The 52,948-nt window shown below is 53.8% G+C and carries 50 protein-coding genes, 1 other RNA gene and 1 pseudogene; 42 read left to right on the forward strand and 10 right to left on the reverse strand.

All coding sequences use genetic code 11. The annotated features are described in order from the left end of the window. Positions 1-84 precede the first annotated feature (84 nt). Both B5F80_RS08830 and B5F80_RS11375 read right to left on the reverse strand, forming a co-directional pair. Entirely contained in the window at positions 85-303 is a 219-nt protein-coding gene (locus B5F80_RS08830; protein ID WP_204246380.1) for a hypothetical protein, read from the reverse strand. Further along, entirely contained in the window at positions 300-443 is a 144-nt protein-coding gene (locus B5F80_RS11375) for a hypothetical protein (protein WP_162860319.1), read from the reverse strand. Before B5F80_RS11375 ends, B5F80_RS08830 begins: the two co-directional genes overlap by 4 nt. A gap of 431 nt (positions 444-874) precedes the next feature. Here B5F80_RS11375 and B5F80_RS08835 point away from each other — a divergent pair, with 431 nt between their 5' ends. The 6 genes from B5F80_RS08835 (at position 875) to B5F80_RS08860 (ending at position 6,067) form a co-directional block, all read left to right on the forward strand. Next, complete coding sequence (locus B5F80_RS08835; RefSeq protein ID WP_087478466.1) at positions 875-1,264, forward strand: ASCH domain-containing protein; 390 nt, start codon at positions 875-877, stop codon at positions 1,262-1,264. Positions 1,265-1,284: 20 nt separating this feature from the next. After that, positions 1,285-2,061 carry a HesA/MoeB/ThiF family protein gene (locus B5F80_RS08840; RefSeq protein ID WP_087478467.1) on the forward strand — a complete coding sequence of 259 codons (777 nt, stop codon included), beginning with the start codon at positions 1,285-1,287 and terminating at the stop codon, positions 2,059-2,061. A gap of 193 nt (positions 2,062-2,254) precedes the next feature. Next, on the forward strand, positions 2,255-3,106 hold the full coding sequence (locus B5F80_RS08845) for a polysaccharide deacetylase family protein (RefSeq protein ID WP_087478468.1): 852 nt from the start codon (positions 2,255-2,257) through the stop codon (positions 3,104-3,106). Positions 3,107-3,127: 21 nt separating this feature from the next. Beyond that, the gene (locus tag B5F80_RS08850; RefSeq protein WP_087478469.1) at positions 3,128-3,721 is read left to right on the forward strand and encodes a sugar O-acetyltransferase; all 594 of its coding nucleotides are present in this window, start codon (positions 3,128-3,130) and stop codon (positions 3,719-3,721) included. 158 nt (positions 3,722-3,879) lie between these two features. Next, a complete protein-coding gene (locus tag B5F80_RS08855; RefSeq protein ID WP_239386339.1) occupies positions 3,880-5,364 on the forward strand; it encodes a HAMP domain-containing sensor histidine kinase in 1,485 nt (494 codons plus the stop codon). 1 nt (position 5,365) lies between these two features. Further along, positions 5,366-6,067 (forward strand): response regulator transcription factor, encoded by a 702-nt coding sequence (locus tag B5F80_RS08860; protein ID WP_087478470.1) that lies wholly within the window; start codon positions 5,366-5,368, stop codon positions 6,065-6,067. Positions 6,068-6,070: 3 nt separating this feature from the next. On the opposite strand, the gene dprA is transcribed toward B5F80_RS08860, so the two are convergent. Genes dprA through B5F80_RS08875 form a run of 3 tightly spaced genes read right to left on the reverse strand, consistent with a single transcriptional unit; the run spans position 6,071 to position 9,077 of the window. After that, positions 6,071-7,177, reverse strand: coding sequence for a DNA-processing protein DprA (gene dprA, locus B5F80_RS08865; RefSeq protein ID WP_206081609.1), 1,107 nt, complete (start codon positions 7,175-7,177; stop codon positions 6,071-6,073). A 4-nt stretch (positions 7,178-7,181) separates the two neighbouring features. Continuing rightward, positions 7,182-8,702: a YifB family Mg chelatase-like AAA ATPase gene (locus tag B5F80_RS08870; RefSeq protein WP_087478471.1), complete on the reverse strand. Its 1,521-nt coding sequence runs from the start codon at positions 8,700-8,702 to the stop codon at positions 7,182-7,184. A gap of 9 nt (positions 8,703-8,711) precedes the next feature. After that, positions 8,712-9,077, reverse strand: coding sequence for a YraN family protein (locus B5F80_RS08875; RefSeq protein WP_087478472.1), 366 nt, complete (start codon positions 9,075-9,077; stop codon positions 8,712-8,714). 300 nt (positions 9,078-9,377) lie between these two features. On the opposite strand from B5F80_RS08875, the gene B5F80_RS08880 reads away from it, so the two are divergent. The 4 genes and pseudogenes from B5F80_RS08880 (at position 9,378) to B5F80_RS08895 (ending at position 11,676) form a co-directional block, all read left to right on the forward strand. Further along, positions 9,378-9,959: a PepSY domain-containing protein gene (locus B5F80_RS08880; RefSeq protein ID WP_087478473.1), complete on the forward strand. Its 582-nt coding sequence runs from the start codon at positions 9,378-9,380 to the stop codon at positions 9,957-9,959. Positions 9,960-10,155: 196 nt separating this feature from the next. Further along, positions 10,156-10,308, forward strand: a pseudogene (locus B5F80_RS08885) (transposase); the annotation flags it as partial. Positions 10,309-10,588: 280 nt separating this feature from the next. After that, positions 10,589-11,248 (forward strand): NAD(P)H-binding protein, encoded by a 660-nt coding sequence (locus B5F80_RS08890; RefSeq protein ID WP_087478474.1) that lies wholly within the window; start codon positions 10,589-10,591, stop codon positions 11,246-11,248. A 56-nt stretch (positions 11,249-11,304) separates the two neighbouring features. After that, positions 11,305-11,676, forward strand: coding sequence for a hypothetical protein (locus tag B5F80_RS08895; protein WP_087478475.1), 372 nt, complete (start codon positions 11,305-11,307; stop codon positions 11,674-11,676). Between the two features lie 73 nt (positions 11,677-11,749). On the opposite strand, the gene B5F80_RS08900 is transcribed toward B5F80_RS08895, so the two are convergent. Beyond that, entirely contained in the window at positions 11,750-12,349 is a 600-nt protein-coding gene (locus B5F80_RS08900) for a DUF805 domain-containing protein (RefSeq protein WP_087478476.1), read from the reverse strand. A 422-nt stretch (positions 12,350-12,771) separates the two neighbouring features. Between B5F80_RS08900 and B5F80_RS08905 the strand changes: the two genes are divergently transcribed. Further along, entirely contained in the window at positions 12,772-13,398 is a 627-nt protein-coding gene (locus tag B5F80_RS08905) for an outer membrane beta-barrel protein (protein ID WP_087478477.1), read from the forward strand. Positions 13,399-13,464: 66 nt separating this feature from the next. Here the strand turns inward: B5F80_RS08905 and B5F80_RS08910 are convergent, their stop codons facing one another. Together B5F80_RS08910 and B5F80_RS08915 are read right to left on the reverse strand one after the other, a co-directional pair. Then, a complete protein-coding gene (locus tag B5F80_RS08910; protein ID WP_087478478.1) occupies positions 13,465-13,911 on the reverse strand; it encodes a hypothetical protein in 447 nt (148 codons plus the stop codon). Between the two features lie 32 nt (positions 13,912-13,943). Then, on the reverse strand, positions 13,944-14,378 hold the full coding sequence (locus tag B5F80_RS08915) for a hypothetical protein (protein WP_087478479.1): 435 nt from the start codon (positions 14,376-14,378) through the stop codon (positions 13,944-13,946). 127 nt (positions 14,379-14,505) lie between these two features. Here B5F80_RS08915 and B5F80_RS08920 point away from each other — a divergent pair, with 127 nt between their 5' ends. The 20 genes from B5F80_RS08920 to B5F80_RS09015 all read left to right on the forward strand — a co-directional run bounded on the left by B5F80_RS08920 (position 14,506) and on the right by B5F80_RS09015 (position 31,832). Further along, a complete protein-coding gene (locus tag B5F80_RS08920; RefSeq protein ID WP_087478480.1) occupies positions 14,506-15,204 on the forward strand; it encodes a class I SAM-dependent methyltransferase in 699 nt (232 codons plus the stop codon). Next, on the forward strand, positions 15,180-16,301 hold the full coding sequence (locus tag B5F80_RS08925; protein WP_087478481.1) for a Nif3-like dinuclear metal center hexameric protein: 1,122 nt from the start codon (positions 15,180-15,182) through the stop codon (positions 16,299-16,301). The genes B5F80_RS08920 and B5F80_RS08925 overlap by 25 nt, the downstream gene beginning before the upstream one ends. 15 nt (positions 16,302-16,316) lie before the next feature. Next, positions 16,317-16,964 carry a thiamine phosphate synthase gene (gene thiE, locus B5F80_RS08930; protein ID WP_087478482.1) on the forward strand — a complete coding sequence of 216 codons (648 nt, stop codon included), beginning with the start codon at positions 16,317-16,319 and terminating at the stop codon, positions 16,962-16,964. A 46-nt stretch (positions 16,965-17,010) separates the two neighbouring features. Further along, positions 17,011-17,357: RNase P RNA component class A (gene rnpB / locus B5F80_RS08935), an RNA gene on the forward strand. 140 nt (positions 17,358-17,497) lie between these two features. After that, on the forward strand, positions 17,498-18,721 hold the full coding sequence (locus B5F80_RS08940; protein WP_087478483.1) for an aspartate kinase: 1,224 nt from the start codon (positions 17,498-17,500) through the stop codon (positions 18,719-18,721). A gap of 8 nt (positions 18,722-18,729) precedes the next feature. After that, on the forward strand, positions 18,730-19,029 hold the full coding sequence (locus B5F80_RS08945) for a hypothetical protein (protein ID WP_087478484.1): 300 nt from the start codon (positions 18,730-18,732) through the stop codon (positions 19,027-19,029). Between the two features lie 54 nt (positions 19,030-19,083). After that, positions 19,084-19,476, forward strand: coding sequence for a holo-ACP synthase (gene acpS, locus B5F80_RS08950; RefSeq protein WP_343224285.1), 393 nt, complete (start codon positions 19,084-19,086; stop codon positions 19,474-19,476). Beyond that, the gene (locus B5F80_RS08955; protein WP_239386340.1) at positions 19,473-21,122 is read left to right on the forward strand and encodes an NAD(P)H-hydrate dehydratase; all 1,650 of its coding nucleotides are present in this window, start codon (positions 19,473-19,475) and stop codon (positions 21,120-21,122) included. Before acpS ends, B5F80_RS08955 begins: the two co-directional genes overlap by 4 nt. 1 nt (position 21,123) lies before the next feature. Further along, the gene (locus B5F80_RS08960) at positions 21,124-22,026 is read left to right on the forward strand and encodes a ComEC/Rec2 family competence protein (RefSeq protein ID WP_087478487.1); all 903 of its coding nucleotides are present in this window, start codon (positions 21,124-21,126) and stop codon (positions 22,024-22,026) included. 1 nt (position 22,027) lies between these two features. Beyond that, complete coding sequence (locus B5F80_RS08965; RefSeq protein WP_087478488.1) at positions 22,028-22,243, forward strand: DUF3006 domain-containing protein; 216 nt, start codon at positions 22,028-22,030, stop codon at positions 22,241-22,243. A gap of 99 nt (positions 22,244-22,342) precedes the next feature. Then, the gene (locus B5F80_RS08970; RefSeq protein WP_087478489.1) at positions 22,343-23,479 is read left to right on the forward strand and encodes an N-acetylmuramoyl-L-alanine amidase; all 1,137 of its coding nucleotides are present in this window, start codon (positions 22,343-22,345) and stop codon (positions 23,477-23,479) included. A gap of 176 nt (positions 23,480-23,655) precedes the next feature. After that, on the forward strand, positions 23,656-23,967 hold the full coding sequence (gene rplU / locus B5F80_RS08975; RefSeq protein ID WP_087478490.1) for a 50S ribosomal protein L21: 312 nt from the start codon (positions 23,656-23,658) through the stop codon (positions 23,965-23,967). After that, positions 23,967-24,275 (forward strand): ribosomal-processing cysteine protease Prp, encoded by a 309-nt coding sequence (locus tag B5F80_RS08980; RefSeq protein ID WP_087478491.1) that lies wholly within the window; start codon positions 23,967-23,969, stop codon positions 24,273-24,275. The genes rplU and B5F80_RS08980 overlap by 1 nt, the downstream gene beginning before the upstream one ends. A 19-nt stretch (positions 24,276-24,294) precedes the next feature. Further along, positions 24,295-24,585: a 50S ribosomal protein L27 gene (gene rpmA / locus B5F80_RS08985; RefSeq protein ID WP_087478492.1), complete on the forward strand. Its 291-nt coding sequence runs from the start codon at positions 24,295-24,297 to the stop codon at positions 24,583-24,585. Between the two features lie 96 nt (positions 24,586-24,681). Next, positions 24,682-25,071 (forward strand): hypothetical protein, encoded by a 390-nt coding sequence (locus B5F80_RS08990; protein WP_087478493.1) that lies wholly within the window; start codon positions 24,682-24,684, stop codon positions 25,069-25,071. Positions 25,072-25,947: 876 nt separating this feature from the next. Then, entirely contained in the window at positions 25,948-27,471 is a 1,524-nt protein-coding gene (locus B5F80_RS08995) for a phage replisome organizer N-terminal domain-containing protein (RefSeq protein WP_087478494.1), read from the forward strand. A 634-nt stretch (positions 27,472-28,105) separates the two neighbouring features. Next, positions 28,106-28,396: an Asp-tRNA(Asn)/Glu-tRNA(Gln) amidotransferase subunit GatC gene (gene gatC / locus B5F80_RS09000; RefSeq protein WP_087478495.1), complete on the forward strand. Its 291-nt coding sequence runs from the start codon at positions 28,106-28,108 to the stop codon at positions 28,394-28,396. Between the two features lie 11 nt (positions 28,397-28,407). After that, the gene (gene gatA, locus B5F80_RS09005) at positions 28,408-29,865 is read left to right on the forward strand and encodes an Asp-tRNA(Asn)/Glu-tRNA(Gln) amidotransferase subunit GatA (RefSeq protein WP_087478496.1); all 1,458 of its coding nucleotides are present in this window, start codon (positions 28,408-28,410) and stop codon (positions 29,863-29,865) included. After that, on the forward strand, positions 29,865-31,304 hold the full coding sequence (gene gatB, locus B5F80_RS09010) for an Asp-tRNA(Asn)/Glu-tRNA(Gln) amidotransferase subunit GatB (protein ID WP_087478497.1): 1,440 nt from the start codon (positions 29,865-29,867) through the stop codon (positions 31,302-31,304). The genes gatA and gatB overlap by 1 nt, the downstream gene beginning before the upstream one ends. Positions 31,305-31,382: 78 nt before the next feature. Beyond that, a complete protein-coding gene (locus B5F80_RS09015) occupies positions 31,383-31,832 on the forward strand; it encodes an acetyltransferase (RefSeq protein ID WP_239386341.1) in 450 nt (149 codons plus the stop codon). 74 nt (positions 31,833-31,906) lie between these two features. On the opposite strand, the gene B5F80_RS09020 is transcribed toward B5F80_RS09015, so the two are convergent. After that, a complete protein-coding gene (locus B5F80_RS09020; RefSeq protein ID WP_087478499.1) occupies positions 31,907-33,289 on the reverse strand; it encodes an NCS2 family permease in 1,383 nt (460 codons plus the stop codon). A 376-nt stretch (positions 33,290-33,665) separates the two neighbouring features. Here B5F80_RS09020 and ade point away from each other — a divergent pair, with 376 nt between their 5' ends. Continuing rightward, positions 33,666-35,252 (forward strand): adenine deaminase, encoded by a 1,587-nt coding sequence (gene ade, locus B5F80_RS09025; protein WP_239386343.1) that lies wholly within the window; start codon positions 33,666-33,668, stop codon positions 35,250-35,252. A gap of 23 nt (positions 35,253-35,275) precedes the next feature. Then, positions 35,276-36,205: a DUF1848 domain-containing protein gene (locus tag B5F80_RS09030; RefSeq protein WP_087478500.1), complete on the forward strand. Its 930-nt coding sequence runs from the start codon at positions 35,276-35,278 to the stop codon at positions 36,203-36,205. Between the two features lie 73 nt (positions 36,206-36,278). Here the strand turns inward: B5F80_RS09030 and B5F80_RS09035 are convergent, their stop codons facing one another. After that, the gene (locus B5F80_RS09035; protein ID WP_087478501.1) at positions 36,279-37,154 is read right to left on the reverse strand and encodes a phosphoribosylaminoimidazolesuccinocarboxamide synthase; all 876 of its coding nucleotides are present in this window, start codon (positions 37,152-37,154) and stop codon (positions 36,279-36,281) included. Positions 37,155-37,412: 258 nt separating this feature from the next. On the opposite strand from B5F80_RS09035, the gene B5F80_RS09045 reads away from it, so the two are divergent. The 9 genes from B5F80_RS09045 to B5F80_RS09090 form a co-directional block, all read left to right on the forward strand. Beyond that, positions 37,413-37,940: a ComEA family DNA-binding protein gene (locus tag B5F80_RS09045; protein WP_087478503.1), complete on the forward strand. Its 528-nt coding sequence runs from the start codon at positions 37,413-37,415 to the stop codon at positions 37,938-37,940. Next, a complete protein-coding gene (locus tag B5F80_RS09050) occupies positions 37,937-40,045 on the forward strand; it encodes a ComEC/Rec2 family competence protein (RefSeq protein WP_087478504.1) in 2,109 nt (702 codons plus the stop codon). The genes B5F80_RS09045 and B5F80_RS09050 overlap by 4 nt, the downstream gene beginning before the upstream one ends. A gap of 3 nt (positions 40,046-40,048) precedes the next feature. Further along, the gene (holA, locus tag B5F80_RS09055; RefSeq protein WP_087478505.1) at positions 40,049-41,074 is read left to right on the forward strand and encodes a DNA polymerase III subunit delta; all 1,026 of its coding nucleotides are present in this window, start codon (positions 40,049-40,051) and stop codon (positions 41,072-41,074) included. A gap of 2 nt (positions 41,075-41,076) precedes the next feature. Further along, entirely contained in the window at positions 41,077-42,558 is a 1,482-nt protein-coding gene (locus B5F80_RS09060; protein ID WP_239386342.1) for a VanW family protein, read from the forward strand. Between the two features lie 53 nt (positions 42,559-42,611). Then, complete coding sequence (locus B5F80_RS09065; RefSeq protein ID WP_087478506.1) at positions 42,612-46,256, forward strand: PolC-type DNA polymerase III; 3,645 nt, start codon at positions 42,612-42,614, stop codon at positions 46,254-46,256. A gap of 92 nt (positions 46,257-46,348) precedes the next feature. Further along, positions 46,349-46,702 carry a YerC/YecD family TrpR-related protein gene (locus B5F80_RS09070; protein ID WP_087478507.1) on the forward strand — a complete coding sequence of 118 codons (354 nt, stop codon included), beginning with the start codon at positions 46,349-46,351 and terminating at the stop codon, positions 46,700-46,702. A gap of 64 nt (positions 46,703-46,766) precedes the next feature. After that, a complete protein-coding gene (locus B5F80_RS09075; protein ID WP_087478508.1) occupies positions 46,767-47,318 on the forward strand; it encodes a hypothetical protein in 552 nt (183 codons plus the stop codon). Between the two features lie 917 nt (positions 47,319-48,235). After that, positions 48,236-48,694, forward strand: a complete 459-nt coding sequence (locus B5F80_RS09085; RefSeq protein WP_087478510.1) for a hypothetical protein — start codon at positions 48,236-48,238, stop codon at positions 48,692-48,694. Beyond that, positions 48,691-52,948, forward strand: a 4,258-nt coding sequence (locus B5F80_RS09090) for an ESPR-type extended signal peptide-containing protein (RefSeq protein ID WP_143747175.1), incomplete at its 3' end; no start/stop codon positions are given. The genes B5F80_RS09085 and B5F80_RS09090, both read left to right, overlap by 4 nt.

The raw sequence follows: 52,948 nt of genomic DNA on the forward strand, positions 1-52,948 counted from the left end.
CAGCATGTGTTGTTATATATAAACCATGAGCTGAAAGTTCTCAAATTCGCTTTCAGCTTACCAAGTATCATAGAAGATCTATGTTTACAGAGATTTTTTCACAGGCTCAAGACGGGCTGCTTTATCTAGAAGAGAGGGATATAATTCCTGACCGCCGAATGTTTGAAACGGCGTGCTGACAGCAGATTCTAATAGTCCCATGTCATGAATGCCTTTATCCATGACAAAGTTTTTTTCCATTTGTTTATGAAAAGCCAATACATCGTCTAGAATGATTGCGATTGTATCTTTTTCAGTACTCATTTGTTTTCCAAATCCTTATATGCTTGGTAATTCCGCTGCATCATCAGTTCAGATGCCTTGCGGATTTTTTCTTTAATTTCCTGGCTGGTCTGGCTAGTAAGTATTTTCTTTTCTTGTTTAGTTTGTTGTACATTCATCATAATGCTCCTCGTTTTACTGTACTTTCACTGATTTCGAATAGTTTATTAAATTCAGAACGCTCCATTGAAACCTTCTTTTAGCATATTATTTGAAACCTTCTTTTAGCATATTATAATGTCATATTACAATAAATTTGTACATAATGGAAGAGAATAATGAAGAAGATAACTTGCATATCATGGGTAATTAGCGGTTGACGTCGTGGTATCTTATAGATAAGAAACCTTGTGTATTATGCAAGAAAAAGAAGCGAGAATTTGGAAAAATGATGGTTGAAAGAGGAATATTCAAGAACAAAATGCTGACGCTGATGGCTGGTTCCATAGATTTTGTCATGGCGTTCCCCTAAGGGTATGGTATAATATCAAGTAATATAGGCCTAGTTGCGATAATGGTATGTGTACGGCGAAGGAACGGGGAGATGAGAGACATGAAAGCCTTATCGCTGCATCCGTATTATGCGACACTGATTGCTGCAGGCGAAAAGCATATTGAATATCGGTCATGGAGTACACCTTACAGAGGGCTGCTGTTAATTTGTGCTTCGCAATATAATGACGGGCCTCAATTTCCCAGAGGGTATGCCTTATGCATTGTCAATTTAGTACATATTACGGGCGGAAATCGAAAGTATGCGTGGCATTTTGATCCAGAGGTCGTGCCGATCGCTCCGTTTCCTGTAAAGGGAAAAATCCATTTATTTGACGTACCGGATGAGAAAATCACCGTGTTGTATGAAACGGGGACAGACCATTTTATTGATTTTGATACGGCCTATTCTCTTTGGATAGATGAGGGGATATGCCGCGATGTGGAATAAAAGCTGGAAGGATAGTTTATATGAAACTGACAGTGGAACAACGGGATAGATACGCCCGCAATATGGCTTTGGCCGGTATCGGCGAAGAAGGACAACGGAAATTATGGGAAAGCAAGGTATTGCTCATCGGCGCCGGCGGGCTGGGGTCGCCTATTGCCTTGTATTTGGCGGCGGCCGGTGTGGGGACGCTGGGGATTGTCGACGGCGACGTCGTCGATGTGTCTAATTTGCAGCGGCAGATTCTCCATTCAGAACAGGCTGTCGGCACGGAGAAAGCCTTGTCAGCGCAGCGGCGGCTGCAGGAGCTGAACGGCGGCGTGACAGTCGTGCCGTACTGCGAAGAGGCGACGCGGAGCAATATTGCCGACATTATCAACGATAAGGATTACGATTTCATCATCGACGGGACGGATAATTTCTCGGCTAAGTTCCTCATCAACGACGCCTGCGTCCTGCTGCAGAAGCCCTTTTCCCACGCCGGCGTCGTGGCGTATCACGGGCAGGTCCTAACCTACGTGCCGGGCCAGGGGCCGTGCTATCGCTGCATCTTCGAGGAAGAGCCGGCTCCCGGCGACGTGCCGACGGCGAAGGACGTCGGTATATTGGGCGCTGCGGCCGGCACGATCGGGACGATACAGGCGACGGAAGCGATTAAGTATATTACCGGCGTCGGCGAATTGCTGACGGGGACGCTCCTGACCTACGACGCCCTGACCATGACCTTCCGCAAGGTGCCTTTTCCGCAGAATCCAGACTGCGCCGTCTGCGGGGATCATCCGACGATTACGGCGCTGTAGCGGCTGATGTTGCGAAGAAAATTTCCTTTTCACAGGAGTGATAGGCGAAGACATGGAATTTCTGCCGTTGGCAGCCGTTGGGAAGGGAAGACGCAAGGGCTGCGCTGTTCTGGATTCTATTCTTGCGTCATCAGGTCAAATGTGCTATTCTATTAGGCAATGATTAGAGTACGCATCAAGGGAGATCGTGGCGATGAAAAAAATCGTATCTTGGCTTGCCGGCCTGGCGCTGACCGGGGCCGTCCTGGTAGCAGGCATAGGGTTGTTTTGGTTTTTCGGCTCGACAAATTATTTGCTGACCGGCGTTCCTGTCCTGAATTATCATCAGGTAAACGACAAGTTTCAAACGGTGCTGACGATGACGCCGGCAGATTTTGAAGAACAGATGAAGTACCTTCACGACCACGATTATCATGCGATTACGCAGGATCAATTCGCCGCCTATATGCGCGGCGAGGGCAGCCTGCCCGACCGTCCGGTCATGATTACCTTTGACGACGGGTATGTCGACAACTATGAGCATGCCTATCCTATCATGAAGAAATACGGCCTTACGGGGACGATTTTTCTCATCGTCGATTTGATGGAGACGCCGGGATATCTGACGTGGGCCCAGGTACAGGAAATGGGGCGGAACGGCATGGAATTCGGCTCCCATACGATGAGTCACAAGCCCTTGACCAGCTTTGACCGCCAGGGCGTGCGGACGGAGCTGCGGGAATCCAAGGCGGCCATAGAATCCCATTTGCAGAAGCCCTGCAAGTATATCGCCTTTCCCGAAGGGGAGTTTGACGACATGGTCATGGAAGAGACGCGGGCGGCCGGGTATGAGTACGGCTTTACTGTAGAAACGGGGCGGGATTTTCCCTGGGACGACCACTTCGATTTGGCCCGAGTTCCCTTTTTTGAAGGGCCCGACAGCTTCGGCCATTTCTATTTCCGCCTGAATTTCAGTACCTTGAGCTCGTGGCTGTGGCGCCTGCATAAAGGGCTGGAGGCCAGGGAAGCGACGAAGTCCTTGGCGGTCTTTGTTCCCGAGCCGTAGCAAAGGAGAGACGGGAAGACGATGACGGAAAAAGAGAAGATGCTCCGCCGGCTGCTGTATGACGCCAATTATGACGAAGAACTGCTGGCAGAACGGATGAGGGCAAAGGACTTATGCTATGCCTTTAATCAGCTGCGTCCGTCGGAAGCGGCGGAGCAGGAACGCATCCTGCGGTCCTTATTGGGAAAGGCTGGGGCTTCCTTTTCGATATTGCCGCCCTTTTGGTGCGACTACGGGTATAATATCGAAATTGGCGACCATTTTTTTGCCAACCACAACTGCGTGATCCTGGACGCCAATAAGGTCGTATTCGGCGATAATGTCTTTATCGCGCCGAACTGCGGCTTTTATACGGCCGGCCATCCCATCGACGCAGGGCTGCGGAATCAAGGGCTGGAATACGCCTATCCCATTACGGTAGGACACGACGTGTGGATCGGGGCAGGCGTGCAGGTCATGCCTGGCGTGACGATCGGCAGCAACGTCGTCATCGGCGGCGGCAGCGTCGTCGTTCACGATATTCCCGACAATGTCGTCGCTGTCGGCAATCCCTGCCGGCCTGTTCGTCCGATTACCGCGGCCGACGCCGCCTTGTACGGTGCAGGAGGCATCTGACAAATATATACGGAAATATAAAAACACCTGATATCGGTCTGTTAGGCCATGTCAGGTGTTTTTGCCTATTGCTGGAGGAATCTTTTTATAAATTTTAGAAATATTTAAAGAATGTAGAGTATAATATATAATGAAAACGTATCGATGAATGGGGAGGGATGGTCTTGCTGAAGATACGGGATATTTCGCTGCGGAAACGGATGATGCTGACGAATTTCCTCATGGTATTCATTCCCGTCGTGTGGCTGACGATTTTAGGGGGAGTCATCTTTGCCGGACTGCAGTTTACCGGCACGGTGCGGCAGAGCGAGCTGGCCCTGCTGTGGCCGGAAAAGGGATCGTCCATGTCGATTTCCTATGCCGTGAGCTCCCTGCGCATGAAGGTAGAGAGCGAAGAGTCGCTGAAGCTGGAAGACGTGTTTGAAGAATGCCTGATTTTGGAAAAGCACGGCATACAGACCGTCATCGTCGCCGACGGCCGCCTGCTGTATATCACTGACGGGGCTGATGAAGACGATATACGGTATTTGGTCCAGAAGCAGTGCGGAAACGCCGCCTCGGCCATGTCGTGGAATAACGAGGACTTTGCCTTTATTTATTCTTCGCCCCGCCGCGACACGGTCATATGGGCGGCCGGACAGATGCCCTTCGTCACGTCGTACGATGCCGACGACGCCTTGGAGGATGTGCTGGAAATCGTGCTGTTTGCCGTCCTCGTCCTTTCCATCATCGTCATCATCTGGCTGGGCCTGTATTTATCGCGCCTCCTGTCGCGGCAGATTATCGAGCCGCTGGCAGAGCTGCGGAAGGCTGCGGCGGAAATTCAGCAGGGCAATTTTGAGTATCCCCTTGTCGTGCCGGCGCAGGATGAGCTGGGCCAGACGTGCCGCGATTTTGACGACATGCGCAAGGAACTGCGGAAGGTGCGGGAGGAACGGCAGAAGTACGAGCAGAACCGCAAGGAATTGATCGCCGGCATTTCTCATGATTTGGCGACGCCTCTTACGCTGCTGAAGGGCTATGCCAGCGGCATTCGCGAGGGCATTGCCCGGACGCCGGAAAAGCAGCGCCAGTATATTGATAAAATTTATGACACGGCCTGCGCCATGGAGCGGCTCGTAGACAGCCTGTTCCTGTTTTCCAAGCTGGACCTGGGACGGATTCCCTTTTCGCTGGAAGTCGTGCCGATATACCGGTATTTTGAAGACGTCATCGGCGAGACGGCTATGACGCTGGCCGAACAGGGCGTGACGCTGACGCTCCGGGGACATCAGAGCACGGCGGCCGTGGCCATAGACAGGAACCAATTCCGGCGGGTCGTGGAAAACCTGCTGACGAACTGCGTAAAATATAAGACGACGCCCCAGGCCGACGTAGACATCGTCATTGCCGAGGAAGGTGAGTCCGTCGTCGTTTCCTTTGTCGACCACGGCGTCGGCGTGCCTGCTGAAAGCTTGCCGAAATTGTTCGACAGCTTTTACCGCACCGACGCGGCCCGTACGGACGTAAAGAAGGGCAGCGGCCTGGGACTAGCGATTGCCAAGCAGATTATCGAATCGCTGCACGGCTCGATTTGGGCAGAGGAAACGAAAGGCGGCGGCCTGACGATTTCCATGCGCCTGCCCATTGCAAAGGAGGAGTAACATGAAGCGCATTTTGATCATTGAAGACAATAAGGAAATTACGGAATTAGAGCGGGATTACCTGGAAGCGAACGATTTTGAAGTCGATATTGCCGAAGACGGCGTGACCGGCTTGGAAAAAGCGTTGGCTGATGAATATAATTTAATTTTATTGGATATCATGCTGCCGCGCATGGACGGCTTTCAGGTCTGCCGGGAAATACGGGCGCAGAAGGACGTGCCCATTCTCATGGTGTCGGCCAAGCGGGAAGATATCGACAAGATCCGGGGCCTGGGGCTGGGAGCTGACGATTACATCAGCAAGCCCTTCAGCCCCAGCGAACTGGTAGCCCGGGTCAAGGCCCATATTAGCCGTTATGAACGGCTGACGAGCCGCGCCGGCGCCGCGCCGAAGGACGAAGACGTCCTCAAGGTCGGCGAGCTGGAAATCCATTTAAAAAAGCACCGCGTCTTTTCCCAGGGCAAGGAAGCCTTTTTGACCAACAGGGAATTCGAGCTGCTGGCTTTTTTAGCTAAGCATCCGGGCATCGTGTTCAGCCGCGAGCGGATTTTTGACCGGGTTTGGGGGCTGGATGCGGCCGGCGATACGGCGACGGTCATGGTTCATATCAACCGCATCCGTGAAAAGATAGAGCCTGATCCGACGCAGCCCATCTACATTGAAACCGTATGGGGCGCAGGCTACCGCTTTGCCGAAGGATAAGAGCTACTGCACGGGCTTTTTGACATACGACGTGCTGCCTGTTTCTTCAATGAGGCCGTACAGCTGCAGCTTCAGCAACAGGGGACTCAGTTGGGACGGCGGTAGCTTCGTTTTGACGACCAGCTCGTCCTGGGACATGGGCTGGTCGCAGGACAGGGCTTCCAATACAGCTTCTTCCAACAGCGTGAGGGCAAATGGCAGGGCGCTTTGTTCCCCTTCTTCTGCGTACCAGCCATACTCGGACAGGATGTCTTCAATACCCGTCAGGGCGATGGCTCCCTTGCGCAGGAGGGCGTTCGTCCCCTTGCTCATTTCTGAATAAATGCTGCCGGGGACGGCGAAGACGTCCCGCCCTTCTTCGAGGGCAAAATCAGCCGTAATGAGGGAGCCGCTGCGCAAGGCCGCCTCGGTCACGACGACGCAGCGGCACAGGCCGGCGATGATGCGGTTGCGGGCCGGGAAATTCATCGCCAAAGGGCGGACTCCGAAGGCGTATTCGCTGACGACGGAGCCGCCTTTTTCTATGATATCCGCAAATAAGGCCTTGTTCTCCGGCGGATAGGCCATGTCCAGGCCGTTGGCGACGACGGCGCAGGTAATCCCTTTGCCGGCTAAGGCCCCTAGATGGGCTTTGGTATCAATGCCGCGAGCCCCGCCGCTGACGACAGCGATGCCGCTGCGGGCCATTTGTTCCGCCAGGGTCTGGGCGGCGTTCCTGCCGTACGGCGTGGCCTTGCGGGCGCCGACGATGGCGGCGGCTTTGGGAAACTGCGGCAGCGCTCCCTGATAGTACAGTATAGGCGGCGGATTATACGTTTCGCGGAGAAGCTGGGGATAGTCGTCTTCCCACAAGGCGATGAGCTTCGTATGATATCGGGACAGCAGGCGGAGCTGCTCGTCCCAGTCGTAGCGGGACCGAGCTTCCGTCAGCGCCGTACCGACGGTTTCCGGTATGCCCGCGTCTTGCCAGTCGGCGGCCGAAGCGTCCCAGGCGGCTGCGGCAGAGCCGAACCGGCCGATCAGGGCTCCGATGCGGCGGGAGCCCAGCCCGGGCAGGGAGGCGAGGGCTGCCGTATAGAGCCGTTCCTTTTCTATGTCCTGTATTGTCATGGCGTCACACCCTTTGTAATGTATTGCGGTAGCTCACTGCTTCGGCAACGTGTTCACTTCGTATGTGTTCGTCCCCGTTTAAGTCGGCAATCGTCCGGGCTGCTTTGACGATGCGGTCGCAGCTGCGGGCGCTCAGCTTCATCGTGTCGAACACGGTCTGCAGCAGGTCCTGGGCGCTGCTTGATAGACGGCACGTTTCTTTGATTTCCCGATGGCCCATGTGGGCGTTGCAGGACAGGCCGTACGATTGGAGCCGCCGTTCCTGCCTTTCTCGGGCGGCCAGGACGCGGCTGCGGATCGCTTCGGACGACTCCTGAGGTATCGTAGTAATCAATTCCTGGTATTTGGGGCGGTCTACGGCGACGTGCAGGTCGATGCGGTCCAGGAGAGGGCCCGATATTTTGCGGACGTATCGGCGGATTTCGCCGGTCGTGCAGGTACAGGAATTCGACTCGGAGCTGCCGAAAAAGCCGCAGGGACAGGGATTCATGGCGGCGATGAGGATGAAGCGGGCCGGATAGGACAGGGAGGCATTGACCCGGGAAATGTGGACGACGAAATCCTCCAAGGGCTGACGCAGCACTTCCAATACGGAACGGGGAAACTCGGGCAGCTCGTCGAGAAACAGGACGCCGTTGTGGCTTAGGGTCACTTCGCCGGGCTTGGGAATCGTGCCGCCGCCGATGAGTCCTGCCGTGGAAATCGTGTGGTGAGGACTGCGGAAGGGCCGCTGTGCCAGCATTTTCGACTGCTGAAACAGGCCAGCTACGCTGTATATCTTCGTCACCTCCAGCGATTCGCGCAGGCTCATGGGCGGCAGAATTGTAGGAATCCTCTTGGCCAGCATGGTCTTGCCGGAACCGGGCGGGCCGATGAGCAGGACGTTGTGGCCGCCGGCCGCGGCGATTTCCAGGGCCCGCTTGGCCGTAAACTGTCCTTGGACCTCTGAAAAATCGACGCGGTAATCCGGCCGGTCTGTAAACACGTCTCCGGCCACGGCCGGAGAGAGGCGGACAAGGCCCAGCAAATGGGAAATAATGTCCGACAAGGACTCGACGGCATAGACCGTCATGGCGCGGCACAGCAGCGCTTCGGCGGCGTTTTTCTTGCTGACGAAGCAGGTGTGAAAGCCTTCTTCAGCGCCCTGCAGCACCATGGACAGGATGCCTGCGACGGGGCGGATCGTCCCGTCTAAGGCCAATTCGCCGATGAACAAGGTCTGGCGGCACAGCTCGGCCGGAATTTGGCCGCTCGACACCATGATGCCGGCGGCGATGGCCGCGTCGAGGCCGGCGCTGTCTTTTTTCAAATCGGCCGGCGCTAAATTAACCGTAATGCGCCGCATGGGAAATTCATAGCCGCTGTTCTTGATAGCCGAGCGGACCCGCTCCTTCGATTCTTTGACGGACGTCGCCGCCAGTCCTACGATTTCAAAAGCCGGAAGGCCGTTGGAAATGTCCGTCTCGACCGTTATGATATTGCCGTGAAGCCCGAATACGGTGGCTCCGTACGTACGTGAAAACATGGGCGTCTCCTATGCCTGGCTCAAAAAGGCGTGGCGTATATGATGAAGGTGAAATCCCTGCGGCGAAGGGATGACTTCGACGACGTCGAAGCGGCAGGGCATGTGCCAGCAATGGTGCCGCGTCATATAGGACAGGGCGACAAGGGACAGTTTTCTCTGCTTGCGGTTTTCTACGGCTTCGGCCGGCCTGCCGCACTGCTGCGACCGGCGCGTTTTTACTTCGACGAAGACGAGGGTGTCGCCGTCTTGGGCGATAATGTCTATTTCTCCCAGGCGATTGCGATAATTTTGGCTGAGGACTGCGTAGCCCAGCGTATGGCGGAGGTACTTGACGGCGGCTTCTTCGCCGGCCTTTCCCAACGAGGCGTCTGACATGATATCCACTCCTTTGACGAGGTATCTATCGGCAGTATACGAAAGGAACATTAGAACAAATGGAGAATTACATGAAAATTAGATGAAAAAAACGCAAAAATCAGGTTAGTTCATTAAATTTTCATTAAAATTCAGGCCGATGGATGAGGCCGCTTTGCTGTAAAAAAGGGGAAAGCAAAGATTAACACTATTTTTTTGCTTTCTTAAGCGATTGTTTAGATTTATTGTCTATACTGTATATGTAATCAGCAATGCATATAATTCGGTATACTACGATAGATATATGAGGAGGAACATGACATGGAACAAAAGGGATATACGAACTGGCTGAAACGGATATTTACGCCGCGCCGTCTGAAACTCGGCGCAGTCTTAGTGGTTGTCTGCGCCATGGTTGCAGGCGGCGGCGCATGGTATTACCACCAGCAGAAGATGGAACGGAAGGCGCAGATCCAGCAGGCCCAGACGCGCATGGTAGAATATCAGGCGGCGCAGCGCAACGTGCAGCTCATCGGCGTCGAGGACATCAAGGCGATCGCCGCCCAGGCTGTCGGCAAGGATGTGGCAGAATTGCGGTTCCGGGAAATTTCCCTGGAAAATAAATGGGACGACGGCAACTATCGGAACGCGCGCCGCGACCGCCAGCCGCGCGACGTAAGACCGGCTGCAGCAGCTCCTGCCCAAGGAAACGGACAGGGACAGGCTGCGCAGGCGACGCCGGGACAGCACGACGGCTGGACGAGACAGGAGGAGTTTTTCCTGCCTATCTATGAAATCGAGTGCAACGGCGACGGCTTAGGCTATGAATTGGAAATCAACGCCATTACGGGCGAAGTCTTGGAAAGCGAAGTCGAATCCTATTCTATTTTCGACGAACTGTAATAGAAACAAAAAAATCTATCCCTGCGGCATCATGTCCGCGGCGATAGATTTTTTTTGCCGCCGAATAGGCATGATAAAATCCCTGGTTACACTAGGGGTAGACATATACTCCTTATAGAAAAAGAAAGAACCTCCTATGATACAATGGAAAGGGTCTGGCAACCACATCCCCGTATAGAATAGGAGGTTCCTGTCAATGAATGACGTAAAAAGGTTATCACTCCGCAAGGGGAGATGTAAATATCATATTGTATTTGCGCCTAAATATAGGCGGCAGGAAATCTATGGACGAATCCAAGCAGATATTGGGAAAATACTGCGGCAGCTATGCGAGAGAAAATGGGTAAAGGGGATTTGCGCATAGGGATAGAAAGGATTGAAGAAACGAGTGTATTTTGATAGACGTATAAAAATCACTTATTTTATATAATTTTGAATTACAAGTACAAAATTATTGATACCTTAGCAGTCTTTGGCTTATAATCTGTATAAAATAATGTGTATGTCTGTTTTGACGAATCGAGCCGGATATTTGGCGAAGCTTGTTCAGTATGAGGACATAGATTTAGTCAAAATGGTATCATGATCTTACGGGTTGCTTTTATGAATTTACATAAGGGATGGTATATATGGAACATCATCTGAAAAAGGCCCTCGTCATCGGGGCAACGGGGGCTGTCGGTCGGGATTTGGTAGATATCTTATTGAAAGATGAGCGGTATAGCTCTGTAGCGACGTTTGCACGGAGGGACCTTGGCATTCGACATGAAAAATTGACGTCTTATATCGTCGACTTTGCCTATCCGGAGCAGTGGCGGGAATTCATGCAGGGCGACGTGTTGTTTTCTGCGCTGGGGACGTCGCGGAAGCAGGCCGGCTCTAAGGAAGGGCAGTACCGCGTCGACTATGAATATCAACTGACCGCAGCCCGGACAGCGAAAGAGCAGGGTGTGCGTCACCTGGTACTCGTGTCTTCCGTCGGCGCTGACTGCCATTCTAAGTTCTTTTATCTGCGGCTAAAGGGAGAGATAGAAAGAGCTGCAGAAGCGCTGGGATTCGATGGACTTACTATCATTCAGCCGCCGTCCTTGATACGCAAAACGGCCAAGGGGCTAGGCGAAACGGTGTCTGTCAAAGCGCTGCAAATAGCCAATGCCTTCGGCCTGCTTCGAGGACTTGCGCCGATAGAGACCCGTGTCGTAGCGGAATGTATGGCCCATGCCGGGGCAGAGTCTTTCCGAGGTGTTCGCCGTATAACGGGACAGAATATCCGCGTTTCTATGGATTGAAAGTGTTTTGAAATCGGGCAACGCAGCTAAAGACATTACGAGCAGGAGGGATGACGATGCCTGTTTATATTACAAATCGCATGTACTTGCCTCGGGACGGCGTAGAACGGGTGTTGGAGTATATCGGCGGAGCGGAGCCCCTTGATTTTAACGCCGTTCAGCCCATGCCCCGGGATTTGACGGGACAGGAAGGGCGGGACTGGCGTTCGGCCTTCTGGGGGACAGAGGAAAATGCAGTCCATGCGGAGCGGATGGGGAATATCCTGACCTTTCAGACTGCCGATACGCCGCCGTTGGGCTGGCTGAAAGAGGTATCCAAGCAGTTTCCGCAATATGAGTTTACGTTGGATTGGTTTTACGACGATTTGCCGGAGTGGTATCAGTGCGTCGTGCGCGGCGGCACGGTGCAGTATATCAACGGCGTGTAAGGAAGGAAACTATAGAGAAAATACAAAAGCGCAGGCTGATACATACTCAGCTTGCGCTTGTTTTTGTCGTGTATTACAGTTTTTCTTTCGGCTGTTCCGTCGAGGTATCGTCGGGCTGATCGTGCGGCGAAGACTCCATCGTATAGGCCGGTTCCTGGGATTTTGCTTTTCGCAGGGCTTTTTCTTCTTCCGTTTCGTTCTTCAACCGCTCTTCTTCCAGCCGTCGCTGTACGGCAGGAGGAACGTACTCTGCTTGGCCTTCCCAGGGTTCTGCCGGATTCGGGCCGTAGAGATTTTTTCCTGGCGTTCCCTTGGCGATGAATAAGTAGGCGTACAGAAAGAGGGAAAAGACACCGGCAAAGGCGCAGCAGACGTTGATGAGCACGTACTGCCAGGATTTGTTCAGGTCATGCCAGCGGCGGACGGCGATGGAGAGGGAAATGATCGTCGTCGGAATGGCCAGGATGACGGCGACGATGAGGCAGATGCCGCCGGTCATCGTCCCAAGGGTAGCGCTGGCCGTGTGCAGCAGATAGGAAATGGCGCCGGCCAGTACCCAGGTGAGGATCGTCAGGTAGATATAATGCCGCCGGCTGAGGCGGCCGTGAAAGGTAAATAACTTCGTTTTTAAGGATTGCTCTTCCCAGGGCATATATTCGGGTGTTGTCGACATAGTATCAAGCTCCTATTCCAATCATTCTTTATAACGCTATAGTATATATTACCACATCGGGCCTCATATGAAAATCGAGAGGATGCGGAAACATTTTACTTCTTTATATTCCCGCCGTTGTGACAGGGACGAAACGGTTTTGTTACAGTTCTGTTTCTGAGCGGAACCGCTTCTGTTACAAATGTATGATATATAATAAATAATTAATATATATACTTATTGAGGAATTTTGATAACAGCTGAAAAAGACTGAATAACAATATATTAATGGGATGAAGATTGTAATTTTTTTCTTGTAACAGAATTGGGATAATGCATATTTATGATATGTTGAAAACGTGACAAGTGCGCCGGATACTGCTATACTGTAGTCAATCCCAAAGGGGAGAAACGAAAAGACAAGGACAGGAAGGATGATTTATATGAAGAAAAAATTATTTGCAGTGCTCTCAGCGTTGACAGTTTGTGTATCCGGCGCTGCGTTTGCAGCTCCGCAGACCACCTTCCAGGAAGGAGCTGTACAGGTAGATGTAGGCGCATGGAATCCGAAATCTGATATTGGCGATTTCAGTTCCGACTCGAACTGGAACTTCCAGGGCGGCATTACATACGGCTTGACTGACGACGTGGCCATCCAGTACCAGTACGCAGGGTTAAAGACCGATGTCAACGGATATGACGCTACGACAGGCAATCAGCAGGAAGTCAACCTCTTGTATTCCCTCAACGACAACGTAGCGGCTTATGCCGGCTACAACCGCATTGAAAACGAATGGGATCATCACGGCAGCACGACGAATAATGTCCTGCAAGTCGGCCTCATCGGCAAAGCGCCGCTGGCGGACAACCTCGACCTCTATGGCAAGGTCGGCGTAGGCACGAAGAACACGACGACATGGGAAGCGGGCCTTTCCTACGGCGTCACGCCGGACCTGGACATCAACGCCGGCTACCGTTACGTCGATACGGAAGGACGGCATGGCAACGACCCCAGTGTCACCTATAAGGGTTTTGTTACGGGGATTTCCTACCGTTTCGGCGGCTTCTAATAGGATATGTTTCTATACGGCAGCATAATAAGAACCTGCTCCCGCATATGCGAGGGCAGGTTTTTTCTATGGCTTTGGGCCGAGATTGACGAGGCGGTATCTCGTAATGTCTTTTTCCAGCCGGACATAGGTGTATTTGTTTAAAATCCAGTCGTCTTCCCACGGTTCGCCGTTGTCCGATTTCCAGTAATCGTCCCGCGTTTGGACGGAATAGGTGACGCGGAACCGCTTTTCCTCCGGGTCTTCAGGATTTTCTTCGGGGATGACGAAAATGTTTTTATAATCGAAAATCTTCCCTTCTACGAGAAGGCGTTTGCTTTTATGAAAGGCCAGTTCCTGCTCGACGATGCGGTAGACGATCGTAGAGTCGTTTAGGCCGCCGGCTTCTATCATATTCAAGGTGTCGGGATACAATTCGTGAGGCGGTATCGTTTCATAATGCACGACGCCGCAGAGGCAGACGATAACCAGTATGAGAATGCTTTTACGGGTAATGGCAAAGGGGAGTTTCATGAGCTTCTCCTTTATAATTTGATAGGTAAAGATTACAGCCCCGTTCCGACAGCGACGAGGCGGTACGTGCTGCCGTCTTTGACCAGGCGATATATCATCGATTTGCCGCGAATCCAATGGTCTTCGCCGATACGGCCGTTCCCGGCGGTCCAGGCAGGGGATTGCCAATAGTTTTTGACGGAATAGACGACGCTGTATAAGGGCTCCTGGGGCTTCGTTGCGTCTGTCGTGGGGATGATGCGGACGATTTCATAATCGAATATGCGGTCGGGATACAGCAGGCCCATGCGTGTGTAATACGTCAGTTGCTGCTCCATGATGCGGCGGACGATGTCTTCGTCAGATACGGAAGCATCGGCCACGACGAGCGTATCCGGATACGGATAGGGGATAGGCGTCAGCAGCACGTAAAAAAGAAGTATTCCCATACACAGGCGCAGTATGCCATTCCATGTTTTCCAGATCATGATCAGCTCATCTTCTTTATCATAAGGCGTACGAGAAGGAACCTATTGCTATTCTGTGCTATAATTTATGCTATAATAAATACAGTATATTGTAAAGACTTAAATGGATACTAAAGGATGTGTTGCTATGAAACTGAGCGGACGGCTTGCCGCCGCGGCGTCTTTAATTCCTAATCATAAGGTCATTGCCGATATCGGCACCGATCATGGATATATTCCCGTCTACATGTGCCAGGAAGGGCGTTGTCCCAAGGCCATTGCTGCCGACATCGTGCCGGGGCCGCTGCAGGCTGCAGTCACCCATGTCCGGCAGTTGGGGTTAGCCGACCGCATCGACTGCCGCTTAGGCGACGGACTGACGTGCATCCAGCCCGGCGAAGCCGACGGGGCGGTCATCTGCGGCATGGGCGGCCCGCTGATCGTCAGCATACTGCAGGCGTCGCCCGTCGTATGGCAGGAAATGGAGTTCCTCGTCCTGCAGCCCCAGAGCGACAGCGGCGCAGTCCGGCAGTACCTATACGAAGCGGGCTGGCATATAGAAGCCGAAGAGATGCTCGTCGAAGACGGGCGGCTGTACGAGATGATGCGGGCCGTGCCGGGCAGGGAAGCAGTACCCGAACCATGGCTCTGTGATATAGGCCCGGTCAACTGGCGGCGGAAGCATCCCCTGCTGGTACGCAAAATAGAGTCGCTTATCGGCAAAAAAGAACACATCCGTGCCGGATGGACGAAGAGCCGCAGCGATATGTCGGTGCAGATTCAGGCGCTGGATGAGGAAATCAGGCATTGGAGGGAAATCATATGGCAGTTACAGTCGGAGAGATAGTAAAGGTATTGACGGAATGGGCTCCGGTATCGCTGAAGGAGTCCTGGGATAATCCAGGGCTGCTCGTAGGCAGTCCGGACGAGCCAGTACAGAAGATCATGGTCACGCTGGACGTCATGAGGGACAGCGTCGACTATGCCGTAGCGCACGGCGTCAATCTCATCGTCAGCCACCATCCCATCATTTTCAGCGGCATCAAGGCCCTGCGCAGCGATACGTACGACGGAGACATGTATCAGAAGCTGCTGGCCCATCATATTTCCGTGTACAGCGCGCACACTAACCTGGACAGCGCCGACGGCGGGGTGAACGACGTGCTGGCCCGGCGGCTGGGACTGCGGGAGGTCACGGGCCTCGTACCGGGAGTGAAGGAAACGCTGTACAAGGTGGCCGTCTATGTACCCGAAAGCCACAGCGAAGCCGTCCGGCAGGCCATGGCGGCAGCCGGCGCGGGATATACGGGAAATTACAGCGACTGCTCCTTTACGGTGAAGGGCGACGGGCGGTTTAAGCCTCGGGCCGGCGCCAATCCCTTTATCGGCTCTATCGGCACGGTGGAAACGGTACGGGAAGAACGGATTGAGACGATCGTGCCGCAGCCGAAGCTGCCGGCGCTGCTGGCGGCGGTCTTGCAAGTCCATCCCTATGAGGAACCGGCGTACGACGTATATCCCCTGGCCAATGAAGGCCATCAATATGCTATGGGACGAGTCGGGCTCTGGCCGACGCCGGAACCGGCGGGCATCGTCCTGCAGAAGATAAAGCGGGCGCTGAAGCGCGACGTCCTGCCCTTTGCCGGCGATGCCGATACGATGGTTACGAAGGTGGCCCTTCTCGGCGGCGCTGGGGCCGGATTTATGAAGCTGGCCAAGGAAGCGGGGGCGCAGCTCTATCTGACCGGCGATATCCGCTACCACGACGCTCAGGAAGCGGTGAAGTTAGGCATCGTCGCTGCCGACGGCGGCCATTTCGGCACGGAATACCCCGTCGTCAGCGATTTGCAGGAACGGCTGCGGGCGGCCGGACGGGAAAGAAAATGGGCTATCGAATGTATCAGCGACCCGACGAGCCGCGATATGTTCCACTATATAAAGTAAACGAGGCGATAGGACATGACAAAAGAAGAACATATACGACAACTGATGAGCGACCCTATCTACGCGATTATGGGCAACGCCGAGTTATCCCTGGGACGGAGCAATATCGACGCGGCGCGGCAGCTCATAGAGGCCGGCGTTACGATTATCCAGTACCGGGAAAAGCATAAGACATGGCGGGAAAAATACGCCGAAGCGACGGCTATTGCCAAATTATGCCATGACCATAAGGTGACGTTCATCATGAACGACTCCGTCGATTTGGCGATTGCCTGCGGCGCCGACGGCATTCACGTCGGCCAGGACGACGCACCGGCGACGGTCGTGCGTCAGCTGGCTGGCCCCGACGTGGTGATCGGCGTGTCGACGAATACGATTGACGAAATGAAGCAGGCCCTGGCCGACGGGGCCGACTATGTCGGCTTTGGCCCCATGTTCCCGACGGCGTCGAAAAAGGACGCCCACGAAGTCGTGTCGGACGAAGCAAAGCAGTTTGCCCTGCATTTTTCCCTGCCTGTCGTGACCATCGGCGGCATCAGCCTGGAGAATATCGGCTCATTATATAAGGAAGGCTTCCGTTCCTTTGCCATGATATCGGCTATTGTCGGAAAAGAAGACATGACGGCGGCCGTGCAGGAGCTGCGTAATGTTTTGAAGGCGTAATTGCATATTGACTTCTGCGCTGAATTAATGTAAGATTTCTAAATGACGAGTATGAAAGACAATCGCTAGTGCTTGCATTAGAGGAAAGTCCGAGCTCCGCAGGGCAAGATGCCGGATAACGTCCGGCGAAGGTGACTTTAGGGATAGTGCCACAGAAATGTGTACCGCCGCGCAAGCGGTAAGGGTGGAACGGTGCGGTAAGAGCGCACCAGCAGTAAGGTAACTTACTGGCTAGGTAAACCCCATCTGGAGCAAGACCGAATAGGGGAGGGATGAAGCGGCCCGCTGATCTTCCGGGTTGTGTCGCTTGAACATGCCAGCAATGGTATGTCTAGATAGATGATTGTCGCTGCCATCGGCAGAACAAAACTCGGCTTACTGATTACTCGTCTCATAGGCTATAGGAGGCTCTCTGTTGCGGCAGAGAGCCTTTTTTTGCTTTACAATTTTATGACGACATGATATTATTCAATTATATGGTCAAAAAATTATACTCCATGACGCATACATTTTAATAAAGCGAGGGATTTGAGTTGGCTTTAATCGTAAAGAAGTTTGGCGGAAGTTCTGTTGCGACGCCGGACAAAATGCGCGCTATTGTACAGCGTGTCTTGAAGGGCAAACAAGAGGGGGACAAAATCGTCATCGTCGTGTCGGCTATGGGGGATACGACAGACGAATTGGTTTCGTTGGCAAAACAGATAACGTCAAAAGCATACGGACGTGAAATGGATATGCTCCTTTCGACGGGCGAACAGGTATCGATTGCCTTGATGGCTATGGCGTTCCAGGAAGCCGGCCAGAAGGCGATTTCCTTTACGGGCGCCCAGGCAGGCATCAAGACGAGCGACGCCTTTAATAAGGGCCGTATTTTGGATTTAGAACCGAACCGCATTATGGAAGCGCTGGACGAAGGCGACGTCGTCGTCGTCGCAGGGTTCCAGGGCATTACGGGCCACGGCGATATTACGACCTTGGGCCGCGGCGGCTCGGATACGACGGCTGTCGCCATTGCCGGCGCGATCAACGCCGACGTGTGCGAAATTTATACGGACGTAGACGGCGTATATACATCGGACCCCCGCGTCGTTTCCGATGCGAAGAAGATGAAGGAAATCACGTATGGCGAAATGCTGGAAATGGCTAAGCTCGGCGCCGGCGTCATGCAGCCCCGGGCCGTTGAAATGGGAAGCCGCTTCAGCGTTCCCATCCACGTACGCTCTACGTTTTCGGAAGATGAAGGCACTATGATTCAGGAGGTTTGCTCAATGGAAATTAAACAGTATTTGATTCGCGGCGTCGCTTCGGATAAAAATGTAGCTAAGATTACGGTATTAGGCATTCCCAATCAGCCGGGATACGCTTACAAGATTTTCTCGACGCTGGCCGACCATCATGTCGACGTCGATATGATCGTGCAGAGCGTCCGCGTCGCTAAGGAAGGCGTTACGGATATTACCTTTACGATTGCCCGCACGGAATTGCCGGCTGCGAAGGATATTCTGAACCACCTGCGCGAAGAAATGCCTGTCGAAGATATCCTCGTCGACGACAAGATGGCCAAGGTTTCCATCGTCGGCGCCGGCATGGCTGGTCATCCGGGCATTGCTGCCGGCATGTTCGGCGTATTGGGGGACAACCATATCAACATCGAAATCATTTCCACGTCTGAAATCAGCATTACCTGCCTGATTGGCGAAGAAAGCGTCGATACGGCCGTCAAGGCGATCCACGCCCATTTCTTTGACGAACACTGAGGTGGATAATGTCTGTATTGGATAGTTTTGTAGATGAAATGCTGCAGCCAGAGGTTCCGAAGCGGGTGCTCATCGACCGCATGATACGGGGGCTGATGATAGAAAAGCCGCCTCAATTTAAAGTGCCGGCGCCGAAGTATACCTTTGAGTCGAACCTGCACGGCCTGATTTACGATTATCAGAAGCAGCAGGTGACGTTGTCTTATAAGGTTGCAAGCTCCGTGTATGACGACATGGAAATGTCCTTCGCGACGTTCCGGGCGCTGCTGGAAGGCCTGGCCGTTTGTATCCGAATGCAGAAATGGTAAACATACTATGCCGCAGTTCCTGTTGGGGGGATTGCGGCATTTTTTTGGAGGTGTATGATGAGGTGCGGAATCGATATCGTGCAGATTAGCCGCATAGAGGACATGGCCTGCCGCCACGAACGATCCCTGGGAAAATTTTTTACGGAAGCCGAGCTGGCGTACTGCCGCCGGCGGCAGCAACAGCAGTATGCTTCGCTGGCCGGCATATTTGCGGCAAAGGAGGCTCTTTTTAAGGCCTTGGGCACAGGGTTCCGGCAGGGAAAATGGACGGACGTGGAAGTCAGCCATACGGAGCTGGGAGCGCCTGTATTTATTCTGCACGGCTGGTATAAGGAAGCGGCTGCGGCGATATGCCCGACGGCGCCGGCATTGTCCGTCAGCCACGACGGGGATTACGCTGTCGCTCAGGTCGTCATGGAAGGATACATACATAAGGAGGAAGAATGATGCAGAAGTTGAACACGGCGGCGCAGATGCGCCAGATGGATTATACGGCCATGCACGGCAAGTACGGCATTCAGCCGGCCGTATTGATGGAAAATGCCGGCCATGCCGTTGCGGAACGGGCCGACGAATATATTCACGGCTGGGCCGGCAAGGACGTAGTCGTCGTCTGCGGGAAGGGCAATAACGGCGGCGACGGCTTCGTCATCGCCCGCCATATCGCAGCGGCCGGAGCCCGGGCTTACGTATACGTCCTGGGACAGGCCGAAGAGTACAGCGACGAGTCGCAGCAGCATTTAAGCACGCTGCAGGCTATGGAAGACGATGAATCGTGCCTGCTGACCTATTTCGGCGGTACGGAACGGGAATGGCGCGTACTGCGGCAGCGGCTGCAGAGCTGTCAGGTCGTCGTCGACGCTATGCTGGGAACGGGATTTCACGGCAATCTCAGAGAGCCTGTTTCGTCTATCGTCGGCCTGATTAATGAAATCGCCGCGGCCGGCGCGCTGACGGTTATTGCCGTCGACGTGCCGACTGGCGTCAATTCTGATACGGGAGCTGTCAGCGGCAGTGATGAAGAAGAAAACGGGCCCTTGTTTGCTGATATGACCGTTACCTTCGGCGCATTGAAGCGGGGGCTGGTCTTATATCCCGGCCGTACCTGCGCCGGCCATGTAGAGCTGGACGCTATCGGCATGCCGGCGCCGCTGCTGGTGCAGCCTGAAGACGAGCCGGCTTATTTGCTGCAGGAGTCGGATATTGCCGAAGTCCTCGTGCCGCGCAGCCCTGACAGCCACAAGGGAAGCCACGGCACAATCGGCATCGTGACGGGATGCAGCGACATGGCCGGCGCGGCCCTGATGGCGGCGCACGGCGCAGTGCGCAGCGGCGCCGGCAAGGTATTCCTGCGCGTGCCGGCGCAGACGGCGCCGTACTGCATCGGCCGGCAGCCGGAAATCATGGTTCGCGGCGTAGGCCAGGGCGAATACTTTACGGAGGCAGACGCGGCGTCTGTCCTGGATGAATGCGCCGCCTGGTCGGTCATCGCGATGGGTCCCGGTATGGGAAGACATGAGGAAACGAAGGCCTTTGTCAAGGCGATATTAGCTCATGGAGAATGCCCGGTCGTATTGGATGCCGACGCCTTGAATTTGCTGGCAGGAGAAAAAGACTTCGTCTCTTCCTTGACCCGGCAGGTCATTATGACGCCCCACCTGGCTGAATTCAGCCGTCTCAGCGGCCTGTCGGTCGCCGAAATTCAGGCAGACCCCTTTATGGCGGCTGTGCAGTTCGTCAGGGAATGGCATGTCAATTTAGTGTTAAAAGGCGCGCCGACACTTGTCGTATCGGCTAAGACCGGCAACGTATACGTCAATCCGACAGGCAATGCCGGCATGGCCTGCGGCGGCATGGGCGACATCCTGACGGGCATGATCGCCGCTGTATCGGCCAGGGAAAGCCGCCCTGATATTTGCAGCGCCGCCTGCGCCGGTGTGTATCTCCATGGAGCAGCCGGCGACGCCTGCCGTCAGACCGGCTCGTACGGTTTTACGCCGATGGAAGTGGCCGACGCCGTGCCCAGCGTGATTCGGCGCATGGAAGAAGAAATGGCAGTGCCGCTGCTGCAGGCGCCGATGATCTTGGATTAAGATGAAAGGGCGCGCGGCAGCGCTGCGGACGGCTCTTGCCGGTTGTTGTCTTATCCTGTTGGCGGCGTGCCTTCTCTTTGCGGCAGGCTGCGGGCGGGGAGCGGGCGCAGAGGCGGAGCAGCTGCAAGTCCATTTCCTCGACGTCGGCCAGGCCGACGCGGCCTTGCTGCAGTACAAGGGACAACATATGCTCGTCGATACGGGCGACGCAGACGGCCGACCGGCTTTGGTACAGAAGCTCAAGGAAAAGGGCGTTCAGACGCTGGACGTCGTGCTGATAAGCCATCCGCACGGCGACCATATGGGCGGCATGGCCGCCTTGTTCGACCAGTTTCATATCAAACAAATATACGACAACGGGCAAGAGTCCCGCACGGCAATGTACAAGAATTACGTCAAGAACATCGCGCGTAAGAAGATTTCCTATAAAGCCTTAAACAGGGGAGACAAGATTGTTTTTGCCGGCGACGTCGTGTGCCATGTCCTGTGGCCGCCGGCAGAAGGGGCGGCAGCGATGGCTGTATCGGAAAGCGGCCGGACCAATAACCAGTCTGTCGTCTGCAAGGTATCCTTCGGCAGCTTTTCCATCTTGTTTACGGGAGACGCGCAGCGGGAAGCAGAGGAACAGCTTCTCCGCCAGGGCCGGCGAAACGACCTGAAGGCGACGGTGCTCAAGGCCGGCCATCATGGCAGCAGGACCTCTTCCAGCCCGGCGTTTCTCGAGGCTGTGAGGCCGGAAGCCGCCGTCATTTCCTGCGGCGCCGGCAATTCCTATGGATTTCCCCATGCCGCCGTTCTGACAGCGCTCAAAAAGCAAAGGGCAGACGTATACCGGACGGACCGGGACGGCACGATATCCGTCGTCAGCGACGGCCAGGGATATACCGTAACAAAGGAGCGATAATATGAAGACGCTTATCGGCAGCGTCGACCGCGTTACCGGGACGACGGCCTATATCATACTGAACGACGATGAGCATGTCCTGCAGATTCCGGCAGAACTGCTGCCGGACGGCGCAGCAGAGGGCATGGCCTATACGATCACCATCGAGCGCAACGGCGCGGAAGAACGGCGGCTGCGCGATGAAATCGCGGCGCTGCGGAAGGCCTTGAAGGATTAGCGAAAATACGAATAGGAATTTTGCCACAAAAAGATATTATCCGGCAGCGACATGTGATATAATAAACAGGTCAATTTTTTCAAAGGAGAGATATACGTGATGAAGAAACTTTTTATACTTCCGCTCCTGATGCTCCTGTGCCTGATTCCCATGCTGCCGGCGCAGGCTGCTTCTAAGGCGGAAATCACCAGCGTCCGCACGGCGACCCGCAACGACGCCAATGTTCCTTTTGTACGAACCGTATTGGAATTGGACAGCAAGGTCACGCCGCGCCTCTTTATTGACGAGGACGGGAAATATGTCACCGTGACGCTGCCGAACGCCAAGATTGCTAAAAACGTAGAAAAGAAGTACAATGCGGACCGCAACGTCGTGTCCCGCATCAGCTTATCTCAGCGTTCGTCCGGCACGGATGTCAACATCAAGGTCCCCCGGGCCGTGACCAAGAGCGACGTCAACGTCTTTACCCTGCCGGGAACGGACAAGGCTAAAAAGGAATGCCGCGTCGTCATCGACGTCAACGACAAATCGGGCAAGGTCAAGCAGTGGATGCACTGGAACGACGCTAAGATCGGCATTGACAATACGTCCCTCAGCTCGACCTACTCCGTCAAGGTGCCGTCGTACAGCAGCAGCCGTTCGTACAAGCTGACCAAGGGCTTAAAGGATAAGGTCATCTGCATCGATCCGGGCCACGGCGGTACCGATGTCGGCGCAATCGGCAAGATCTCTCAGGAAAAGAATATCACCCTGGCGATTTCCAAGAAGATCGCCGATTTGCTGAACGATGCCGGCGCGAAGGTCATCATGACCCGCACGACAGACGTCGACGTATATGCCCCGTATGATGCCGCAGCAGAAGAACTGCAGGCCCGCTGCAATATCGCCAATGCGGCAAAGGCCGACGCCTTCGTATCGGTTCACATCGACTCCTTTTCTTCGGCCGACGCCCGCGGCGTGACGGCGTATTACAACAGCAAGACGCCTCATGATTACAGCCTGGCCAAGTACATCCACAACCAGAACATGCAGGCGACGGAATTCCCCGACAGAGGCACGCGGACGGCTAATTTCTACGTGCTGCTCCACACCAATATGCCGGCCGTCCTTTTGGAATTGGGCTTCATTTCCAACCCGACGGAAGAACGGGCCCTCAATTCGGAAAAGCAGCAGCAGAATTTTGCCGAAAGCATCGTCAAAGGGCTGGCCGATTATTTTAACCATAACGGCAGATAAAGCGGTCTGAAAGAAATAGCTGTAAATCTTGAAAATTTCTATTGACAGTTTACCGGCTGTCATGTATACTAGAAAAGTCGTAGCATAAGTGGCTAGGATAAGCCGCATGGAGAGGCTCGTAAGTCCCTGCAAAGGGCGCCGTATTCAGCGAGTATATGTATGAGGAGGTGTCACTCATGTACGCTATTATTAAAACGGGCGGAAAACAGTATCGCGTTCAGGAAGGCGACAGCATTTTTGTCGAAAAACTGGCTGCTGATGTTGATTCCGAAGTAGTATTCGACCAGGTTTTGGCAGTCGTAAACGACGGAGACGTTAAAGTAGGCGCTCCCGTAGTTGAAGGCGCTAAAGTTACTGCGAAAGTATTGGAACAGGGCAAACAGAAGAAAATCCGTATTTTCAAATACAAAGCTAAATCCAACTACCGTCGCCGTATGGGTCATCGTCAGCCTTACACAAAGGTTACGATTGAAAAAATCGAAGGCTAATGATTACGATTACATTGCAGCGTGATAAGGAGAAGCGCATTACGGGGTTCGATATATCCGGTCATGCCGGGTACGGCGAAGCTGGAAGCGATATCGTATGCGCGGCCGTATCGGCACTGGCACAGTCGGCATTATTGGGTCTGCTTGACTACGATGCTCAGCACGTGCAGTACGACGTAGGAGAAGGCTCTTTATCCGTTCATGTGATGAAAGACGGCGTCGTGCCGCAGGCTATCCTGCGCGCGATGGAATTAGGCTTAACAGAAATAAGCAAGCAATACAGCGAGTATGTAATACTCCATTCATAGACGTCAGGAGGTGGACGGGATGTTCAATTTTAATTTGCAGCTGTTCGCTCACAAAAAAGGTACCGGCTCCACGCGTAACGGTCGTGACAGCGAATCCAAACGCCTTGGCGTAAAATGCCATGACGGCGTTCTCGTAAAAGCCGGCAACATTATCGTTCGTCAGCGCGGCACGCATTTCCATCCGGGCACTAACGTAGGTATCGGTAAAGACGATACGTTATTTGCTACGGCTGCCGGCAAAGTCGCTTTCGAACGCTCCGGCAAGTACAACCGTAAGGTAAGCGTATACCCGGTTGAAGCTGAAGCTTAAGTATGAGTATAAAAAATCCTGCAGCATGGCTGCGGGATTTTTTTGTATTCTGAACCTGTTATGATACGCAGTAATTGAATGATCAGGAGGAACAGTATGCGCATATATGTAAATGGAGAAGAACGGAATCTGCATGTGTACGACAAAATTGCCGGCGTAGATTACGCCAAAAACGTCATCTGTGCCCAGGACCGTCTGGATACGGACGACTTCGGCGCGTTTACGATGACTGAGGAAGAATTTGAATACTGGCGCAAGCTTCTCGTCACCTTGCAGGATTCGGAAGATATCCGCTTTGCCATTAAGGATCTGGTCGATGAAGAAGAATTAAGCGACTATGTTTACGAAGAAACGAAATACGTCACCCAGACGCAGCAAATTATTGAAGTAGAAAACCTGAGCCTTAAAGAGCTGCAGAAGGCCCTGACGGAAAAGAATACGGCTTGGCTGAAGGAAAACGGTTTCGTCAAGACCTTGGAAAAATAAATATTTTTGCAATGATGCTGCTGGCATGTTGATGCTGCGCGGCGTTGTCCGTGCGCATTACCGCGTTGACGTGACCATTGTGGCTATGGAAGGAACATGCCTGGGTGGATTGGATTGCCGTAGAATAAGCGTCAAGGAACGAGACTGTTGCATGAAGAATCATCTTCTTCGTGTGACAGTCTTTTTAATACGTGATAGAGATCTATAATACGAATGTATTTGATGAGATCATATTGGCTGGAATCTGAATACAAAACGCATGAGAATATTCTTTTAGCATAGTGCTGTCAAGAAATCGAGGGTTAGAATAAAAACGTCTCATGTCGTTTTGAAATATTTTGTAATTTCATATACCGTGTGTTCTTGACAACTAAAAAAGAGCTGCCGCGCAAAATGTTTTCTTCTTTGGCGGCAGCTTTGTTATATAAGTTTGTAAAAGTTGTCACGAATGTGTCAATAAAAAAAGAAATTTGATATTTGCCTGTTGAGTATTATTCAACACAGAAGCTGCTGATAGCATGACACAGGTAAATAGTCTAATGCAGTATCGTATCGGTATATATTTTGATTTACATACATTATAAACTGTATTGTCGTATATGAACAGCGAGAGCCTATGACTGCAAATGGCTATACTAAGCCGTTTTTAGCTTTCATCTGCTTCTTGACGTGTCACAGCGTTACGCGTAACGTCTTCTTTTCTTTTTCTCTTTCTTTTGATATTTTTTTCTGTCTTATTTTTTAATTGGGCCTATTTTCTTTTTTTGATGAATCGTTTTTGCTTTGTGTTTTATGCAAGTTTGGCAATAAGGGAAATAAATTCGGCCCTTCGTGTCCCATACTACTATAGAGAGCTGCGAAGGGAGAGGTGCAGACATGAAGGCGCTGCGATGGTTTCAGACGAAGGTTGGGTTGTTTCAGGACCCGCGGATGATGTATTTGCTGAGTCAGCCTCATGGCGATTCGTATTTCGTCATCTGGTTTTATCTCAAGGATTTGGCCGGCATGATCAACGACGACGGCTACATATACGTATCGGAGGGCCAGGCTATGCCGACGGAACTGCTGGCTCGTCAGCTGCGCCGCCGCAAGGCCTTTGTGGAACGGGTGCTGGACGTGTTTGAGCAGATTGACCTCATCAGCCGCGATGAAACGGGACTGATGCGCATCGTGCCCTGGAATGAAATCCAGAGCTTTTCCCGTGACGAGAAGAAGCGCAGCGACGCCCGGGATCGCATGAGACGGTATCGCCAGCGGCAGCGGGAGGAACAGGCGAAGGCAGCAGCTTGTGCTTCCCATAATGAAATGATTGGCCGTATGCCTGTCGAGAGACTAGGGAGCATCAATGGGCAGGCCTGTGAATCGGGATATACCGCGCCGTGTGGTAAGATTGAATTAGAATGCGTTCAGCATGATGAACAGGTTGGGGCTATGCTTGACGAGAAAATGCAGAGTATCAACGAACTAATTCCTGAAACGGAACCTGCTGCATCGTACGGCGGGACTGTTGTGGATTATCCCCGAAATGGCATGAAGGCTGTCGATGTGCCCGATAAGAAAAGGTTGCGTGTCAATGGCCAGACACATCAAACGGAATATGCCGCGCCGTCTGGCAAGGCTGAATGGGAATGTGTTCATTATGGTGAACAGGTTGGTGTTCTGCTTGACGCGAAAGTACAGGGCGTCGATAAGCCAATACCTGAAAGGGAATATGCTGCATCGTACGGCGAGGCTGTTATGGGTTGCCCACGAAACAGCGAGAAGGATGCTGCTGGGCCCGATGAGAAAGTACAGAGCGCCAATGGACAGACACATAAAGTGAAATGTGCCGTGGCGAACGATGGGGTTATCTTGACCTGCACACAGCTTTCCGAAAGGCAGGAACTCGCGGCGTATGAGAGGGACGACATAGACGGCATACAGGGAGAGGAAGGGGACGAAGGAATAGCGTATGTAACCGAAGCCGATGAGTATACGCCGTATGCAGGTTCAGCCGCAGACCGTTTCGACGAGGGGCGGGATACCTGCGGCGATAGGGAGGAGCCGTCGTCTCTGCCGGGCGGCAAGGCCCTCCTGTATTACGAAGCCTTGTTCGGCAAGGCCGACGGGCAGACCGTAGAGGCCTTGCAAGGGTTGGCGCGGCGCTGGGGCGACGAGGCTGTCTGCCGGGCCATTTGCATTGCTTTGAAGAAGGGCGCGTCCAGCGTTCAGTATATCCATGCCGTATTGGTTCACAGCAAGGGCAGTCCCCGCCATGATACGGCGCCCAGTCCATACGAAACCGAAAGGTCTATGCCTTCCGGCCAGGGCGGGCTCCGCCATATCAGCGACATGAGCTGGGGCAGCCCGGACGTCAGCTTAGGTGAAGGCATTTGTCCCGTGTACGAAGCGATGCCGTAGACCTGGCGGCGCAGGCAAACATCCGTAAAGAACGGGCCGCAGATTCAGGCTAGCAAGGCGTCTTCAAATTAAAATATACAGGCTCTGACAGCGCGGGATACGAGTTGAAGACTGCACATGATGAGGAAATCTTATCATGCAGAAATAAAAGAAATCATAGCGGCGCTGCTGTGACAGTACCGTTGTCGCTTTATGGCGTTCTATGACGCAACCCATAGCGCCAAATACTGGCGTGATGGGGAAGACATATAAGCATAGCAACGAAGCCGTACCCGTATATTCTGAATGAGATACCGATACAGCAAGGCAGCTATCGGAATGATGCCTGTCAAAAATACTTCAAAAGCGCTGCTCTTTTGTGCTGGTGCAAAATAATTGTGGAAATTTACTGTACGAACGCAATGAAAATATAAAATGAACCGGGTCCATGCTGCCGGGAAGCCGAACAGAAGCTGCAGTATCGTCTATGCCGGAAGGCGCATATTCGAGAAGGGCCAGAGTATGTGATTTATCATACATATTTACAGCAACTTGGTACGGTCATCTCGTCAAAATAGGATGATTTTATGCCGTTCATATGGTATAATATCCTATTGTAAATACGTATTAAAATTTTTCTGCGAGGAGTGTCTGTATGAAAATCAGTGCTGAAGAAATAAAGAAAATTGCACTGTTGTCCCGCTTGGAAATCAAGGAAGACCAGATTGACGCTGTCGGGAAACAGCTGAACGACATTTTATCGTATATGGATCTCATGAGTCAGGTAGATATTACAGATGTACAGCCGACGGCTCATGCCGTATCCATGTCCAATGTCATGCGCGACGATGTGCCCCATACGTCCCTGCCAAATGATAAAGCGCTGCAAAACGCGCCGGAACCGGAAGACGGCTATTTCAAAGTGCCGAAGGTCATTCAGGATTAAGGAGGGATATTGTGGTAACGATACATGGATTACACGACAAGCTCGTCAAGGGCGAATTATCCGCTGTTGAATTGACGAAAGCCTATATTGCCCGCAAAGACGCCGTAGAACCGCAGGTTCAGGCTTTTTTGTCGGATAACCGCGAATTTGCGCTGGAAGCGGCTGCTGCCGTCGATAAAAAGATCGCTGCCGGTGAAGCCATTGCCGATTTGGCCGGCGTTCCCGGGGCCATTAAAGATAACATCTGCATTAAAGGGCAGTACGCTACGTGCGCGTCCAAGATGCTGAAACATTTCAAATCGCCGTACAATGCGACGGTTATTGAAAAGCTGATGGATGTCGATTACGTCAGCCTGGGCAAGACCAACATGGATGAATTCGCCATGGGCAGCTCGACGGAAAACTCGGCCTTCCAGATTACGCATAACCCCTGGGGACTGGATTATGTTCCCGGCGGCTCGTCGGGCGGTTCGGCCGCTGCCGTCGCTGCCGGCGAATGCGTATGGTCTCTCGGCTCCGATACGGGCGGATCGGTCCGCCAGCCTGCGGCTTACTGCGGCGTCGTCGGCCTCAAACCGACGTACGGCCTCATTTCCCGCTACGGCCTCATCGCCTTTGCGTCGTCCCTCGACCAGATCGGCACCTTTACGAACGACGTAGAAGACTGCGCCATCGTATTGAATGCTGTTGCCGGCCATGACGCTAAGGACTCGACGTCTATTCCGCAGGCTAAAAAGGACTACAAACAGGCCTTGGTCAACGACGTCAAGGGCATGAAAATCGGCATTCCGGAAGAGTTCTTCGGCGAAGGCCTCGACGCCGAATGCCGCAAGGCCTTGGATGAAGCCATTGAAACGTACAAGAAATTAGGCGCGGAAATCGTGCCGGTCAGCATGCCTCACGTAAAATACGGCATCGCCGCCTACTATATCATCGCGCCGGCCGAAGCCAGCTCCAATCTGGCCCGGTACGACGGCGTCGGCTTTGGCCTGCGTGTCGAAGGCAAGGACATCGTCGATATGTATATCAAGACCCGTTCCGAAGGCTTCGGCCCGGAAGTACAGCGCCGTATCCTTCTCGGCACGTATGTCCTGAGCTCCGGCTATTACGACGCCTACTATCTGCGGGCTATGAAGGTCCGCACGCTTATCAAGCATGATTATGACGAAGCGCTGAAGCAATGCGACGTCCTCCTGACGCCGACGGCTCCGGACACGGCCTTCAAGATCGGCCAGAACAGCGGCAATCCGCTGGCCATGTACTTAGGCGACGTCTGCACCGTTACGCTGAACCTGGCAGGACTTCCGGGGCTCAGCATTCCCTGCGGCTACAAGAACGGCCTGCCTATCGGCATGCAGCTCATCGGCAAGGCTCTCGATGAAGAAACGCTGCTTCGTGCAGCCTACACCTTTGAACAGAATAGAACGGACTTGCGCAAGCCGTTGCCTATGGGGGAGGTTGAATTATAATGAAATACGAATCCGTTATCGGCTTGGAAGTCCACGTCGAACTGAAAACGAAGACAAAGATTTTCTGCGGCTGCAGCACTGAATTCGGCGCCGAACCGAATACCCATGTCTGCCCGGTTTGCCTGGGTCTGCCCGGCGTGCTGCCCGTCCTCAATAAAGAAGTGCTCCACTTTGCCGTCAAGGCAGGACTGGCGCTGCACTGCGACATTTTGCCGTACAGCAAATTTGACCGCAAAAACTACTATTATCCCGATTTGCCGAAAAACTTCCAGACGTCCCAGTTTGACCTGCCCATCTGCAAGGGCGGCTACGTGGATATCGAAGTCAACGGCGAACAGCGCCGCATCCACTTGACCCGCATCCACATGGAAGAAGACGCCGGCAAGCTCGTGCACAGCGGCGGCAGCATCGACACGGCCGATTCGTCCTGCGTCGATTACAACCGCACGGGCGTGCCTCTCCTGGAAATCGTCGGCGAACCGGAGCTGCGCAGCGGCGAAGAAGCGCGGGCCTATTTGGAAAAGCTGCGTTCCATTCTCCAATATTTAGGCGTATCGGACTGCCGCCTTGAAGAAGGCAGCATGCGCTGCGACGCCAACATCTCCGTCCGTCCTGTCGGCAGCGACAAGCTCGGCACGAAGACGGAATTGAAGAATATCAACTCCTTCAGCGGCGTGCAGAAGGGCATTGAATACGAAGCCGTCCGTCAGGCTCAGATCCTCGAAGAAGGCGGCACGATTCAGCAGTGCACCCGCGGCTGGGACGACGCCAAGGGCGTTACGTTCCTCCAGCGCGTCAAGGAAGGCGACAGCGATTACCGCTATTTCCCCGAACCGGATTTGATTCCTATCGAAGTATCGCCGGAATACATTGAAGAAGTCCGCAAGGAACTGCCGGAAATGCCTGACGCCCGCAAGAAGCGCTTTATGGACGAATTGGGCCTGCCCGAATACGACGCCAACCTGCTGACCTTGGAAAAGCAGACGGCAGACTATTTCGAAGACGTCGTCAAATGCGGCATCGATGCCAAGACGGCGTCGAACTGGATGCTCGGCGAATTTGCCAAGCTCCTCAATGAAAACGGCGTAGGCGCTGTCGACTCGCCCGTGCAGCCGGCGGCGCTGGCCGAACTGCTCCAGCTCATCGCTAAGAACACCATTTCCGGCAAAATCGCCAAGAAGGTACTGCCTGAAATGTGGAAATCCGGCAAGTCGGCCAATGACGTCGTAAAAGAACAGGGCCTCGTACAGATTACCGATACGGGCGCATTGGAAGAATTGGTCAAGAAGATCATCGAAGCCAATCCGCAGTCCGTTGCCGACTACAAGGCCGGTAAGAAGAAGGCTATCGGCTTCCTCGTCGGACAGATCATGAAGGAAACGAAGGGCCGGGCTAACCCCGGTGTCGTCAACGAGCTCTTGACGAAAAATTTGCAATAATGTAAATACCGAGTACGAATAGAAAAACCGCTTATGCCGCAATTCAACATAAGCGGTTTTTCCTGTAGGCAGGAGATTATGATGAATATTACAGAAATTAAGGGGAACAGAGATGCCTATATCGAGGCCTTGACGGAGCTGTGGGAACGGTCGGTCAAGGCGACGCATGATTTTTTATCGGCCGACGAAATCGAGGCCATTAAGAAGTACGTGCCGCAGGCTCTGGGCGGCGTGCCCGTATTAGTCGTGGCTCGCAACGAGCAGCAGGTCATGACGGCCTTCCTGGGATTGGATGGCAGCCGTATCGAAATGCTCTTCGTCTCGCCGAACGAACGGGGGAAGGGAATCGGAAAAGCTTTGATCCAGCAGGCCGTGGAACGATACGGGGCTTGGGAAGTAACGGTAAACGAGCAAAATCCCCAGGCTGTCGGCTTTTACGAGCACATGGGCTTTACCGTGTATAAGCGGTCAGATTTGGACGAGCAGGGCAATCCATATCCGATGCTGTACATGAAACTGCTAAAGTAGGTTATCGTAACATATAAAAACCTCTGCCGTCTTACGAACAAACGCGTAAGATAGCAGAGGTTTTGTGCTGCAAATTATAAAAAGATGTATTTCCCAATGAAGATGACCGCCAGAATGTACATGAGCAGGCTGATTTTTTCTCGTTTTCCCGTCAGGACGTTGAGAATGACGTAGGAAATAATGCCGAAGGAAATGCCTTCGGAAATGCTGTAGCAGAAGGGCATGGCGATGATGGTAATGTAGGCCGGAATGGCTTCGCTGAAATCGTCGAAGTCGATGCCGACGACGGAGGTCAGCATGAGGAAGCCGACGATGACCAGGGCCGGCGCGGTGGCGAAGGCCGGGATGGCCATGAAGATGGGCGACAGGAACAGGGACAGGGCGAAGAAGACGGCGACGAATACGGCTGTCAGGCCCGTGCGGCCTCCTTCACTGACGCCGGTAGCGCTTTCGACAAAGGTCGTCGTCGTGCTGGTGCCGAGGACGGCGCCGAAGGTCGTGGCGACGGCGTCGGCCATGAGGGCTCCCTTGATGCGGGGCAGCTTGCCGTCGGCGTCGAGCATGTTGGCCTTGGAGGATACGCCGATGAGCGTACCTAAGGTATCGAAGATATCGACGAATAAGAAGGCGAACATGACGATGAGGAAATCGACGGACCAGAGGCGGCTGAAATCGAGGTGCCCGAAGATCGGAGCGATACTGGCTGGAGCAAAGGCCGCCGCGCCGGCAGATACGTCGGGGATTACGCTGTACATGTGCAGTTCCGGATTGGGGACGTACAGGCCGGTCAGTTCGCAGAGAACTGCCAGTATCCACGTAAACAGGATGCCCCAGAGGACGTTGCCGCGGACGTGGCGGATCATGAGGAAGGCCGTAAACAAGATGCCCAGCATGGCCAGCAGTACCGTAATGCCTACGGTGTGGAAGGTGCCGTCGGCGACGGCTTGCTTAAAGGAAAAGAGGGAAATCTTCGTAGCCGGGTTGGCGACGATGATCTGGGCGTTGAACAAGCCGATGAGGGCAATAAACAAGCCGATGCCGGCGGACACGGCCTTTTTCAGGGTCATCGGTATGGCGTTGAAAATGGCTTCGCGGACGTTCGTCAAGGATAGGACGATAAAGATGACGCCTTCTACAAAGACGGCGGCCAGGGCCATTTCCCACGTATAGCCCATCTGCAGGACTACGGTATAGGCGAAAAAGGCGTTCAGCCCCATGCCGGGAGCCAGGGCGAAAGGATAGTTGGCAAAGAAGGCCATGCACAGCGTGCCGATGAGGGAGGCTAAAGCCGTCGCTGTGAGGACGGCGCCCTTATCCATGCCGGCGGCGCTCAGAATCGTCGGGTTGACGGCCAGAATATAGGCCATGGTCATGAAGGTCGTAATGCCGGCGATGAGCTCGGTTCTTACAGTCGTGCCGTTTTGCGTCAAATGAAACATACGGTCGAGGAAGCTCATAATGCACCCCTTTTGTGAATTTATAAAAATAAAATAAAAACATAGGTATGATTATATCCTTTTCAGGTCGAAATAGCAATGAAAAGGGTAAAAATATTTTTTATAGTCATATAAATTTGTCGTATAGAAGATGTTTTTCGGCAAGATGCTTTGGCTTCCCCGCAGCGGGTATGGTACAATAGGAGTACCTATAATTGGCAAACAAAGGAGAGTTACTTATGGCTTCTGCATATAAAGACTTGTTGAAACGAAGAATTGAAGCGGCCCAGGGGATCATTCCCTGCGACTTGGTTCTTAAACACTGCCGTATTGTCGACGTGTATACCTAGTCCATACGAGAAGGGGACATTGCTGTCATAACGGCGTCCTCGCCGGTATCGGTGGTTCATACGAAGGGCGGCGCGTCGTCGATGCTGGAGGGCGGTATGCCGCGCCGGGCCTCATCGACAGCCATATCTACATCGAGTCGTCCTACGTCAGTCCGGAAGAATTCGGCCGCCTCGTCGTTCCCATGGGGACGACGACGATTATTGCCGATCCTCATGAAATCGCCAATGTCTGCGGGCTGGCTGGATTGAAGTATATGGCCGAAGCGGCGGAGCAGACCGTTCTGGATATTCAGTTCATGGCCCCGTCCTGCGTGCCGGCGACGTCCTTCGACCACAGCGGCGCCGTCATCGGCGCGGAAGAGCTAGCCCGGGCTCTGCAGGACAGTTACATATTGGGCGCAGGGGAATTTATGAACTATCCCGGCGTCGCGGCAGCCCAGGACGACGTGCTGGATAAGCTAGCGGCGGCCCATGAAGCAGGCAAGATCGTCGACGGTCACAGCCCGGGCCTCCATGGCGGCGGGCTGCAGGCCTATGCCGCTGCCGGAATTCGGACGGACCATGAATGCTCCACTGTCGAAGAAGCGCTGGAGCGAATTTCCCTCGGCATGTACGTCCTCCTGCGAAACGGTTCGGCCTGCCGCGATTTGCCGAATCTCATCGGCGCCGTCACGCCGCAGAACCTGCGCCGGTTCCTGCTGTGTTCCGACGATCTGCATTTGAAAACGATATTTTCCAAGGGCCATTTGAACGAGCACCTGCGGCTGTGCGTGCGGCACGGCATTTCGCCGGAAGGAGCCGTCACGATGGCGACGCTCAACGCTGCCGAATGCTACGGCTTGTCGGACTGCGGCGCTCTGGCGCCGGGAAAACGGGCCGACGTCGTCTTGTTTGATGATTTGCAGGAGTTTTCCGTTTGGAAGACCTTTATTGCCGGCGAGGAGGTTGCGTTCGAAGGGGCGTATATTCCGCCTTTTACGCGGTCCGATTCCAGCGCCGTCAGCCATACGGTACATCTGGCTGGTTTTTCTGCCGACAAGCTGCGCATGACCTTGCGCTCGCCGTCGGTCCATACGATAGATATTATCCCCGGCAGCGTCGTGACTCGCAAAGGGACGGCGACAGTAGCCGTCGATGAAAGGGGCGATTTCGTATATGATGCCGCCGCTGATATCGTCAAGGTCGCCGTCGTCGAACGCCATCACGGCACGGGCAATGTCGGCCTCGGCCTGCTGCGGGGCTACGGGCTGACGAAGGGGGCCGTGGCCGTATCCATTGCCCACGATTCTCACAACATCATCGTCGCCGGCGCGAACAACGGCGACATGGCGGCGGCCGTCGAAGCCGTCGCGGCCCAGGAAGGAGGCATTGCCGTCGTGCTGGACGGAGCCGTCATCGCCTCTATGCCCCTACCCATTGCCGGCCTCATGAGCAATCGGGACGGCCATTGGGTAGAAGAGCAGGCCGAAGAAATCTACGCAGCCGGCCACGAAGCGCTGGGCATCCACGAGGATGTGGACGTCGTCATGACCTTGTGCTTTATGTCCCTGCCGGTTATCCCGCAGATTAAGCTTTTAGATACGGGCTTGTTCGACGTAGACGCTTTCGATTTTATGGATATTGAAGCTGACTAAAGGGCAGCGGGAAGGCAGGGAATATGATTATCAGCGTCAGCCGGCGGACTGATATACCGGCCTATTATTCTCCTTGGTTTTGGAACCGCCTCCGGGACGGCTATGTACTGGTGCGACAGCCTGTGAATGAACGGCGCGTCAGCCGCATTGTCCTGCATCCCGACGTCGTCGACGGCTTTGTCTTCTGGACGAAGAACCCCGCGCCTATGCTGGCGAGGCTGGGCGAGTTGGAAGAGTACGCCTATTATTTCCAGTACACCCTGACGGCATACGGCAGCGATGTGGAACCGGGGATTCCGTCGAAGCGGGAGTGCCTTATTCCGGCTTTTCAAGAGCTGTCGCGCCGCATCGGGCCGGAGCGGGTCATTTGGCGGTACGACCCTGTATTTCTCAGTTCTAAATATACGGAAGCGTATCATGTACGGTATTTTGCCGAGCTGGCAGCGCAGCTGGCGCCGTATACGAGGCGGTGCGTCATTAGCTTTCTTGATTACTATCCCCAGATCAGCCGTCCTATGGCCGCCCTGGGTCTAAAGCCCTTTCCGGCTGCGCAGAAACGGCGGCTGGCCTGTGCCTTGGCGGCGATTTGCCGGGCACACGGCCTGCAGATGGAAACGTGTGCCGAAGAACTGGACCTGGCTGAATACGGAATTTCTCATGGTCGCTGCATCGACAAGACCTTGTTTGAACAGCTTTTGAAACAGCCCTTGCTGGTCAAGCGAGATGCGAACCAGCGGCCGGCCTGCGGCTGTGCGGAAAGTATCGACATCGGTGCCTACCGTACATGCCGAGGCGGCTGCCGGTACTGCTATGCCGGCGGCGCAAATCGAGAAGTCAGCAGAATCCATGACCCGGCGTCGCCTTTGTTGGGCGGGTATGTGCGGCCTGAGGACGAGGTGTATGACCGGCATATAACGTCATGCCGGTCGCCTCAGATGGTACTGGAATTTTGATTGCTTTGTAATGCTGTGGGATATAACAAAAAAATGGATTCAGCGCGAGGAGCTGAATCCATTTTTTTGTTGCTTATTTATCGAATTTTTTGCCTGTCAGCATTTCATAGGCTTCTTCGTATTTTTCAATCGTCTTGTCGATGACGTCCTGCGGCAGGAGGAAATCGCTGTCCGGGTTGGCTTTGAGCCAGTCGCGGACGAACTGCTTGTCATAGGACGGCTGGGACTGGCCGGGCTTGTAGCCTTCGAGGGGCCAGAAGCGGGAGCTGTCCGGCGTGAGCATTTCGTCGCCTAATACGATGTTGCCTTCTTCGTCGAGGCCGAATTCAAACTTCGTATCGGCAATGATGATGCCGCGGGACAAGGCGTAATCGGCGCATTTCTTGTACAGGGCGAGGGTGTAGTCGCGGATTTTTTCGGCGTATTCCATGCCCTTGCCGGGGAAGGTCTTGTCGAGGACGGCTGCGCCCTGTTCGAGGGAGACGTTTTCGTCGTGGTCGCCTAATTCGGCTTTCGTGCTCGGCGTGAAGATCGGTTCGGGAAGCTTCTGCGATTCCTGCAGGCCTTCGGGAAGCTGAATGCCGCAGATCGTGCCGTTTTCCTTATAGCTTTCCCAGCCGCTGCCGGTGATGTAGCCGCGGACGATGCATTCCATGGGGATCATGGTCAGCTTTTTGCATTTCATGCTGTTGCCGAGGAACTGTTCCTGCTGGAAGAATTCGGGCATGTCGGCGTTGTCGACGGAGATCATGTGGTTCGGAATAATATCTTTCGTCAAATCAAACCAGAATTTGGACATCTGCGTGAGGATCGCGCCTTTTTTCGTAATCTGGTTTTTCAGGATGTGGTCGAATGCGGAAATGCGATCGGTCGCAACCATGATGATGCTGTCGCCGGCATCGTATACTTCGCGGACTTTACCTGATTTGAACGGTTTGTATTCTTTCATGTTCTGGCCTCCAATATATTTAAAACTATATCCATGATGAATGTACTTATCATATCACAAAATGTAAGACGATGGAATAGGATTGCTCGTTTTTGACCGAAATAACCAGCCGGCGGCGGAGAATGACGGAGAAATATTAAAATATGAGATCCTTTATGAGACGAAGATTAGAAGGAGCTTAAACCTGATGACGGCGGCAGGAACGGCCGATGCAGACCGAGAAGTGAAGAAGAAATACCTGAATGAGGAGGTCTGTATATGAAGAAAGTGCTCATAGGAGTCTGCCTGCTGGCGGCTCTATTCGTTTGGCAGGGAGAGCTGCCGGACTGGCTGGAAGAACCAGCAGCTATGCCGGCTGTAGAAGCGCCTCAGCCCCAGTCGGCCTACGTCTACGTCAGCGGCGCTGTGCGCAAGCCTGGGCTATACGCCTTTGACGAAACGGTGCGCGTCGGCGAAGCCGTCCATGCCGCCGGAGGCGTCTTGCCTTATGCTGATGCGGCGGCTGTCAACTTTGCCGATGAAGCGGCTGACGGCATGCATATTCATATCCCGTACGACTTGAACGGCGCGCCGTCTGTCGGAGAGGCAGACGACGGCCGTATCAATATCAACGAAGCCGACGAGGAAAAGCTGGGCGAGCTGCCGGGCATCGGGCCGGCTATGGCCCGGAAGATTATTGCTTATCGGGACGAGCACGGCTTGTTTTCCAGCATAGAGGAACTGCAGAAGGTCAAGGGCATCGGACCGGCGAAATATAAAGAGCTGCAGGATAAGGTGACGATATGATGTACCGGGGGCTGGGGGCTGTGTCGGCCTTCTGCATCGGCATCGCAGCGGCAGATTATTTGGGGGTATCCTTGACGGAATGGGCTGCCGCCTGTCTTGCCGCCGTCCTCTTAGCCGCGGCGGCGAGAAAAACGCGCTGGGCCTGGCCTCTGATTTTGCTGTTCTGCCTGCTAGCCGGCGGCGCGCGGCTGCAGCTGGCAGCGGAGCAGTACGACGGGCTGCCTCATTATGTCGGCGGAGCCGACATCTATATGGAAGGGACGCTCCGGGAAAAAGGCAGTATGTACGAAACCGACGGCAAGACGATGGCCCGCTATGTCGTCGATATGGAGCGTTTTGCCTATGCCGGAGAAGGCACGTTCCGGGAAGGAGCGGGCGCAGTGTATGTGACTGCTCCGGCCAATCCGTCCTTTCAGCCGTCGGCCCGCGTCGCCTTCCGCGGCGTCCTGCGGCCTATTCGGTATTACGGAAACCGCGGAGCCTACGACGCCCGGCACCGCGACAAGGAAAGCGGCATCTTCTTAAAGGGCTACGGCGACGACGGCGGCCTGACCTTGCTTCAGCCGGCTCAGGGATGGCGTCATACCTTGGCGAAGCTGCGCGAAACCATGACGGACCGCTTCCGCATCGTATTGGGGACGGACGGGGCTCATATCCTGAGCAGCCTGCTCTTCGGCGGCCATTACGACGAGCTGCCGCCGGAGCTTATCGAAAGCTTTAGTATAACGGGATTGATTCATATACTGTCGGTGTCGGGGTCGCACATCGCCTTGCTCCTGTCGGTCGTGCAGATTTTAGGCCGGGCGGCCGGGCTGCGGGGAAAATGGCAGTTTTTTCTGTCGGCTGTCTTCGTCCTTCTGTACGGAGCTATGGCCGAATTCGTCGCCCCCGTCGTCCGGGCGTCCATCATGGGGCTGATTTGTTCCTTCAGCCTGTGGGCCCGGCGGGACTACGCGAGCGTGCAGGCCTTGGCGGCGGCAGTGCTGCTCATGCTGCTGTACAGTCCGTATTTGCTCTATGATTTGAGCTTCCGCCTGTCCTGCGGCGCATCGGCGGGTATTGTCCTTCTCAGCGGCAAGGTGCGGCCCTGGTTTTCCGCCCTGCCGGCGCTGCTGCGCGACGGCCTGTCCGTATGCCTGTGCGCCCAGGTCTTGCTGCTGCCGCTGCTGTTTGCCAATTTCCATGCCTTTCCCGTTTATTCCTTTGCAGCCAATCTCCTCGTCGCCCCCGTATTGGATTTGGTCATCGTTTTAGGACTGGCTGCCGCCGTTCTCGGTTTTCTCTGCGATCCCGCCGCCCATATGGTCCTGCACGGCGTGTCGCCCCTTCTGGCCCTGGCCGTGAAGGGAAATTATTTTCTGTCGGCCTTGCCGCACAGCCGTTTCTGGGCCGGAGCCATGTCTCTGCCGGTTGTCGCCGCCTGGTATACGGCCCTTGCCGCCGTCTTCGTCTGGCCTCGACAGAGGCGCATCTTGCTGGTCTTGGCAGCCGTCGCCGGCCTCGGTTCCTGGGGCTGGGGGCATCTGCATAAGCCTGAGGCCGTCGTCCACATCTTCGATTTGGGACAAGATAAGGCGACGTGCGTCGTCTATGATGATGATTCTGTATATCTGTGGTATAATAAAAGTTCCTGGGCGAACCCTGAGCAGGCGGCCTATACGCTGACGCCGGCATTGCGGTATGAAGGCGTATTCCGTCTGACCGGCTGTACCGTCGTCGGCTGCGAGCCGGAGAAAACGGCGGCTCAGATAGAGGAGAGATTTACCCTGGACAGGCCGTGCCGCTTGGCTGACGACGCCATGCCCGTCGCTGCTGCAGAAGGGGCGATTCCCTATTACCTGTACGACGGCCTGCCGCAGAAACGGCTTCCCGACGGAGCTTGTATCGAGCTGCGCCAGCTGCCGCCGTACGATGAAAAGACCTTTCCCAGCCGGGCTGCGGCGCTGATTTTCTATCGCGGCGGCGGTCATGACGAACGGTACGACGAATGGACGGAAGGGGCGGCCTTATACGATATTCCCTGGTTTTCGCCGGCTCGCGACGGACAGATTACGGGAATCTATCGAAAGGGCGAGTGGACTTTTACGGCCCAGGGCGGAGAGTAGACGATGAAACCAATAGCAGTGATATATGGAACAGAAGAATATTTGATGGAGCAGGCCCGGCGGCGTTTCGTTGCCGACTGCCAACAGCGGGCCGGCGGTGACGCGGCGGTGCGGCAGTTCAAAAAGGACGCCCCTGCGGCGTCGGTCGTCGAGGCCTTTGAAGGGACGAGCCTGTTCGGCGGCGGCAGCGTCGTCGTATGGACCGAGTGCCCCTTCCTGCCGATAAAGCGCGGCGGCCGGTCGCGCAGCAAGCTGTCAAAGGAAGAGACGTGGTTTTTGGAAAAGCTGCGGACCCTGTCCGATGAAAACGGCGTCCTGTTTTATACCAAGGGAAACATAGACACGGGCTGCGCCTTTTTCAAGGAGCTGCGCCCTATGGCCGACGTCGTCGCAGGCGAGGCCGTGACGGAGAAAAACGTCATGCCCTACGTCTGTGATTTCCTGGAAGGCCGGGGGAAGAAGCTGACCCTGCGGGCCGAGCAGTACCTGCGCGGATTATTTCAGACCTGGGGCGAGATTTCCCTCATGTACGTCTTTTCCGAGCTGGAAAAGCTGTGCATTTCCCTGGACGACGGCCGGCGCAGCGTCGACGAAGCCGACGTGGCGGACTTGTTCGCCGGGACGATGGAGAAAAACTTGTTCACCTTTATGGACTATTTCCTGCGCCGCGACGGCCGGCACGTCGTGCCTTTTTTGGAAGGGCTGTTTTCGCGGCAGGACTTGTTCCTGAAAAACGTAGGCTATATGATGTCCCGCCTGCGTCTGCTTCTGGCATATAAGGAATTAAAGGAAGCCGGCATGGGCCAGCGCCAGTGCGAATCCATCATGACGCAGATCAATAAGGGAAGAAGTGTAAAATATGTGTTATATCACTTGCAAAAAGCGGCGCCCTATTGGACAATAAGAGAGTTACAGGAATTGATTACCAATATATTTACATTACAGCGCAATATTCGCAGAGGCACGGCGGCGATAGACGACATCGGGCCGCTGATCTGCCTGTATTGCCGAACTAAAGGCAGGGTTTAACGTTGGATGATGAAGAAAAGAAGGCGCGCAAAGAGCGCATGAAGGACTATCGCCGCCGCTATCGGGAAAAGCACGGCATCGTCGAGAAACGGCGGCCGTGGAAGAAGGCAATCGGCGCCGTCGCCGCTCTTTGCGTCCTGGCCTTCGCCGGATTTTTTGCCGCCCAGAGCGCGGCGGCGGACAGGGTAACCCTCGACGGCCAGCCCGTGCGGGACTGGACGGAGGAACAGGCGCGCCAGTATGTAGACGATAAAGAAGGAGAGCTCAAGGGCCGGACGATTCGCCTGACCGGCGAAGACATAGACGAGACGATCGACTTCGACGACTTGGAGCTGCAATTCGACAAGGAAAAAATCTTTAATGACGTGTATCTCGTCGGCCGCCGCGGCACGCCGTGGCAGCGCCTGAACGACGTCGTCGCGACGCTGCGGTTCGGGAAAGACGTGCCCCTGTCCCTCAAGGTAGACGAAGAAAAGCTGGACGAACGGATTCAGCAAATCCACGATGTCTACGACAAGGCTCCGGAAAACGCCTACGCCGTGCCCAACAGCGACAACAAGACCGTATCCATCCACAAGGAAAAGGATCGCATCGTCCTCGATGACGCGGCGCTGAAACAGCAGATTCACGACCAGCTGGACCGCGGTGTTACGGAGGACATGGAAGCGCCGGTCCAGTCGCGGGAGGAAGCGGCTGTCAAGGAAGGGGACTTAAAGGATATCGACACAGTGTTGTCCTATTATACGACCCACTTTGACGACTCCAACAAGGATCGGAATGAAAATATCGCCATTGCCCAGAAGCGGCTCAACCATGCCCTCGTACCGGCCCAGAAGGACTTTTCCTTCAACGGCTACGTCGGCACGCGGACCCGCGACAAGGGATACAAGGACGCGCCGGTATATTTTGACAACAAGCTCGTCCCCGACGCCGGCGGCGGCGTCTGCCAGGTCAGCACAACCCTGTTTAACGCCGTCCTGCGGGCTGGATTATTCATCGCCGGCCGGGCGCCCCATTTTGCCCCGGCGGCGTACGTGCCCGTCGGCATGGATGCGACCGTAGCCGATAATTCGCTGGATTTCGCCTTTACCAATCCCTTCCAGCGTCCCGTATATATTTACACCGTTGCCGGCGCCAATACGGTGACGACGTACATCCTGGGCAACCATGCCGATACGTGTACGACGACCTTCCAGACGATTCACTTGCAGAACCTGCCCCATAAGGTCATCCGCAGGCACAGCGACGCCGTCACCTCTGATGTCTGCGAGCAGGTCGGCTACGACGGCCACGACATCGTCATCCGCCGCACCGTCAACTATACGGACGGCGACAAATATACCGATACGATAGAATCGCACTACGCGCCGAACGATGAAATCATCGTCACCAACGGGCCGGCGTCGGAAACAGTCGTCCAGACGTCGGACCTGCAGCCTCAGGATGTGCTGATCAACGCGCCTCACGATATGTTTGCCTTTTAGCTGGCTGCCTGCCGGCAGGGCGACCCTGATATTTCTGAAAGGATATACGATTGATGAAAGTATGGCATATTGTCCCTAAGCAAGAGCTACTCATATCCCTCGACGCGGATCATACGGTATGCGTCGAAGAAATCTGTGTTTCGCCGGCCGAACATGCCTGGCAGGTCCGTACCCAGTCGGACCGGGCCGTGGCGGATATGACGCTGCTGCGGCGCAAGGTATGCAGCCGCCTGGATTTAACCGGGAAGGTAGACGTCGTGCACCAGGTCATGGCGATTCACCACGGCGGCGACCTGCCCTTAGCGGCGGCTGGCGACGACGAAGGACTGCGCAGCGTAGCCAATGTCTATACGGACGATCTGGACGGTTACGATATTCCTCATGAGGACTGCTACGACAGCCTGTATGAAGAAGACGCCGAGCTGTTTGACGAAGACTATAAAAAGGCCTGCAAGGCCGCCTGCGACGGCGGAAGCTCCCGCAGCTCGTCGGCTCCGGCAGGAGGGGGAGCCAGCGCATCCGCCGACGGCGGCAACAGCCGCGTCTGGTACGGCAAGGCCTTTGGCGGCGACGTGACGCCTATTACGGAAATCCTCGGCGAAGAACGAAATAACGTCATTATTAAGGGGAAAATCGTCAAGCTTGAATTCCGCGAGCTGAAATCGAAGCGCATCCTCTTGTCCTTCCAGATTGCCGACTCGACGAACGGCATCTCGGCCCGTCAGTTTTTGACTGTCGGAAACGGCGGCGGCAAGTTCCGTCAGAAAAACGCCATGTCTGCCGACGAGTACGCGACCTTTTCCCAGCGCATGAAGGTAGGGGCCTACGTCCGCATGCGCGGCGACGTCGTATACGATACGTACGTCAACGACTACGTTTTCAACGCCAACGACATCATGGCCGACGACGAAGGCGTTACGGTCGAACGGGAAGACAACAATCCGACGCCGCGCGTCGAGCTCCACCTCCATACGGTCATGAGCGACATGGACGCCTTGATTACGGTCAAGCAGCTCATTAAGACTATCAAAAAATGGGGCCACCCGGCCATCGCCGTCACAGACCACGGCGTCGTCCAGTCCTTCCCGCTCCTGCAGGAGCTGTCGACGGATAAGACGAACAATATCAAGGTCATTTACGGCATGGAAGGATACCTGTTTGACGAAAAAATCGATCAGTCCTACCATATCATCATCTTGGCGAAGAATCAGGTCGGCATCCGCAACCTGTACAAGCTGGTCAGTATTTCCCATTTGAAATACATCTACCGCGGCCGTCCCCGTATTCCCCGGGCTGTCCTGAACGAGTACCGCGAAGGGCTTATCCTCGGCTCGGCCTGCGAAGCGGGCGAACTGGTTCGTTCTATGGTGCAGAAGAAGCTGCCCTATGAAGAACTGAAGAAAATTGCCGATTATTACGACTATTTGGAAATCCAGCCTTTGACGAACAACAGCTTCCTCGTCCGCGAGGGCTACGTGCCTGACGACGAAGGCCTGCGGGACATCAACCGCACGATCCTGCGCATCGGCGACGAGCTGGGCAAGATGACTGTCGCGACGTGCGACGCCCACTTTCTCAACCCGGAAGACAAGATATACCGGGAAATCCTCATGACCGGCAAGGGCTTTAAGGACGCCCAATTCCAGCCCGACTTGTACCTGCGCACGACTGACGAAATGCTGGAAGAATTCGCTTACCTCGGCGAAGAACGGGCTCGCGAAGTCGTCATTACCAATCCCAACAAGGTCAATGAAATGATTGAAGACGTGCGCCCCGTGCCGAAGGAAACGCTGTACTTCCCGCAGATTGCCGGCTCGTCGGAGGCCCTGAAGAACATGTGCTATGAAAAGGCCCATAAGATTTACGGCGATCCCTTGCCGCAAATCGTCGAGGACCGGCTCATCGAAGAATTTACGTCTATCCTGGGCCACGGCTTCGGCGTGCTCTATTACATCGCCCATAAGCTCGTTAAGCATTCCAATGACGACGGCTACCTCGTAGGCTCCCGTGGGTCCGTCGGCTCGTCCTTCGTGGCGACCATGTCCGACATTACGGAAGTCAATCCCTTGCCGCCTCATTACGTTTGCCCGAACTGTCAGTGGAGCGAGTTCTTTACGAAGGGGGAAGTCGGCGGCGGCTTCGACCTGCCCGATAAGAAATGCCCGAAGTGCGGCGCAGAGCTGCATAAGGACGGCCACAACATCCCCTTCGCGATTTTCCTGGGCTTCGACGGCGACAAGGTACCCGATATCGACTTGAATTTCTCTGGCGAATACCATCCGAAGGCCCATAAATACACGGAAGAACTGTTCGGCAAGGACAACGTATTCCGCGCCGGCACCATCGGCGCCGTCAAGGATAAGACGGCCTACGGCTACGTCATGAAATGGGCCGCCGCCCGGGGCATGCAGGTCAACGACGCCTACGTCAACAGCCTGGTCAGCGGCTGCACCGGCGTCAAGAGTACGACGGGCCAGCATCCCGGCGGGGTCATGGTTATCCCCCGCGACATGGACGTCCATCACTTTACGCCTGTCCAGTACCCGGCTAACAAGAAGGACAGCGGCATCATTACGACCCACTTCGACTATCACTCCATCGAAGGCCGTCTGGTAAAACTGGATATACTCGGCCATGATGATCCGACGGTTATCCGCATGCTCGAAGACATGACCGGCGTCGACGCCAAGACCATTCCCTTCGACGACCCGGCGACGATGAGCCTGTTCAGCACGCCCAAGGCCTTAGGCGTGACGGAAGAAGAGCTGGGCTCCAAGGTCGGCAGCCTGGGCATTCCCGAATTCGGCACGTCCTTCGTCCGCAAGATGCTCGTCGACACCAAGCCCAAGACCTTCTCGGAATTGGTGCGCATATCCGGCTTTTCCCACGGTACGGACGTATGGCTGAACAACGCCCAGGACCTCATCACGTCGGGCACGGTGCAGCTGAAGGAAGCCATTTCCACCCGCGATGACATCATGAACTATCTCATTCAGCACGGCATCAAGCCCAAGACGAGCTTTAAGGTCATGGAAAACGTCCGTAAGGGCAAGGGCATCGACAAGCTCAACAAGCTGGGCCAGAAGACGTCCAATTACGAAGAAGAGCTCAAGGAAGGCCACATTCCCCAGTGGTTCATCGATTCGTGCCATAAAATCGGCTACCTCTTCCCGAGAGCCCACGCCGTAGCCTACGTCATGATGGCCTTCCGCATCGCCTGGTTTAAAATCAATTACCCCTTGGCCTATTACGCGGCTTTCTTTACGATCCGCGCCAAGGCCTTCAAGCTGTCGGCTATGATACACGGCCTGGAAGGGCAGCGGCAGGCTATGAAGGACATTATGGCCAAGGGCAAGAGCGCTACGAAAATCGACATGGACTTGTATTCGTCCCTGGAGCTGGCCGTAGAAATGAGCCTGCGGGGCTACTCCTTTATGAACGTCGATATCAGCCGCTCCGACGCCACGCGCTTTACTATCTGTGAGGGCAAGATCCTGCCGCCCTTTACGGCCATCGACGGCCTGGGCGTCAGCGTAGCCGAGCAGATCGTATCGGCCCGCAGCGAAGCGCCCTTCAGCTCCAAGGCCGACCTCAAGATCCGCGGCAAGGTGCCCCAGCCGGCGCTGGAGCTCATGGCCGAAGAAGGCTGCCTGGGCGACCTCCCCGAAGACGAGCAGATTGATTTGTTCGCTATGTAAGGTTTTTCTCGACATTCTGTCTAAACTGTTTTATAATTAAGTGTGAGTTTTATACGCTAAAGGATAAAAGCAGAGAAGGAGATGACCTGCCCATGAGCGCCAATGAAAAGTTGAAGGATTATCTTCACGACCAGCTGTTTTCGGCAATATTGCAGCTGCAAAATTTAGACGAATGCTACGAATTCTTTGAAGATATATGCACGGTGCAGGAAATGAAGGCCATTGCGGCCCGCCTCGAAGTCGCCCGCATGCTCAAGGCCGGCGATATTTACGAGGACATCGTCAAGAAGACCGGCGCCAGCACGGCGACGATCAGCCGCATCAAGCGCTGCCTCATGTACGGCAGCGGCGGCTATGAAAAAATCCTGACCCGCATGGCCGAGCACGATCCGGAATTTTTAAAGACGACGTCCAACCGAAAGCACGGCCACGGGCAGGACGCATAATACGATACAGCAGAAAGGCTCCCGTTTGGGCGGGAGCTTTTTATGTGGAAAGGATGAATGACGAATGAAAGCGAAGATCAACGTCACGGTCTTTCAAAACGGCGACGTCGATATATTGCAGGCCTCGGTGTACGAGGAGCTGTGGAAGGACTACAAGGCCTTTAAAGGACGAGCCCGGCGGCATCACGAAAAAGACTCGGCGAAAGGGGAGTTCTTTGCCAGACGGTATGAACGGGCTGCCTTGCTGACGCTCTTTGCTTTTTTGGAAGGCGTCGTCGACAGATGGCTCAAGGAAGCGGCCGCAGCGGCGGACACCGAACCGGTCGGACTGCCGACGCTGAGCGATAAGTGCCGTCACCTGACGCAGATGGCTTGCCTGCCGCCCTTTCGCGGCATTACGTACGACGCGGCCCGTCTTCTGACCTTTACGGGACGATATGAGCAGGCCGATCTGGCCCTGCTGGAGCACGTCGACGGCAGCCTCCTGCAGGCCATAGAAGACGAAGCAGACGAGTACATGACCTTCATAGAGCGGGCGACAGGCTTCACGCGCTTCCCCCACTTGAACGCTGGCACGGCTGCCATTATGGAAACCATCGGTTCGTGGAGGCAGTAGGGGCGGAGCAAAAATTCCTAAAGGAAATGATAAAAACTTTTTGAATAACAAAAGCAATGCACAGCTCGGCGTATATGAAGCAGGTTGAAGACAAATTTTCAGCCTGCTTTTTTTGTATGTCTTCGACAGAGTGTGCTCTTTGTCCGCCATAGCCAGGAAATACGAGGATTCTGCCCATTGAATGTATACAGGAAGAAGCAATACATGCAAGTCGTATGCATATTACTTCTACGTTGAAGAAAGCAGACTATACTGTCCCAGGAGATATATTGTGGAGTATATCTGTTGTCATGACATAAATTACCTGATTTCTCGCTTTAACAAGGTAAAGAAATGTGCGGTTTATTTGGTGAAAAAACGACGCAAATATGCCCACCCGTGCAATATCACATGGGGTGGATTGAAAATAGATAAAATAATTATAATTACTGAATTTATATTCACACAAATAAAAACAAGAGATAGTGATCTCATCTTACCTAAACTGATTTTACCATTATCTATGATGAGTTTTAATCATAGATAGAATAATGTATTCATAAAAAAATTTGCAATATCCCTTGTTACATATCATATATTTAACGTATCAGGGGATATTGTAATTTTCTATCATATATGATAGACTAAAACTCATAAGAGGAGGTGAACGACATGATCTCTGGCTGGAACCGTTTGACATACAGGAATACCGTATCAAACCGTATGAATATGAATATTAATACGGGGGGGGGGTACCGTAGTGATAAGACGTACTCCTCTGTTTCTCATGCCCTTATTGTAACTGACAACATCCGGGGATACGTGTGCCCTGTTATATATAATGTGTTTTTTAGGCAGCATAGGCGTATGCTGTCTTTTTTGCGTGCCTGTATAGGGACGGCGCGGTATATGACTGCTGGAGATAGCGGGGGATACCGATGAAGCGGCAGGCTGTATGCGCCGTGTGCGGCCGGGAATTTACGGCCGACCGCGTCACGCAGAAATACTGCAGTTCCTACTGCCGCCGCTACGCCCACCGGCACGGCGCGAACAATCATGTCCGTTCGTCGCGGAAAAAGGAAGCCCTGCGCACCTTCCGCTGCCTGAAATGCGGCAAGCTGGTGCGGGTGACCGAGCCGACGGACCGGCGCATCAAGTTCTGTTCGGCCCACTGCGAGCGCCTGTACTGGAAGCATTCCAAGAAGGTCAGTTCCGTCGTCATCCGGAGAGCCTTCCGATGCCGCAACTGCGGAACCTTCGTAGAGGTAACGGAGCCGAAAGACAAGCGGACGACCTTTTGCAGCCAGGCCTGCCGGGAAAAATGGTTTTCCCTCAACAGAAATAAAAACACATTACATATAAAAGACAATCCTGTTAGAAGGAGGAGTATTGTATGAATAAGATTTACAAAGTCATTTGGAGTAAAGTAAAGCATCAGTATGTCGTCACATCGGAATTCGCCCACAGCTGCACGAAGAGTACGACGAGCCGCGTAGGCAGAAGCGCTGCAGCTGTATTGGCTGCATTGGTATTGACGACAGGGGTATGCGCCGTTCCGGCTCAAGCAGCGGATCCAACGCTCGAAGAGCTGTATTATGAACAATTGAACAGCACCGTTCACAACGACGAAACTTCGTCGCCGGTGGTAAAACTGGTTGAAGCACCGACTGCGGTGCCGACTGCCGCAAAAGACGGTGAACAGGCCGTTGACAACGACACGCAGACTGGCGAAGACGGCGGCATGACAGGTGCGGCTGACCAATATACGGTGGTCAACGAAGACGGATTCTACGCCAGCAATACGAAAGGTACCCATAACACGTTGAGCAAAGACGGCCTGTGGGTTGGCGGTACGGACGATAATACGGGTTTCCATGTCGATAATGACGGCAACGTCCGCACGACGGGAAGAGTTACAGCTACATCAGAACAGGGCGATGTTATCATTTCAAACGGTCAAGTGTCCACTCATAATGAAAATGGCACAGCTTCGTTGAGCGGTGACGGCTTGGTTATTGCCAGCGATAAAGGCGCTGCATACTTAGGTGACGGTCAACTGATAGTTACCGGAGGTGTTCAAGCTGGAAATGTTCGAGTTAATACAGATGGAAACAATACAATCACTGGATTGACAAATACGACTTGGGATGGCGTGACAGATACACCGGATCGTGCGGCGACAGAAGGCCAGTTGGGCCAAGTTCAGGGCGATCTCGATGAACTGAACGAAGCTGCTGTAAAATACGATTCGGACGGCCAAGGTGGCTATACAGATAATGTCACTATCGGCGGAAACGTTACTGCCAATTCGTTCCAGAATACGGACGGCAGCTTCAGCGTAGATGCCAACGGCAATGTGGACGCCGAAACGGTGAAATCCGAAGGTATGTCCGTGGTTGACGAAGACAGAAACACAACGTTCCAAGTCTTGTCGAATGGTGATGTAACAGCTCATGATGTAACTGCCAATACGGTCGATGCCAATGCTGTCACCGCAACAACGGTAACAGGCGGTACGGTCATCGGAGAAACGATTCAGAATGCCAACGGCAGCTTCAGCGTAGACGCTAACGGCAATGTGGACGCCGAAACGGTGAAATCCGAAGGTATGTCCGTGGTTGACGAAGACGGAAACACAACGTTCCAAGTCTTGTCCAATGGTGATGTAACAGCTCATGATGTAACTGCCAATACGGTCGATGCCAATGCTGTCACTGCAACGACGGTAACAGGCGGTACAGTTATCGGAGAAACGATTCAGAATGCCAACGGCAGCTTCAGCGTAGATGCCAACGGCAATGTGGACGCCGAAACGGTGAAATCCGAAGGTATGTCCGTGGTTGATGAAGACGGAAACACAACGTTCCAAGTCTTGTCCAATGGTGATGTAACAGCCCATGATGTAACTGCCAATACGGTCGATGCCAATGCTGTCACTGCGACGACGGTAACAGGCGGTACGGTCATCGGAGAAACGATTCAGAATGCCAACGGCAGCTTCAGCGTAGATGCCAACGGCAATGTGGACGCCGAGACGGTGAAATCCGAAGGTATGTCTGTGGTTGATGAAGACGGAAACACAACGTTCCAAGTCTTGGCGAACGGCGATGTAACGGCTCATGATGTAACGGCAACGACAGTAACAGGCGGTACCGTCATCGGGGAAACGATCCGCAACACCAATAATAGCTTCAGCGTAGATGCCAACGGCAATGTAGACGCTGAAACGGTGAAATCCGAAGGTATGTCTGTGGTTGACGAAGACGGCAATACGACGTTCCAAGTCTTGTCGAACGGCGACGTAACGGCGCATGCCGTGACAGCGACGACAGTAACGGGCGGCACGATTCAGAATGCTGATGGCAGCTTCAGTGTAGACGCCAACGGCAATGTAGATGCGGAAACGGTGAAATCAGAAGGGATGTCGGTCGTCGATGAAGACGGCAATACGACATTCCAAGTGTTGGCGAACGGCGATGTAACGGCGCATGATGTAATTGCTAATTCCTACAGCAATGTCAACGGCACGTTTGTTGCTGACGAGAATGGCAAAGTTACAGCGGAAAAAGGCGATATTGGCGATGTATGGTTGTCGGAAGGCAATATTTCCAACGTGAAGAAGATCACGGCGGAAAGCGGCAATATTGGCGACGTCAAATTGGCAGATGGCAAAGTCACGGCTGAAAAAGGCGATATCGGCCACGTATGGTTGTCGGAAGGCAACATTTCCAACGTGAAGAAGATTACGGCGAAAAGCGGCAATATTGGCGACGTCAAATTGGCTGATGGTAAAGTCACGGCTGAAAAAGGCGATATCGGCGATGTATGGCTGTCGGAAGGTACCATTTCTCACGTGCAGAATATCACGGCCGAAAGCGGAACGATTGGCAATGTCGAATTAGATGATGGCAAAGTCACGGCAGACAAAGGAGACATCGGCGACGTATGGTTGTCGGAAGGCAATATTTCCAACGTAAAGAATATCAAAGCGGAAAGCGGCAATATTGGCGACGTCAAATTAGCTGACGGCAAAGTAACGGCCCAAAAGGCTGATATTGGCGGAGTATTTATTAAGAACGAAAGCATTCAGGCTGGAAATATCAAGATCAACGAAAACGGCTCAAATGAAATTACAGGTCTTTCTAATACGAGATGGAACGATGGAACACCTGTAGACGAAGATCGTGCCGCAACAGAAGGTCAGTTGTCGACTGTTCAAGGTTATGTAGATGATCTGGAAAAGAAGACACAGCACATTACTCATACGGCGACTGACAACGGTCACTATACCACTATAGAAGACCATACGAACTTTAACAGCGACGGCAGCATCGACGCTGTGAACGGCCAGTTCAGAGTGACCAGTGATGGCGGGCTTCTTCTTAAGGACGAAGATGGCAATAAAACCTTCAAAATTTACAATAGTACTGGCGGTATGGAAGCTGCAAAGGGGCAATTCAAAGTCAACGGTAAAACAGGGGAAGTTTCTGTCGGCAAGAAAGGTGAAAACGAGTATGCTTTCACCGTAAATAAAGATGGTGATATCTCCACGTCTGGCACCTTATCTGTCAGCAACGGCAAATTTGCTGTTGATACAGATGGCAATACGGAAGTCGACGGCACGATGGTAATCCAAGGCCAGACGATTATCAATGCCAATGCCGATATCAAAGGAAGCCTTGAAGCCGCAGGCAATAAGTTCAAAGTCGACGGAAACACAGGCGAAGTGACTGCGCCTAAGGGCAATATCGGCGGCGTCATTTTAGAAACGACGGACGATGGCAAGAGCAAGGTCAAAGCAGATAAAGCCGACATCGGCGGTGTTATTATTAAAGATAAAGGCATTGAAGCTGGTACTGTACAGATTAACAAAGGCAGTGCAACGGATAACCGCGTCTTAGATGTCAATGGCAATTTTGCTGTTTATAATGACGGAGCCTTTAAAGCCGCTGGTGAAAACTTTGTCGTTAAAGCCACTGGCGATGTAACGGCTAATTCGTATCGTAACGCTAATGGCACGTTTACAGCTGATGAAACTGGCCTTGTAACAGCAACGAAAGCGCAAATAGACAATGTAACGATTGGCGGTGAAGACCCATCTGCTGCTATTAAGGTCAGCGATGATAACTTTATCGTTTATAATGATGGAGCATTCCAAGCGGCAGGACGTAAATTCTTAGTTAATAATCAAGGTGAAATGACTGCTGCAGCGGCAACGGTGGATAATGTTGTCATTGATAATAACCAAGTGACAGGTCTTTCTAATACAACATGGAATCCTGAAGATCCTGATTCTATAGTAGAAGACAGGGCAGCAACGGAAGGACAACTCCTTGATGTTCAAGGCAATCTCGATACGCTGGCAAAAGGCGCAGTGATGTATGACGTAGACGAAGACGGAAACGTTACGGATAACGTAACCATTGACGGCAAGATGGAAGCCAGTGAATTTGCGAATTCCAACAATACGTTCATGGTAACTGAAGACGGAGCTATCTGGGCTAGCGGCGGCGGCAATATTGACGGCGTAGGATTCCAGGACGGTGTAGTGACAGCTCCGGAAGGTATCAGTGCAGGATATGATGCCTTTAAGGTAGATGCCCAAGGCAATGTCAGCACAGATGGTACGATTATCGCTCAAGGCAATTCAA

It is taken from the genome of Megasphaera sp. An286 (assembly GCF_002163455.1).
GTDB classification, from domain to species: Bacteria; Bacillota; Negativicutes; order Veillonellales; family Megasphaeraceae; genus Megasphaera; species Megasphaera stantonii.

What these genes read in the sequence shown, in the direction of transcription:
- B5F80_RS08830 (WP_204246380.1), bottom strand. Translation starts at nt 303, where the DNA reads ATGAGTACTGAAAAAGATACAATCGCAATCATTCTAGACGATGTATTG.
- B5F80_RS11375 (WP_162860319.1), bottom strand. Translation starts at nt 443, where the DNA reads ATGATGAATGTACAACAAACTAAACAAGAAAAGAAAATACTTACTAGC.
- B5F80_RS08835 (WP_087478466.1), top strand. Translation starts at nt 875, where the DNA reads ATGAAAGCCTTATCGCTGCATCCGTATTATGCGACACTGATTGCTGCA.
- B5F80_RS08840 (WP_087478467.1), top strand. Translation starts at nt 1,285, where the DNA reads ATGAAACTGACAGTGGAACAACGGGATAGATACGCCCGCAATATGGCT.
- B5F80_RS08845 (WP_087478468.1), top strand. Translation starts at nt 2,255, where the DNA reads ATGAAAAAAATCGTATCTTGGCTTGCCGGCCTGGCGCTGACCGGGGCC.
- B5F80_RS08850 (WP_087478469.1), top strand. Translation starts at nt 3,128, where the DNA reads ATGACGGAAAAAGAGAAGATGCTCCGCCGGCTGCTGTATGACGCCAAT.
- B5F80_RS08855 (WP_239386339.1), top strand. Translation starts at nt 3,880, where the DNA reads ATGGTCTTGCTGAAGATACGGGATATTTCGCTGCGGAAACGGATGATG.
- B5F80_RS08860 (WP_087478470.1), top strand. Translation starts at nt 5,366, where the DNA reads ATGAAGCGCATTTTGATCATTGAAGACAATAAGGAAATTACGGAATTA.
- dprA (WP_206081609.1), bottom strand. Translation starts at nt 7,177, where the DNA reads ATGACAATACAGGACATAGAAAAGGAACGGCTCTATACGGCAGCCCTC.
- B5F80_RS08870 (WP_087478471.1), bottom strand. Translation starts at nt 8,702, where the DNA reads ATGTTTTCACGTACGTACGGAGCCACCGTATTCGGGCTTCACGGCAAT.
- B5F80_RS08875 (WP_087478472.1), bottom strand. Translation starts at nt 9,077, where the DNA reads ATGTCAGACGCCTCGTTGGGAAAGGCCGGCGAAGAAGCCGCCGTCAAG.
- B5F80_RS08880 (WP_087478473.1), top strand. Translation starts at nt 9,378, where the DNA reads ATGGAACAAAAGGGATATACGAACTGGCTGAAACGGATATTTACGCCG.
- B5F80_RS08890 (WP_087478474.1), top strand. Translation starts at nt 10,589, where the DNA reads ATGGAACATCATCTGAAAAAGGCCCTCGTCATCGGGGCAACGGGGGCT.
- B5F80_RS08895 (WP_087478475.1), top strand. Translation starts at nt 11,305, where the DNA reads ATGCCTGTTTATATTACAAATCGCATGTACTTGCCTCGGGACGGCGTA.
- B5F80_RS08900 (WP_087478476.1), bottom strand. Translation starts at nt 12,349, where the DNA reads ATGTCGACAACACCCGAATATATGCCCTGGGAAGAGCAATCCTTAAAA.
- B5F80_RS08905 (WP_087478477.1), top strand. Translation starts at nt 12,772, where the DNA reads ATGAAGAAAAAATTATTTGCAGTGCTCTCAGCGTTGACAGTTTGTGTA.
- B5F80_RS08910 (WP_087478478.1), bottom strand. Translation starts at nt 13,911, where the DNA reads ATGAAACTCCCCTTTGCCATTACCCGTAAAAGCATTCTCATACTGGTT.
- B5F80_RS08915 (WP_087478479.1), bottom strand. Translation starts at nt 14,378, where the DNA reads ATGATCTGGAAAACATGGAATGGCATACTGCGCCTGTGTATGGGAATA.
- B5F80_RS08920 (WP_087478480.1), top strand. Translation starts at nt 14,506, where the DNA reads ATGAAACTGAGCGGACGGCTTGCCGCCGCGGCGTCTTTAATTCCTAAT.
- B5F80_RS08925 (WP_087478481.1), top strand. Translation starts at nt 15,180, where the DNA reads ATGGCAGTTACAGTCGGAGAGATAGTAAAGGTATTGACGGAATGGGCT.
- thiE (WP_087478482.1), top strand. Translation starts at nt 16,317, where the DNA reads ATGACAAAAGAAGAACATATACGACAACTGATGAGCGACCCTATCTAC.
- B5F80_RS08945 (WP_087478484.1), top strand. Translation starts at nt 18,730, where the DNA reads ATGTCTGTATTGGATAGTTTTGTAGATGAAATGCTGCAGCCAGAGGTT.
- acpS (WP_343224285.1), top strand. Translation starts at nt 19,084, where the DNA reads ATGATGAGGTGCGGAATCGATATCGTGCAGATTAGCCGCATAGAGGAC.
- B5F80_RS08955 (WP_239386340.1), top strand. Translation starts at nt 19,473, where the DNA reads ATGATGCAGAAGTTGAACACGGCGGCGCAGATGCGCCAGATGGATTAT.
- B5F80_RS08960 (WP_087478487.1), top strand. Translation starts at nt 21,124, where the DNA reads ATGAAAGGGCGCGCGGCAGCGCTGCGGACGGCTCTTGCCGGTTGTTGT.
- B5F80_RS08965 (WP_087478488.1), top strand. Translation starts at nt 22,028, where the DNA reads ATGAAGACGCTTATCGGCAGCGTCGACCGCGTTACCGGGACGACGGCC.
- B5F80_RS08970 (WP_087478489.1), top strand. Translation starts at nt 22,343, where the DNA reads ATGAAGAAACTTTTTATACTTCCGCTCCTGATGCTCCTGTGCCTGATT.
- rplU (WP_087478490.1), top strand. Translation starts at nt 23,656, where the DNA reads ATGTACGCTATTATTAAAACGGGCGGAAAACAGTATCGCGTTCAGGAA.
- B5F80_RS08980 (WP_087478491.1), top strand. Translation starts at nt 23,967, where the DNA reads ATGATTACGATTACATTGCAGCGTGATAAGGAGAAGCGCATTACGGGG.
- rpmA (WP_087478492.1), top strand. Translation starts at nt 24,295, where the DNA reads ATGTTCAATTTTAATTTGCAGCTGTTCGCTCACAAAAAAGGTACCGGC.
- B5F80_RS08990 (WP_087478493.1), top strand. Translation starts at nt 24,682, where the DNA reads ATGCGCATATATGTAAATGGAGAAGAACGGAATCTGCATGTGTACGAC.
- B5F80_RS08995 (WP_087478494.1), top strand. Translation starts at nt 25,948, where the DNA reads ATGAAGGCGCTGCGATGGTTTCAGACGAAGGTTGGGTTGTTTCAGGAC.
- gatC (WP_087478495.1), top strand. Translation starts at nt 28,106, where the DNA reads ATGAAAATCAGTGCTGAAGAAATAAAGAAAATTGCACTGTTGTCCCGC.
- gatB (WP_087478497.1), top strand. Translation starts at nt 29,865, where the DNA reads ATGAAATACGAATCCGTTATCGGCTTGGAAGTCCACGTCGAACTGAAA.
- B5F80_RS09015 (WP_239386341.1), top strand. Translation starts at nt 31,383, where the DNA reads ATGATGAATATTACAGAAATTAAGGGGAACAGAGATGCCTATATCGAG.
- B5F80_RS09020 (WP_087478499.1), bottom strand. Translation starts at nt 33,289, where the DNA reads ATGAGCTTCCTCGACCGTATGTTTCATTTGACGCAAAACGGCACGACT.
- B5F80_RS09030 (WP_087478500.1), top strand. Translation starts at nt 35,276, where the DNA reads ATGATTATCAGCGTCAGCCGGCGGACTGATATACCGGCCTATTATTCT.
- B5F80_RS09035 (WP_087478501.1), bottom strand. Translation starts at nt 37,154, where the DNA reads ATGAAAGAATACAAACCGTTCAAATCAGGTAAAGTCCGCGAAGTATAC.
- B5F80_RS09045 (WP_087478503.1), top strand. Translation starts at nt 37,413, where the DNA reads ATGAAGAAAGTGCTCATAGGAGTCTGCCTGCTGGCGGCTCTATTCGTT.
- B5F80_RS09050 (WP_087478504.1), top strand. Translation starts at nt 37,937, where the DNA reads ATGATGTACCGGGGGCTGGGGGCTGTGTCGGCCTTCTGCATCGGCATC.
- holA (WP_087478505.1), top strand. Translation starts at nt 40,049, where the DNA reads ATGAAACCAATAGCAGTGATATATGGAACAGAAGAATATTTGATGGAG.
- B5F80_RS09065 (WP_087478506.1), top strand. Translation starts at nt 42,612, where the DNA reads ATGAAAGTATGGCATATTGTCCCTAAGCAAGAGCTACTCATATCCCTC.
- B5F80_RS09070 (WP_087478507.1), top strand. Translation starts at nt 46,349, where the DNA reads ATGAGCGCCAATGAAAAGTTGAAGGATTATCTTCACGACCAGCTGTTT.
- B5F80_RS09075 (WP_087478508.1), top strand. Translation starts at nt 46,767, where the DNA reads ATGAAAGCGAAGATCAACGTCACGGTCTTTCAAAACGGCGACGTCGAT.
- B5F80_RS09085 (WP_087478510.1), top strand. Translation starts at nt 48,236, where the DNA reads ATGAAGCGGCAGGCTGTATGCGCCGTGTGCGGCCGGGAATTTACGGCC.